Source organism: Rhodococcus sp. NPDC003382, from assembly GCF_053589135.1.
The window spans coordinates 170,256-227,024 of record NZ_JBSFRH010000001.1; the positions used below are offsets into that span (position 1 = coordinate 170,256).

A 56,769-nucleotide genomic window follows, 5' to 3' on the forward strand; every position below is an offset into this window, starting at 1 on the left:
TCGCGGCACCACCGACCGAATCACCGGCCGCCTCGAGCGCGAGTGCCGCCTTGTCGGCCAGGTCGCCGGTGAGGTTGTTCAGCGGCAGACCGGACAGGAATCCGGCGATCTCGTCGTGGTACGACGTCGCGAGCACCGACCCGAGCAGCGCGATGCCGACGGATCCACCGAACTCGACGGCGGTGTCGTTGAGGCCGCCGGCCGCGCCCAGATCGGTGTCGGGGAATCCGCCCATGATCAGGTCGGTCGCGGGCGGGGTCGCCAGGCCGATGCCGAGACCGACGAGCAGCAGCGACGCCAGGAAGATGTCGTAGCCGGAGGTCGGTTCGAGCGCGGCGAGCAGCAACACTCCGGCGGAGGTCGCGACCATTCCGCATGCCACGAGGATGCGGGCACCGAACCGCGGAACGAGGCGACCGCCCAGCGCGGCGCCGACCGACACCGACCCCGCGAGCGGCAGCAGACGCAGGCCCGTCTCGAGCGGTCCGTAGCCGAGCACGAACTGGAACTGCTGGGCGACGAAGTAGATGAGCCCGAAGGTTGCGAAGAACAGCAGCAGCACCGAGATGCACGCGCCGCCGACCGCGCGGTCGGCGACCCGCCGCAGGTTCAGCAGCGGCTGCGGGTGCCGCAACTCCCACGCGACGAATGCGACCGCCGCGACGACCGACGTCCCGAGCGCCCCGAGTGCGGAGAGGCTCCAGCCGAAGTGGAAGCCGTCGATGATCGCGTAGACGACGCCACCGACGGCGACCACGGACAGGGCGCCGCCGATCCAGTCGACGCGGGTGAGGCCGTCGGCCTTCGAGGCCGGAACCAGCGCGAGGGATGCGACCGCGGCGAACGCGGCGATGGGAACGTTGATCAGGAACGTCGATCCCCACGAATGGCTCTCGAGGAGCCACCCGGCCAGCAGCGGCCCGAGTGCGATGGCGAGACCGGACGTCGCGGCCCATGCGGCGATCGCGCGGGCCCGCTCGGAAGCCGGGAACATGGCCACCAGCAGAGACAGGGTCGCGGGCATGATCACGGCAGCGCCGGTGCCCATGACGATGCGCGCGACGATCACCGCGGTCGCGCTGTCGGCGAGGCTGCCTGCGATCGCGCCGGCCGCGAAGATCGCCAGGCCGGCCAGGAGCGCGGCTCGGCGGCCGTAGCGGTCGCCGAGCACGCCGCACAGCAGCATCAGCGCCGCGTAGGGGACGGTGTAGCCGTCGATGATCCACTGCATGTCGGCGCTGGTGAGGGCGAGTTCGCGGAGCATGCTCGGCGCCGCGACGATGAGCGCGGTGTTGGCCATGACGACGATCAGCAGGCTCAGGCACAGCACCGCCAACCCCGCCCAGCGGCGTGGATAGGGCGGTGCGGGTGTGGACGCCGCGTGACCGGTGACTGTCGTCATGGACCTCTCCTCCGGGTGATCTCGAACACCAATTGCACAACTGTGTGCAACCTAGATTTCTGCACACGGGTGTGCAACTAAACTTGATCGAGGTCACAGATGTTCGGTGGAAGAGGTGTGCAACGTGCAGGAACCCGTCGCGCGACAGGCGAATTCGCACACGCCACCGGCACGGACCCGGACGAACGCCAACCGGCGCCGCATCCTCGACGCGGCGATGGAGTCCTTCGCAGCCGATCCCGACGCGAGCATGGATGACGTCGCCCGTGCCGCCGGCGTCGTCCGGCGCACGGTCTACGCGCACTTCCCGAACCGCGATGCCCTCGTCGACGGCATCGCCGCCGACGCCGCCGCGGAACTGGCCGCCGCGGTCGACCTCGCCGAACCCGAGGATCCCGACGTGGCGCTGGCTGTCGGTGCGCTCCGGACCTGGCCGGTCGGGGACCGGTACCGGTTGCTGCTGTCCTTCGCCCGCAAGGAAGTGGGCGAACAATGTATCGCCGACCTCGTCGCGCCGCTGCGCACCCGCACGCTCGACATCGTCGAACGCGGACGCGCCGCGGGGATTTTCTCCGACTATCTGCCGTCGGTCGTGCTGGTCGGGATGATGGAAGGCCTCACGATGGCGACCCTCGAACAGGCCAATCTGGGCCTGGTCCGCGACTCGGGCGAGAGCATCGCGCTGGGTGTGCTGGTGCTGGCCGGGGTTTCCCCGGAACGGGCCGCCCGGGTCGTCGAACAGGCCCGCCGGTGGCTGCACGAGCACGCCCCCGACCAGGCCCGGGGGTAATGCGGTGAATGTCGGTACTGCCCAGGGCTAGACTGGCACGATCACGACGACCGTCGTGTGGGAGCCGAACGGAAAGCAGGCCGTACCGTCCACGTGAGTGAATCAGACGACATCCGCGACTCCGCGGAACCTGAACGGACCATCGTCCGATCCAGTCTCGACCTGCCGCCGGAAGCGGCGGCTCCGCTGCTCGGGGCGGCCGACGAGAATCTCGTCGCGCTCGAGCGCGTGCTCGATGCGGACATCCACGTGCGCGGCAATTCGGTCACCCTCACCGGGACTCCCGCCGAGGTCGCCCTCGCGGAACGGGTCCTCGGCGAACTCGTCACGATCGTCGGCCGTGGCCAGCCGCTGACCCCCGACGCCGTGCGCCGCACCGTGGGCATGCTCACCCAGGGGCTGTCCGAATCGCCGGCCGACGTGCTGAGCCTGGACATCCTGTCGCGGCGCGGCAAGACGATCCGGCCCAAGACGCTCAATCAGAAGCGCTACGTCGACGCGATCGATGCCAACACCATCGTCTTCGGCGTCGGCCCCGCCGGTACCGGCAAGACCTATCTCGCGATGGCGAAGGCCGTGCAGGCCTTGCAGACCAAGCAGGTCACCCGCATCATCCTGACCCGCCCGGCCGTCGAGGCCGGTGAACGCCTCGGCTTCCTGCCGGGGACCCTGCACGAGAAGATCGACCCTTATCTGCGTCCGCTGCACGACGCGCTGCACGACATGATGGATCCGGAGGCGATCCCGAAGCTCATGCAGGCCGGCGTCATCGAGGTCGCGCCGCTGGCGTATATGCGTGGCCGGGCGCAGCCGTTGTCCACCAAGGTCCTCACGCCCGAGGGGTTCCGTCCGATCGGCGACGTGAAGGTCGGCGACGAGGTGATCGGTTCGGACGGTCGGCCGACCGAAGTGCTCGGCGTCTACCCGCAGGGATTCAAGGACATCGTGCGGGTGACTACCCAGGACGGGGCGTCCACCCTCTGCTCGACCGATCACCTGTGGTCGGTCTACACCCGCAGCGATCGCAGGCGCGGCAAGGGGCCGCGGGTGCTCGAGGCCAAGGAGATGATCGGCAATCTCCGTGCCGCGCACTACCACCGCTACGAGATTCCGATGCTCGCCGCGCCGGTCGAGTTCGCTCCCGTGCCGGTGCCGCTGGATCCGTACGCGCTGGGCCTGATGCTCGGGGACTGCTGCATGGCCGGCGTGGCTACGCCGAGCTTCACCACTGCCGACCCGGAGCTGGTCGAGGCAGTCTGGGGCACGAAGTCGCCGACCAAGTTCGTGCCGAAGGAGTACCTGCACAATTCGGCCGACGTGCGCCTCGCCGTCTTACAGGGTCTTCTCGACTCCGATGGTGGACCGGTCATTCAGACCGGTCGGACGTGCCGAGTGCAGTACGCGACTGTGTCGGATCAACTGCGCGACGACGTCCTCTTCCTCGTGCAGTCGTTGGGCGGCGTCGCATACAGCCGCACCCGGCCTGCCGAAGGTCGGAAGCCCGGAAACGCCCGCGGCCGCGACGTCGAGTACCGGCACGACGCGCACATCGTCGACATCCGTCTGCCCGAAGGATGCGTGCCGTTCCGGCTCCGAAGGAAAGCAGAGAAGTACGCGGAGAACAGCCCCAAGACACCTCGGCGGTACATCGAGAGCATCGAATCCGCCGGTACCGAGGAGGCGGTCTGCATCAGGGTCGCCGCTGCCGACTCGCTGTACGTCACAGAGGATTTCCTACTGACGCACAACACCCTGAACGACGCCTTCATCATCCTCGACGAGGCCCAGAACACCACCGCCGAGCAGATGAAGATGTTCCTGACCCGCCTCGGCTTCGGCTCGAAAATCGTTGTCACCGGCGACATCACCCAGGTCGACCTGCCCGGTGGTGCTCGTTCGGGCCTGCGCGCCGCCACCGAGATCCTCGACGACATCGACGGAATCCACTTCGCGACGCTCGACAGCAGCGATGTGGTGCGACACAAGCTCGTGTCCGACATCGTCGACGCCTACGGCCGCTACGAAGCCCAGCGTTCCGGCGAGGTCGCCCTCGGCAACCGGGCACAGCGGCGCTCCACGCAGCACCGGGTGCAGCGCCGATGAGCCATCCCCACTTCCGAATCCCGTCAGCAGTGCAGAAGGAACGACACCGATGAGCATCGAGATCTCCAACGAATCCGGGATGGACGTCGTCGAGGAGAACCTGCTCGACGTCGCCCGCTTCGTGATCGCGCGGATGGACGTGCACCCCGCGGCGGAGCTGTCGATGGTGCTCGTCGACTCCGATGCCATGGCCGATCTGCACATGCGGTGGATGGACCTGCCGGGTCCCACCGACGTGATGTCGTTCCCGATGGACGAACTCGAACCGGGCGGTCGCCCGGACGCACCCGAACCGGGTCCGTCGATGCTCGGTGACATCGTGCTGTGCCCGTCGTTCGCGGCGGATCAGGCCGCCAAGGCCGGGCATTCCCTCGACCACGAACTCGCCCTGCTCACCGTGCACGGCATGCTGCACCTCCTCGGCTACGACCACGCCGAACCCGAGGAGGAGAAGGAGATGTTCGGTCTCCAGAACCAGCTCCTCGAGGAGTGGTACGAGGAACTGCGCCGCGCCGAACACGAGGCCCGGCTCGCCGCCCGCGACCAGCAGCTGCTCGGCAAGGTCGGTCTGTCCGACAATCCCGAGCAGTAGCGGGGCCGTCGTGGGAGCAAACGCATGAGCGCCCTCGCACTCGTGGCGATCGCGGTCGTCCTGGTGCCGCTCGGCGGGCTGTTCGCCGCCGTCGATTCCGCGCTGAACACCGTCTCCGCCGCGCGCGTCGACGAACTCGCCAAGGACGAACGGCCGGGAGCACAGCGGCTGAGGCAGATCCTCGAGGATCGCCCCCGCTACGTCAATCTCATGGTCCTGCTTCGGATCCTGTGCGAGATCACCGCGACGGTGGTGCTCGCCGGGGCACTGCTCGAGGTCCTGGACCGCACGTGGGCGCTGGTCGTGAGCGCCACGGTCATGGTGCTCGTCGACTACGTCGTCATCGGGGTCGGGCCGCGCACGCTCGGCCGCCAGCACGCCTATCCGATCGCACTGGCCGCGACGATCCCGCTGCGGTTCCTCGGCGTGCTGTTCGGCCCGATCGGCCGGCTGCTCATCCTCATCGGCAATGCCCTCACCCCGGGCCGCGGCTTCCGGAACGGCCCGTTCGCCAACGAGATCGAACTGCGCGAACTCGTCGACCTGGCGCAGGAACGCGGCGTCGTCGCCGACGACGAACGCCGCATGATCCAGTCGGTGTTCGATCTCGGCGACACCACCGCCCGCGAAGTGATGGTGCCGCGCCCGGAGATGGTGTGGATCGAGGAGGACAAGACGGCGGGGCAGGCGACTTCGCTCGCCGTGCGCAGCGGTCACTCCCGCATCCCGGTCATCGGCGAGAACGTCGACGACATCCGTGGCGTCGTCTACCTCAAGGACCTCGTCCAGCAGACCTACTACTCGCGCGACGGCGGACGCAGCGTCAAGGTCGCCGACGTGATGCGGCCTGCGGTCTTCGTCCCGGATTCGAAACGGCTCGACGACCTGCTCGCGGAGATGCAGCGCGACCGCAACCACATGGCGGTGCTCGTCGACGAATACGGCGGCATCGCGGGACTGGTCACCATCGAGGACGTCATCGAGGAGATCGTCGGGGAGATCGCCGACGAATACGACGCCGACGAGACCCCCGATGTCGAGGACCTCGGCGACGGCACCTACCGGGTGTCCGCGCGTCTGCCCGTCGAGGACCTCGGTGAACTGTTCGACATCGAAATCGACGATGACGAGGTCGACACCGTCGGTGGTCTCCTGGGCTTCGAACTCGGCCGGGTGCCGCTGCCGGGTTCGGAGGTCACCACCCGCGGGCTGATCCTGCGTGGCGAAGGCGGTCCGAACGCGCGCGGTCGGGTGCGGATCAACACCGTGCACGTCCAGCGCGCCCCGGCCGACGAGCCCGAGCCCGAAACCGCCGAGGAATCCGAACGATGACCCACACCCAGGAGCTTGCATGACCGACACCGACTTCCGTTCCGGCTTCGTGTGTTTCGTGGGCCGTCCGAACACCGGCAAGTCCACGCTCACCAACGCTCTGGTCGGCAGCAAGATCGCCATCACCTCGTCGCGGCCGCAGACCACCCGGCACACCATCCGCGGGATCGTGCACCGCGACCACGCACAGCTGATCCTCGTCGACACTCCGGGTCTGCACCGGCCTCGTACGCTGCTCGGGCAGCGGCTCAACGACCTTGTGCGCGATACCTATTCGGAGGTCGACGCGATCTGCCTGTGCATTCCCGCCGACGAGAAGATCGGCCCCGGTGACCGGTGGATCCTCGATCAGGTGCGCAACGTCGCGCCGCGCACGACGCTCATCGGCGTCGTCACCAAGATCGACAAGGTCGGTAAGGAACAGGTCGCCGCGCAGTTGCTGGCGGTGTCGAAGCTGCTCGGTCCCGACGCCGAGGTCGTGCCGGTGTCGGCGGCGTCCGGGGAACAGGTCGAGGTGCTCGTCGACGTGCTCGCCTCGCACATGGAACCCGGCCCGGCCTTCTATCCGGACGGCGAGCTCACCGACGAGCCCGAGGAAACCCTCATGGCCGAGCTCATCCGCGAGGCCGCGCTCGAGGGCCTCGGCGACGAACTTCCGCACTCGCTGGCCGTCGTCATCGAAGAGGTGGTCGAGCGTGAAGGCCGCACCGAGAAGCAGGGCGAGATGCTCGACGTGCACGCCCTGCTGTACGTGGAGCGGCCGAGCCAGAAGGGCATCGTCATCGGCAAGGGCGGCGCGCGACTGCGCGAGGTCGGTACCGCGGCCCGTAAGCAGATCGAGAAGCTTCTCGGCGTGAAGATCTATCTCGACCTGCACGTGAAGGTCGCCAAGGACTGGCAGCGCGACCCCAAGCAGCTCGGGCGGCTCGGCTTCTGACACGCCCGGTCCGGCTCCGCCCCGCCCCGCTCGAACCCCGAGAAGGTACGGTCGTTCGGGTGCGTCACTAAATTTGACGCATCCGAGAGAACACCGATCAGTGACCGAAGTCGCTTCACGGGGGAAGAGACCATGGGCAGGAAATCGGGAACCGAGCTCGCGGCGCGTGACGCCGTGTATGTCTACGGGGACCGCGCGAGCCGGGGAGACACTCCCAGCGTCATGACGCATTTCTACGTCTTCGACACACGGCAGGGGAGTACGCCGATCGCGACCCACGCCGAGGCCGTCGACTGGATCCTCGAGCGCACCCACCGGACCCCCGCGCTGCGCAGGCGCCTGCAGCGGGTGCCGTGGGACCTCGGCTATCCGTACTGGGTCGAGGCCGCCGTCGACCCGGATCACCACATCGACTTCCGCCGGATCGGGCACACGACCCGCCCCCACCTGCACCGGCTGTTCGCCTCGCTCGCGGAACAGCCCCTCGACTTCGGCCGCCCCCTCTGGAAACTCCACGTGCTGTCCGACGTGCGGGGCGTCGGCGACCTCCCGGACCACGCGACCGTCGTCGTGCTGCGGGTCCACCACTCGATAGCCGACGGAAAGGGCGCGGTGCAGATCGCGCGCGCCCTGTTCGACGACCCGGCTGCGGAACCCTCCCGGGGCGGCACCCCGGTCCCGGTTCCCGGCCCGGTCGCGGCGGTCCGGAAACTGCCCGGCGACTACGTGCGCTACGCGGGGGCGGTTCGCCGGTGGATGAGGGGCCGACGGTCGCTCCGTGCGCTGGTCGCCTCCGGTGAGATCGCCCAGCCCGGGACCCCACGCCCGCGCACCCGGTTCAACGTCGTGGACGACAGCACCCGCCTGTTCGGCCGGGTCCGGTTCGAGCTGCGGGACGTCCGGGCGCTCGGGCATGCCACCGGGACGACCGTCAACGACGTGATGCTGACGGTGGTCTCGGACGCGGTGGGCACCTACCTCGCGGAGCGGGGTGAGACGCCGGCGGCCTCGCTGGCCGCCCATGTTCCGATCTCGGTCGGGGCCAGGTCCGGTCTGGTGGCCGAGAACAAGATCAGCGATCTGCACGTCGATCTGCACACCGACCGGACCGATCCGCTGACGCGGCTGCATCTGATCCACGAGTCGGTGGCCCGCGAGAAGGACCGGGTGTGGCGACCGGAGTGGATCGCCGTCGAATCGTCACTCGACGCGGTGCCGTCCCTGTGCATGCGGTACTCGCTGTGGCGGGCCGTGCGCAAGGCGGTCGTGTCGACCTGCGGCCGTGCCGGGGCGACGAACACCGGCCTGTCGAACGTGCCACGTGGCTCCGCCGACGCCCTGCGGTTCGGGGACAGTCCCGCCGTGGGCGGATTCAGCGTGCCCTGCCTCAACCGGCTCGTCGGCCTGATGCACTCGGTCGTGACGCTCGGTGACGCACTCGACCTGACCTTCTCGACGAAGCAGGCGGTGATGCCGGACCCCGAGGCGTACGAGCATCTGCTGGAGGGCGCCTTCGACCGCCTGTGGTCGGCCGTTCCCGCGACCGCGTCGGCGTTGTAGCGGTCTACGACTGCGGGTGAGCCCCGCCGGTGAGGACGGCGCCCTGCAGCAGCAACAACACCGACGTCGACAGGTCGCTGCCACCGCCGGTCGACAAGCGCCGCAACTGAAGTCCGGCGACGGTCGCGACCAGGGTCGGCGCGACCGCCGCGGGATCCGGCAGCCCGAGTTCGGTGAGGATCGCGACCGTCAGCTCGTCGTACGCCGCCCAGCAGCGGTCCGCGGCGGCGCGGAGTTCGGGGTCGCGGCCGGCCTGGACGTACAACTCGAACGGCGCGATCCGCTCGGCGGAGAACGCGAGGTCCTCGGCGACGCGTTCGGCGAGTCCGGCGGCCTCGGCGAGCGAAACACCTTGATTGCGATGGGATTCGGCGATCTCGCGCAGCCGGGTCGTCTCCTCGGCGACGAACGTCTCGAGCGCCGCCCGCAGCAGGTCGGGCTGGCTCGGGAAGTGGTAGGTGATCGAGCCGAGCGAGACGTTCGCGTGCGCGGCGATGCGCCGGTTGGTGACTCCGGCGACGCCGTCGGTTCCGATCAGATGCAGGGTCGAGGCGACGATGCGGTCGCGGACGGACGTGGACACCGTCACCACCAGCGTTCCGGGATCGCCTCGTGCCAGCGCAGCGACGACTCCAATTGGGCGGCAAGGGAAATCAGCAGCGGTTCGGAGTTCGCGGGACCGAGCAGCTGGGCGCCGATGGGCAGGCCCGCGTCGGTGAAACCGGCCGGCACGTTGATCCCCGGCCAGCCGAGCACGTTCCACGGCCACGCGTAGGGGCATGCGGCGGTGATGACCTTGTCGGTCTGCCAGCCGCCGATGTCGTCGATCGCTTCGATCGGGAGCGGGGGCATCGCCGTGGTGGGGGCCAGGGCCACGTCGAACCCCTCGAAGATCGCGCCGACCCGCCGTCGCAACCGCGGTTCGTGGGCGCGTGCCGCGCGCAGCGGTGCACCGCCGAGCAGGCGTCCGGTGCGGGCGTTGGCACGGGTGCGGACGTCGGCGAGGGACGGGTCGGGAAGCCGGTGCAGCCAGTCGTCGAGACCGGCCATCGAGCGGGGCAGGAAGTTCAGGCCGAACGTGATGCCGTAGTCGGGGTCGGCGACGGTGACCTCGTGGCCGAGGTCGCGGAGGGCCCGGGCGATCGAATCGACGCCGACGCGGACCTCGGGGGTGAGGTGGGTGCGTGTCGCGGTGAACGGGGTGCGCAGCGCCAGCGCGATGCGCAGACGTCCGGGGTCCCGGTCGACGGCGTCGGTGACGGTGACCGGATCGACGTGGTGGCGGTCGCCGGGGTGGTTGCCGGACACCGCGTCGAACAGCAGGGCGGCGTCGACGACGGTGCGCGCGAGGACGCCGTGGGTGGTCAGCCCGTTGAACGCCTCGGGGTCGGGCCACATCGAGATCCGCCCGCGTTGCGGTTTGATGCCGACCAGGTGGCTCCACGCGGCGGGGATGCGGACGGAACCGGCGCCGTCGGAGCCGAGGGCGGCCGAGACGAGCCCGGCGGCCACCGCGGCGGCGCTGCCTCCGGAGGACCCGCCCGGCGTGTGCTCGCGCGACCACGGGTTGCGGGTGTGCCCGAACGCGATGCCGCCGGTGAGCGGCCACTGGCCCAGTTCGGGCGAGTGGGTCTTGCCGACGATGACGGCCCCGGCTTCGCGCAGGCGTCGTACGACCTCGGCGTCGTAGTCCTGGGGCGGGAATTCGCCGGCGCAGCCGAAGGCCGTGGGTTCGCCGGCGATGTCGGTGTCGTCCTTGACCGCGATCGGCACTCCGAGCAGCGGGTGACGGTCGCCGCACGCACGTCGGCGGTCGGCCTCGGCGGCCTCGGCGAGCGCGGCTTCGCGTCGGACCACCCGGAACGCGTTGAGCGTGCCCTGCGTGGCCTCGATCCGCTCGAGCGCGGCCCGGGTCAGTTGCACCGACGTGACGGTGCCGTCCGCGAGCGCGGCGGCTTCGGCGGCGAGTCCGGCCGCGCGGGTGTCTTCCCTGGAAGTGGTCATCGAACGCCCCCTGTTCGTTCGAACGAACAATAACGCGTTCCAGTTGGGCGGGCAAGCCCGCCCGTGTGCCTTTGTGGCGGTCCCGGGCGCCGGAAAGGCGCACGACCCCTCGCCTGTCCGCCCCGCATGAAAGACTCACGGAGTGAGGTTGTATCGGGACAACGCGGTGGTGCTCCGCCAGCACAAATTGGGTGAGGCGGATCGCATCGTCACCCTGCTCACTCGCCGTCACGGGCTGGTGCGAGCCGTCGCGAAGGGCGTGCGCCGCACCCGATCGAAGTTCGGTGCCCGGCTCGAACCGTTCGCGCACATCGACGTTCAGCTGCATCCCGGCCGCTCGCTCGACATCGTCACGCAGGTACAGACCCTCGACGCCTTCGCGGCCGACATCGTCGACGACTACAGCCGGTACACGACCGCCTGCGCGATCCTCGAAACCGCCGAGCGGCTCGCCGGCGAGGAACGTGCCCCGGCGCCGCGCCTGCACGCGCTGACCGTCGGTGCGCTGCGTGCCCTGTGCGACCGGATCCGCCCACCGGAGCTGATCCTCGACGCCTACCTGCTGCGAGCCATGACCTACGCCGGTTGGGCGCCCGCGATCGGCCGTTGCGCCCGCTGCGACCGGCCCGGTCCGCACACCGCGTTCCACGTCGCCGCCGGGGGAGCGGTCTGCGTGCATTGCCGGCCGCCCGGCGCGGCTACCCCGGCACCGGGTGTCCTCGCCCTGATGGACGCCCTGAACCACGGGCGGTGGGACGGCACCGAGACCGCCGACCCGGCGGTGCGCAGCCAGGCCAGCGGCCTGATCGCCGCGCACCTGCAGTGGCACCTCGAACGGCGGCTGCGCACGCTACCGCTCGTCGAGCGTTCCACCGACCGTCCGGCAGCCGGTGCTGTAGGGCGTGACGCCGGTGCTGTAGGGCGTGACGCCGGTGCCGTGGGGCCCGACGCCGATGCTGTCAGGCAGGATGAAGACCGTGATTCGACGACGCGCCCCGCAAGCATCGCCTGACCGCGCGATCCGGCCACCGGCCCCCCACCCGTCCGGTGCCCGGCCCCCGATCCTGCAGCCCGAGTTGATCCCCCGGCACGTCGCGCTCGTCATGGACGGCAACGGCCGCTGGGCGCAGGAACGCGGACTGCCGCGCACCGCCGGACACGAACGCGGTGAGGCCGTGCTCATGGACACCGTCGAAGGCTGCATCGAGATCGGTGTCAAATGGCTCTCGGCGTACGCGTTCTCCACGGAGAACTGGAAGCGCAGCCCCGAGGAGGTGCGCTTTCTCATGGGCTTCAACCGCGACGTGATCCGCCGCCGCCGCGACGAGATGCACGAGATGGGCGTGCGGGTGCGCTGGGCGGGCCGCCGGCCCCGGCTGTGGCGCAGCGTCATCAAGGAACTCGAGATCGCCGAGGAACTCACCAAGGACAACGACGTGATGACCCTGGTCATGTGCGTCAACTACGGCGGACGTGCCGAGATCGCCGACGCCGCGCGCGAGATCGCGCGACGCGTCGCGGCGGGTGAGATCGACCCCGAGAAGATCACCGAGGCGACGATCGAACGGTACCTCGACGAACCCGACATGCCCGACGTGGACCTGTTCTTGCGCCCGTCCGGCGAGCAGCGCACGTCGAACTTCCTGTTGTGGCAGGCCGCCTACGCCGAGTTCGTGTTCCAGGACAAGAACTTCCCCGACTTCGACCGCCGCGACCTGTGGGCCGCGTGCGTCGAATACGCCTCCCGTGACCGCAGGTTCGGTGGAGTCAAGTGAACGAACTGCGGGATCGGATCGGCGCGGCCCTCGCCTCGTTCGTCGACTTGCACGAGCCGTCGGTCGACGGTGACGACTCGTTCGGATTCGACTACGCGGGCGTGCCCTGTGCCCTGCGGGTGGTCACGCTCACCGAGGGGCTCGACGTCGTGTCGCTGACGAGCGTGCTCGGGTGGGACCTCGCCCTCGACGACGATCTGCGGGCCCGCATCGCGTCCGCGGCGGACGCGGTGCAGTTCGGATCGGTGCACGCGGTCGAGCGGGAGACCGACGCCGACGTGGTGCTGCGCTATTCCTTCCCGGTGACCGGACTGGGCGACACGGCTCTGACGACGATGCTGCTGCTGGTGCTCGGCGGTGCGGCCGACGCGCGCACCGCGATCGTCGAACCCGAAGCCGGAACCGAGGGGGAGCGGTGAGCAAGAAGAACGGGCGCAAGAAGGGTGCGAACAAGAAGCGGGCGGGTGCCGAGGTTGTGAGCACCGGGACCGCGGGCGGCGCGCAGTCGCTCGAGGAATTGTGGGCCGTGCCGGTGGACACCGAGGACGACGACGCATTGCGCGACGCGGTTCGACGGATCCTGGCGGACGTGCTCGACGAGGCGCCGGAACCGGACGAGGACGGCGACCTACCGATCTGGCTCGGTGATGTGATCACCTACGCGTCCGTCGACGCCGAGGACGCCGTCGTGGAACTGCGCACGTTCCTGGCCGAAAGGATCGCCGGACGGACCCGTGCCGCCGAGGTGCTCGGCGACCTCCAGTCCGAGTGGCCGGACTTCAAGTTCGTGCTGCACAAGGACCGGGTGACGGCCGAGCAGCGTGTCCCCGCGTCGCCGTTGGTCCCGATGCACCTGATCCGTGCGGTCGGGGCGATCGTGCCGCTCGTCGAGGAGGCCCGCGTGCTGGCGTCCCGCCTCGGTGGCGAAGCGTGCGTGTTCGACGGCGAGGCCACCGGAACCGATCGTGCGGTCGGCGGAAACCTGCTCGCCGACGCCGGGTGCGACTGCGGAAACTGCGCCTGCGGCTGAGCCTCGGCCGGATACGTCCGGCTCAGCGCGACTGCTCGCCGTCCGCAGCGGCGCAGTCGCGGCACGTGCCGAAGATCTCGATGGTGTGGCTGACATCGGCGAACCCGTTGGATTCGGCGATCTCGTGGGACCAGCGCTCGACCTCCGGTCCGTCCACCTCGACGGTGAATCCGCAGGTGCGGCACACCAGGTGGTGATGGTGGCCCGACGAACAGCGCCGGTACAGCGACTCGCCGGTGTCGGTGCGCAGCACGTCGACGCTGCCGGCTTCCGCGAGCGACTGGAGGGTCCGGTACACGGTGGTCAGTCCGATGCCGTCTCCGCGCTTGCGCAGTGCGTCGTGCAGGTCCTGCGCCGACCGGAACTCCTCGATGTCCTCGAGCAGGGCCACGATCGCGCTGCGCTGCCTGGTGGAACGGACCCCGACGACGGGCTTGCGGGCAGAGGTCACGGCGAGGTCAACCTTCCTGAACGTGGGCGATGGCGTCGACGACGATGTGGGCGAGATGGTCGTCGGCGAGGCGGTACAGCACTTCGCGGCCGGACCGTTCCCCGCGCACGACCCCGGCCGACTTGAGCACCCGCAGGTGCTGGCTGATCAGCGGTTGCGTCACGCCGAGCGCCCCGACCAGTTCGTGCACGCAGCGTTCGGATTCGCGCAGTTGCAGCACGATGGCGATGCGGACCGGCGCGGACAGCGCGCGCAACAGTTCGCCGGCGAGCGTGAGCGTGTGGTGTGACGGAGGCGTGAGGTGTTCGTCCCGGCACTCGTGCTTGTCGATGGGGACGCTCAACGGTTCTCCTTCGACGGGCGGTAGTGTTAATGCAAACCGATTCCATTTTGATATGCACGAATGTGCATGTCAACCGGCTCGGAATTCGACCTGCAGGAGCGGAGCGATAGGCTTACCGGCGACGTATGTTGCGAACCACGCATCGAAGATGGAGAGAACCCGAGTGGCACCCAAATCCAAGATCGATACCGTCGCCAACCTCGCCAAGCGCCGGGGCCTGGTCTACCCGTGCGGTGAGATCTACGGCGGTACGAAGTCGGCCTGGGACTACGGGCCGCTCGGCGTGGAGCTCAAGGAGAACATCAAGAAGCAGTGGTGGCGCAACATGGTCACCAGCCGCGAGGACGTCGTCGGCCTCGACTCCTCGGTGATCCTGCCGCGCCAGGTGTGGGTCGCCTCCGGCCACGTCGGTGTGTTCAACGACCCGCTGGTCGAGTGCCTGAGCTGTCACAAGCGGCACCGGCAGGACCACCTGCAGGAGGGTTACGCCGAGAAGAACAAGCTCGACGATCCCGACTCGGTGCCGATGTCCGACATTCCGTGCCCGGACTGCGGCACCAAGGGTCAGTGGACCGAGCCGCGCGACTTCAACATGATGCTGAAGACGTACCTCGGCCCGATCGAAAGCGAAGAGGGCCTGCACTACCTGCGCCCGGAGACCGCCCAGGGCATCTTCGTGAACTTCGCGAACGTGCTCACCACCTCGCGCAAGAAGCCGCCGTTCGGCATCGGCCAGATCGGCAAGAGCTTCCGCAACGAGATCACCCCGGGCAACTTCATCTTCCGGACCCGCGAGTTCGAGCAGATGGAGATGGAGTTCTTCGTCAAGCCGGGCGAGGACGAGGAATGGCACCAGTACTGGATCGACTACCGGATGGACTGGTACACGGGGCTGGGCATCAACAAGGACAACCTGCGCCTGTACGAGCACCCGCAGGACAAGCTGTCGCACTACTCGAAGCGCACCGTCGACATCGAGTACCGCTTCCACTTCCAGGGCAGCGAGTGGGGTGAGCTCGAGGGCGTCGCCAACCGCACCGACTTCGACCTCGCGACGCACGCGAAGCACTCGGGCACCGACCTGAGCTACTTCGATCAGACGACGAACGAGCGCTACACGCCGTACGTCATCGAGCCGGCGGCGGGTCTGACCCGGTCACTGATGGCCTTCCTCGTCGACGCGTACACCGAGGACGAGGCTCCGAACGCCAAGGGCGGTGTCGACAAGCGCACCGTGCTGCGCCTGGACCGCCGGCTCGCTCCGGTCAAGGCCGCGGTGCTGCCCCTGAGCCGCAACGCCGACCTGAGTCCCAAGGCCAAGGACCTCGCCGCCCAGCTGCGCCGCAACTGGAACGTCGAGTTCGACGACGCCGGTGCCATCGGCCGCCGCTACCGTCGCCAAGACGAGATCGGTACCCCGTTCTGCATCACCGTCGACTTCGACACGCTCGAGGACCAGGCCGTCACGATCCGCGAGCGCGACACCATGGCGCAGGAGCGCGTCGCGCTCGATCAGGTCGAGGGCTACCTCGCCCAGCGCCTGATCGGCGCCTGACCCGCCGAGCGGGGACTTCGTGCCGGCCGGGCCGGGAGGTGATCGCACTCCCGGCCCGGTCCGGATGGTCGACTCCTCACGTGGGCGGCGGCGTGCGGCGTTAGCCTGAATAGGCAATCCGCCGAGCCGGCGAACTCGTCGCACGCAGTGCCTGGAGTAGAGATGACCGATACCGGCCGCACCACAAGCTCGACCGTTACCGACCCACCGACGGACGCCTCCAATGCGGATCTCGTCCGATGGGCGATCGGTCGAATCAACGCCGAGGACATCGACAGTCTGCGCAACCGTCTCTGGACGGCCGAGTCCGTCGTGTACTTCCCGACCGGGTCGTGTCGCGGTGCCACCGAGATCGGCGCCTACTTCGACCGCGTCTACTCCGCGGTGACCGACTTCGCCATGGAGATCTCGGCGATCGCCGAGTCCGGTGACGACGTCCTGGTCCACTGGCGTCTGAGCGGCCGCCACACCGGCACCCTCTTCGGGGTCGCCGGTACCGGGCGGCACGTCGAGCTCGAGGGTTTCGACCACTTCGTCCTCGCAGGCGGCAAGGTCGTCACCAACACGGTGCGCTACGACCAGATGGAGTTCGCCCGCCAGATCAAGATGTTGCCGCCCGACGGATCGATTCCGGATCGCGTGACGAAGGCAATCTTCAATGCCGCTACGCGGATAGCGCGTCTCGCGCGTCGTCGTTAGCGGCCCCGAGCAACCACCGGTTCGGCGAGACCCTGTCCCTCGCACACGGTCTGGAGCCGCGCGAGTGTCGCGTCGAGGCCGGGGCCGAGCCTCGGGCCGGGTGTGAAGGTAGCCGGGAGATGCCGCATCCCCTGGATGATGCCGATCGTCTCGTAGTGCACGGCCTCGTCTGCAGCGCAACGGAAGTCGGGAATCCGATCGAGGACGGCCAGAAGCATCCGCTTGAACACCGTGCGGGCCACGTTCGATCCGATGCATCGGTGGATGCCCAGCCCGAAACTGAAGTGCCGGTTACCTTTCCGTTCGAGGTCGACGGTGTCGGGATCTTCGAACAGCGACGGGTCGCGATTGGCCATCGCCCACGACAGCCACAGTCGCTCACCTTCGCGGAGGTCGACACCGGCGTATTCGTAGTCGGCGCAGATGGTTCGGCCGTCTCCCGGGGTCGGTGTGAAATACCGCAGGAACTCCTCGGTCGCCGAATCGAGCAGGGTGCCGCGCTCGCGGTCGAGACGGGCACGTTCATCCGGATGCTCCGAAAGCCACTCGAACGCATGGGCGGTCAGGGCCGTCGTCGTGTCGAATCCGCCGCCGATCAACAGGTTCAGCATCCCGAGGATCTCGATGTCCGGCGGCGTCTGCCCGTCGACCTCGGCGCGGACGAGTGCGTCGACCAGCCCCGGCCGCGGCGACTCCCGCACCTCGAGGATCGTGGCGAACAGATCCGTGCCCATCGCCCGGTGCAGTTCGAGGACCCGGTCGCGATCCGGCGAATCCGGCGGCGTGTACAGCGCCGCGTGGGCGGGTTCGCTGTAGACCTCCCACTTGTGCAGCGGAATCCCCAGCATCGCCAAGGTCAGCACGGCCGGAACGATGTTCGCGAGGTCGTCGACGAAATCGATGTGCCCGCTCGCGATCTTCTCGTCCAGGCACGCGTGGGTGACCTCGTCGACGAACGGGATCCAGCGCGCGACCGCAGCCGGTGACAGATACGGGTTGAGGATCTGCCGGTACGCCTGGTGTTCGGGTGGATCCATCTCGAGGATGCCCGAGCGGATCGGGTTCTCCGCGTGCGGGATCGTGATACCCACATAGCCGCGCCGGACCCCGTTCACGTCGTTGTCGTTGGAGACGACCTGCGACCGCGCCAGGTGGAAGACCTCCTCGGCGCCCGCGGCGACCCAGTGCCCGCCGTGGGTGTCGGTCCACGCCAGGGGACAGTGCGCCTGCATCTCCTTGGTGATCGCTTCGAACCGGTCGCGGTACTCCGGCGCGTGCCGATCGAAATGGAACCGCTTCTTCCCCTGCTCGGTGTTCGTCACGACCACAGCCCCCCGTCGGCGATGGGCAGAAGGCTAGCAGTGCCGTCGCCGACGGGAACCGGATTCGCTGACTTCGGTCAGAAACGTCCGCCGCTGCTGCGGCCGATGCGGCCCGAGCTGCTGGGCCCGCCGAACGAACCGGGTCCGCGACCGCCGCCCCCGCGGTAGCCGCCGCGCCGCGAGTGGCCGCCCCCGCCCCCGCCGCGCAGGATGCTGTCGATCAGGATGCCGCCGAGGATCGCGCCGGTCATGTCGTTGCCCGAGCTGCGCGGCTGCTGACGCTGCTCCCACTGCCGCACGTCGCTCTGCGCGGCCCACAACGCCTTCGCGCCCAGCTGTGTCGCGGCCTGCGCGTGCTGCAACGCCTGCGCCGTATCGGTCGAGGCGAGCTGCTGCGCCGCCTGCAGGTGCCGTTGTGCCTCCGACAGCCGGGTGCGGGCCTCGGCGCCGACCGCGCCGCGCCGCGTGCCGATGAAGTCGGCCGCGGACGTGACCTGCGACTGCGCGGCCGTCAGATCCTGCTGCAGCTTCTGCCGGGTGCGCTCGGCCTGTTCCTGCGCCTCGCGGGTGCGGGCGAGCACCGCGTCGAGCGTGGCGTCGGCCTCGGCGACGCGGGTGAAACTGCCCAGGGGGTCGGACGCCTGCGCGGCACGCGCGTGGGCGAGAGCCTCGGTCGCCGCGGCCTTCGCCTTCGCCAGGTCCGCACCGCCGCTCGCCGCGAGCTGTTCGGCGGCGGCGACACCCTGCTCCAGGTCCGCGATCGCCGCGGGCAGCGTCGCCATCGCGTGCCGGATGTCGGCCTCCGCGTGATCGACACCGTCGAGCAGCGTCGACGCCTGCGTCAGCGCGCCCTCGGCCGCCCGGATCGCACCGACCGCCGGACCCTGCTTCCCGACCGGCAACGCGACAGCGTCGCGACCGTCGGCGATGGACTTCTCGGCGAACGCGAGCTGCTCACGCGCGAGCGCGGTGTTCTGCGCGACCGGCGCGAGCGTCTCGGCGGGGAACTCGGCTCGCAGCGCGGTCAGCACCGCCTCGGACGCGGGCACCCGCGCGGTGAGGGTCACGACCTGCTGGGTGAGCGCGTCGAGGCGGGCCGGGGCGTCGAGCAGCAGATCACGCATCCCGTCGAATTCGGTGACCCGCGCGTCGAGTTCGCGTCCGGCGCGCCCGCACGTGGAGATCAGATCGACGAGCATGTCGCGGCGTTGCTGCGGGGTCTCGGGAATCGCGTCGTCGAGGCGCTGCCGGATCTCGAAGGCTTTCGCGAGCGCGGCCTGGGCCTGGGCGAAGGCCGTCGCGAACGGGGCGACGGCCTGCTCGCCGAACTCGCCGCGCGCCAGCTCGAGTTCCTCGGCGCTGGTGCGCACCGCGTTGTCGGTGTCGACGAGGATGTCCTTCGCGCGGGCGTCGAGGACGTCGAGCGGCAGTGCCGCCAGCGCGGCGGTGTCGGTCGGGTCGATCCCGGCCGCGGCCTGGGCACCGGCCTCGGCACGCTTGCGCTTCGACCGCCGCGTGTACAGGTAGACGCCCCCCGCTCCGGCTACGACGACACCGCCACCGACGATCAGCGGCGTCATCGACGCGGGGGAGAGCGCGTCGTCCAGGCCCTCGGCCGCGGCGATGGCGGCACCGGCCCAGTCCTCCTCCACCAGTCGCGGCCGCACCTGGTTCGTGGCGATCGACTCGACCTCCGCGTCGGAGACGTCGGTCACGTCGTTCGACACCCAGAAGCTGTAATCGCGGTCGGTGGTGGCGACGGCCAACAGCGCCGTCTTCGGCCCGAACCCGCTCGCCTTCGCCGTGGCCTCGGTCCAGTCGGCGCCGGACATCCCGGAGAAGCTCGGTACGTACGCGACCCACAACTGCACCTGGTGCTCGCCGTACAACCGGTCCAGTGCCGACTGGACCTCGGCCTTCGCGTTCGCGTCCAGCACGCCGGAGGAGTCGGTGATCTGCCCGGGCAGGCGCAGCGGGGTGTCGGCGGACGCCGCCCCGGGCCACAACAACAGCACCAGCAGTGCCAGCACAGCGGGCACAGCCGCGAGGATCGGGCGGGGGACCGGTCGGGTGGGTGCCGCAGCGGCAGCGGACGAGTACACGGGCATGGCGTCGAATCTAACGGTCGCGGGAGCGGTGCGCGTGCGCGTGCGTGGCGCGTCGTCGGCCGAACCCGGCGCGGGCGCTGGCAGAATCGTGGGGTGAGTACCGCAGCCCGCCGATCCCGGCCGAACCCGCCGCCCGCCTCGCAGCGTCGCGGCGTCGGTGCGGGTTTCGCACGGTGGACCCGGCGGATCGTGGTCGGCGTGATCCTTGCCGCGATCGCGGTCGTCGCCGGCACCGCGGTGCGGGTCTGGCAGGTCGCCCGGATCGACGACTGGAGCCACGCCGACGCGATCGTCGTCCTCGGTGCCGCCCAGTACTCGGGGACACCGTCGTCGGTGTTCGAAGCCCGGCTCGAACAGGCCGTGCAGCTGTACGAGAACGGGGTGTCCGACACGGTCGTGACCGTCGGCGGCAAGCAGGAAGGCGACCTCTACACCGAGGCCGCGGCCGGCAAGAACTATCTGATGTCGCGCGGGGTGCCGGGCGAGGCGATCCTCGCGGTCGAGGAAGGCACCGACACGCTGCTCAGCGTCGAGGCGGTCAGCCGGGAGATGCACGAGCGGGGCATGTCGTCGGCGGTGCTGGTCAGCGATCCGTGGCATTCGCTGCGGACCCGCACCATGGCGCGCGACGCCGGGCTCGAGGCGTGGACCGCCCCGACCCGGACGGGACCGGCGGTGTTCACCCGCGAATCGCAGATCCACGGCATCGCCCGGGAAACCGGAGCCCTGGTCTGGTACCAGTTGACGCACGGCTCGGCGGACTTTCCCTACACCGCCGCGCAGTGAGTTCCGGCGCAGCTGAGGAGGGTGGATGCAGGGCTACACCGAACACGAACTCGAGCGCCGCGTCGTCGAGGCCCCCAAACGGTCGGGAATCGCCGGTGCGGAGGCCGCGGCCGCCGAACGCACCCCGTTCGCGCGGGACCGCGCGCGTGTCCAGCACTGCGCCGCGCTGCGCCGGCTGGCCGACAAGACGCAGGTCGTCGGGCCCCGCGACGGCGACACCCCGCGCACCCGGCTGACCCACTCGATGGAGGTCGCGCAGATCGGCCGGAGCATCGCGGAGGGACTCGGTGCCGACCCCGACCTGGTCGATCTCGCCGGTCTCGCCCACGACATCGGGCACCCGCCGTACGGGCACAACGGTGAACGGGCCCTCGACGAGGTCGCGGCGAGCTGCGGCGGCTTCGAGGGGAACGCGCAGAACCTGCGCATCCTGACCAGCCTGGAACCGAAGATCCTGTACTCGGACGGGCACAGCGCCGGGCTGAACCTCACCCGCGCGACCCTCGACGCGACCCTGAAGTATCCGTGGACCCGCCCCCGGCCCGGCGCGAAGTTCGGTGCGTACGACGACGACGCCGAGGTCCTTGCGTGGATCCGCAAGGGCGCACCGGACCGGAAGAAGTGCCTCGAGGCGCAGATCATGGACTGGTCCGACGACGTCGCCTATTCGGTGCACGACGTCGAGGACGGCGTCATCGACGGCCGCATCGACCTGCGGGTGCTGTCCGACCCGGCGTCCGTGCAGGGACTCGTCGACGTCGGCATGCGCGAGTTCTCCGACCTGATCCCGGACGAACTGGTCGAGGCCGCCGAGCGGCTGTCCCGGATGCCGGTGATCCTCGGCGTCGGCGTCTACGACGGCACTCTCGCCAGTTCGGTTGCGCTGAAGAGACTCACCAGCGAACTCGTCGGCCGCTACGCCACCGCCGCGATCAGCGGCACCCGCGAGGTCACCGGCGGGGAACCGGTCAGCCGCTACGCCGCGGACCTCGTGGTGCCGCCGCTCGTCGCCGCCGAGGTCGCGCTGCTCAAGACCATGGCACTGCAGTTCGTCATGTCCGACGGGGCGCACCGCAAGCGGCAGGAACGCCAGCGTGAACGCATCCACCGGGTCGCCGAATGGTTGCTGCGCACCGCCCCAGTCGGTCTCGATCCGCTGTTCGTCCCGGCATGGGAGGACGCGAAGGACGACGCGGCGCGCGTGCGGGTCGTCGTCGACCAGATCGCCTCGTGCACCGAGTCCCGGCTGGAGCGGATCGACAAGGACAGTCTGGCCGCGCAGGCGGGCTGGGGGTAGCGGTCGGCGAGCGCTTAGACTCGTCCCGTGGCCGGCCGAATTTCCGACAGAGACATCGCGGCCATCCGCGACCGCATTCGCATCGAGGACGTCGTCGGCGACTATGTCGCCCTCAAACGCGGCGGTGCCGACTCGATGAAGGGCCTGTGCCCGTTCCACGACGAGAAGTCCCCGTCGTTCCACGTCCGGCCCAACCACGGCCATTTCCACTGCTTCGGTTGCGGCGAGGGCGGCGACGTCTACTCGTTCCTGCAGAAGATCGAGCACATCAGCTTCGTCGAAGCGGTCGAGCAGTGCGCCGAACGGGTCGGCTACACCATCAACTACGAGGGCGGTGGCCCGTCCGTCCAGCGCGACCGCGGTACCCGTGCCCGGCTGATCGCCGCGAACGCTGCCGCACAGGCCTTCTACGCCGAACAGTTGCGCACCCCGGACGCGCAGGCAGCGCGCGACTACCTGACCGAACGCAACTTCGACGCTGCCGCCGCGCAGATGTTCGGCTGCGGCTACGCGCCCGCGGGGTGGGACGCGCTCACCAAGCACCTGCTGTCGAAGGGTTTCGAGTTCGCCGAACTCGAGGCGGCGGGGTTGTCGAAGCAGGGCCGCCGCGGTCCCATCGACCGCTTCCACCGCCGCCTGCTGTGGCCCATCCGCAATCTCGCCGGCGACGTCATCGGCTTCGGCGCGCGGCGGCTGTTCGACGACGACACCCTCGCCGCGAAGTATGTCAACACCCCGGAAACGGTGTTGTACAAGAAGTCCCAGGTGCTCTTCGGTCTCGATCTCGCGAAACGTGAGATCGCCAAGTCGCATCAGGCGGTGATCGTCGAGGGCTACACCGACGTGATGGCGATGCACCTGGCCGGTGTGAAAACCGCTGTGGCGTCCTGTGGTACGGCCTTCGGCGACGAACACCTGTCGATGCTGCGGCGACTGCTCATGGACGACAGCTACTTCCGCGGCGAGATCATCTACACCTTCGACGGTGACGCGGCCGGGCAGGCCGCGGCGATGAAGGCGTTCGAGGGCGATCAGAAGACCGCAGCCAAGACGTTCGTGGCGATCGCGCCGAAGGGCATGGACCCGTGCGAACTGCGCCAGGCCAGCGGCGACGGGGCCGTACGGGATCTGGTCGCCCGCCGCACCCCGATGTTCGAGTTCGTCGTCCGGTCGATTCTCGCCGAGCACGACCTCGACACCGCGGAAGGTCGCGTGGAGGCGCTGCGCCGCTGCGTGCCGGTCGTCGCCCGCATCAAGGACCGCTCGCTGCGCGACAACTACTCGGTGCAGCTCGCGCACTGGGTGGGCTGGGACGACATCCCGACCGTGCGTCGTCGCGTGCAGGAGGAAGCGCGGCGCGGTAGTCGAGCGCCGGAGGCGAGGACCCGTGCGGCTGCGGCATCGACTTCCGAGCCGCCGGCGTCGGTGCTGCGTCGCCCGCGGCCGAACGATCCGTCGCTGTGGCCGCAACGCGACGCGTTGAAGGCGGCGCTGCAGTATCCGGGGATCGCCGGCACAGTGTTCGACTCACTGCCGGGGGAGACGTTCACCGACCCCGCCTACGCCGCCGTGCGTGAGGCCGTCGCCGCCGCCGGGGGCACCGGAGCCGGGCTCGGGGGCGCCGAATGGGTCGACGCCGTGAGCCGGGCCGCGACCGACCCGGTCGCGCATTCACTGGTCAGCGAGCTCGCCGTCGAGCCGCTGCCCGCCGACGACGAGCGGATGCCGCGCTACATCGGTGGGGTGCTCGCGCGGCTGCAGGAGGTCTGGGTGGGCGAGCAGGTCGCCGAACTCAAGTCCAAGCTGCAGCGCATCTCGCCCGCCACCGAGTCCGACGAATTCCACGCCCTGCTCGGCGATCTCGTGGCGCTCGAGCAGTACCGCCGTAGCCTGCTGGACCAGGCCATCGGCGACGCCACCGGCGAGGGGCTGGCCGGCTGAGCTGCTATCGCTTCAGCTGATCACGCGGAATCATGATCGTGGTCTGCTCGTCGATCGGCTTCATCGGTTCGAGCTTCGGTTGCGGATTGATGGAGTCGGCGAGCTTCTGACGGCCCACCTCGATGGCCTTCTTGGTGACGGGGCTCGCCGCCACGGCCCTGGCGGTCTTGCTGATCTGTTCGTACCGGGCTCGGCCGGCTCGTGTTCCGAGCACATATCCCGCCGCCACCCCGACCAACAATCCGATCAATGTGAGAGTCCTTTCCACCCGTGTCTGCGCGTCGCGTACATCCTGCCCGATCGGGCGCCGCATGCCCACATGCAGGCGATTTGGTACCGCAGAGGGTGAAACGCTACAGTTCTTCTCGCACCGAGGGAAACCGCGGAGCACCGCAGGACAATCCCCTGTAGCTCAATTGGCAGAGCATTCGACTGTTAATCGAACGGTTGCTGGTTCGAGTCCAGCCGGGGGAGCAGAGAAGACCCCCACCCGATCCGGGTGGGGGTCTTTTTCTTTTCAGGGCTCGCGCGACTCTCAGCACAGAACGGTGCCGCCGTCGACGTTGACGATCTGCCCGTTGATCCACGAGCCCTCGTCGGACATCAGATAGGCGACCATGCTCGACACGTCGCGGGCTTCGCCGGCCCGAGTGCTGCGGGACCGGCCGATGAGGGCTTTCAGAAGGTCGGGGTCGGCGCCCGTGCGGATCTCGTCGGTGAGGATCAGACCCGGGGCGACGGCGTTCGCCCGAATGCCCTCGCGACCCCAGCGCGAGGCGACGTGCCGTGTGAGGGCGTTGATCCCGGCCTTGGTGGCGGCGTATGCGGGCCGCTGCGGGTCGCCGGTGAACGACGCGATCGACGACGTGTAGACGATCGCGCCGCCACCGGCCGCGAGCAGGCGGGGAACCGTGTGTCGGGTGACGAGCATGTGGCCGCGCAGATTCACGGCGATCATGCGATCCCAGATGTCCAGGTCGATGTCGACGACGTCGGTATCCTTCGACACCGAGCCCATGTCGCCCGCGTTGATGTGGACCGCGTCGAGCTTTCCGTAGGTGCCGATCGCGGCGTCGACGAGCGCCCGTACCGACTCGTCGATGGAGATGTCGAACTGGACTGCGGTCGCGGCGCCGCCCGCCTCGCCGATGGCAGCGGCGGTCTTCTCGGCCCCGGCCCCGTCCAGGTCGCCCACGACGACCTTTGCGCCCTCCCGGGCCAGTCGGGCGGCGGAGTCGGCGCCCAACCCGGTCGCGGCGCCTGCCACCAGGACGACCTTGTCTTTCAATCCCTCCATCGCACGCCTCTCGTCTGCGGGAACACCGCTGAAAACAATGATTTCAGTAGAGAGAATATCATTCTCGAATTCCCGACCGAGGTTCTGAAGTGGCGAGGAGTGCCCGCGGATCTCGTTGCGAGCCATCGGTGACCCGGTGCGCGAACCTCGCCGCGAAGACGGGTAGCATTCTGGGCGCGCAGCCGGAGACGGCCGTGATGGGGCGGTAGCTCAGTCGGTTAGAGCCGTGGACTCATAATCCATTGGTCGCGGGTTCGAGCCCCGCCCGCCCCACCAATCGATGCAGGTCACGACCGTGCATCGCGGAAACCTCCACGACCTCGCGGTAGTAGCGGCATCCTGTGTGCAGGCGGCACGCCGCGATGAGTCCCGGGCGCCCAGGAGGTCTATCCGATCATGAGGAAACTGATCTACCCGTACGGCGTCTCCTTGGACGGCTACATCAACGACCGCGACGGCAACATCGACTGGACGGACCCGGACGAGGAGCTGCACCAGTTCCACAACGACAGGTTCCGCGAGCTCGAGATCTCGCTGCACGGCCGCCGAATGTACGAGTTGATGGCCGAGTACTGGCCCCACATCCCTGAGGATGCGTCGCCCATCGAGCGTGAGTTCGCCGGACTCTGGACGGAAAAGCGCAAGGTCGTCTTCTCCCGGACGCTCACCGAGGTTCATTGGAACAGCATTCTGGTCGGTGAGAACGCGGTCGAGGAGGTCCGCAGGCTCAAATCCGAAGGTGACGGTGTCATGGAGGTCGGTGGGGCGAACCTCGCGGCCTCGCTGATCCCGCACGGGCTCATCGACGAGTACCAGCTGTTCGTCTCGCCCGTGGTGCTCGGCGGTGGCACACCGCTCTTCCCGCCGCTGGACAAGCGCATCCAGCTCCGGCTAGCAGAGACGAGGCATTTCGCGACCGTGGTGATGCTGCGCTACGTCGCAGACTGAAACTTGTCGGACCCCCTCGATATAGTTCGAACATGCTTTCGATGGGGGTACGAGGGGACGAGGTCGGGGCGCGGCTTGCTGCCCTCGACACCGCTGTCGACGGCCTGCTCGAAGACGATCTGACCGGCCTGTCGAACGACGACCTGGTCGAGTTCTTCCAGCGCTTCGAAACCGTCCTGCGCAAGGCCACTGCCGTCGGGCACCGGGCGATCGTCGAGGCCGTCGAACGGCGGGTCCCGGAAGACCTCGGGTGCCGCTCGATCAACGACTTCCTGGTCGGCACGCTGCGGGTCTCCGGCGCCGACGCAGCGCGCCGCGTCAAGGGTGCGAGGAAGGTGGGGGTGTGGCACGCCGTCGACGGCGGCGGCCTCGAGCCGGACCTGCCCGCCACCGCGGCGGCGGTGCGGGACGGTGCGATCGGACCCGACCATGTCGCGGCCGTCGCGAAGACCATGCGGAAGGTGCCGCGCACGGTCGGGTTCGACGAGATCACCGTTGCCGAGCAGATCCTGGCGGATGCCGCGCGTTCGGTCACCCCCGAAGAAGTCGCCAAGATCGGGGCGCATCTGCTCGCGTATCTGAATCCGGACGGGGACGTGCCCGACGAGAAGGAACGCAAGCGGCGGCGTGGTCTGCGGATCGGCAAGCAGGGAACGGATCTCATGACGCCGATCTCGGGGCTGATCGATCCCGAGACCCGGGCGCTGCTCGAACCGGTGCTGGCGAAACTCGCCCGGCCGGGCATGAACAATCCGGACGATCCCGAATCGCCCTCCGGTGATGTCGAATCCGAGACCCTCGACCGCGATGCGCTGGCGAAGGCCGCGGCCCGCGACACCCGCACCGCGGTGCAGCGCAACCACGACGCGTTGAAAGTCGCCCTGCGGCAACTGCTGTCGTCGGGTGTGCTCGGCAGCCATCGGGGACTTCCGGTGACCGCGATCCTGACCATGACCGTCACGCAACTCGAGGAAGCGACCGGCATCGTGACCACCGCGTCCGGTGGGCTGGTGCCGATCCGGGACGCGCTGCGCATGGCCGAGACCGCGCATCCGGTGCTGGCGATTTTCGATCACCACGGCCGGCCGTTGCATCTCGGTCGCGCGAAACGACTCGCCTCGGCCGATCAGCGGCTGGCGTTGATCGCCGCGTCGGGCGGTTGCACCCGGCCGGGCTGCGATGCTCCGGCGACACTCACGGCGGTGCATCACATCAGAGAGTGGAAGGACGGCGGGCTCACCGACATCACCAACGAGGATCTGGCGTGCGATGCGTGTCATGCGTTGGTGCACGACGGGCACGGTGGTTGGGAAACGCGCGTTGCGTCGGCAGGTTCGGAGTATCCGGGTCGCACGGAGTGGATCCCGCCACCGCACATCGACCCCGAGCAGAGACCTCGGGTCAATCACCGGCATCACCTCGGTGATCTGCTGTCGGCGGCGTTGGCGCACTACCGCGCCCGCCGCGAAACCGAGCTGCGCGAGCATCGCAGGCGGTGGATGCGGGAACCCTCCGGGGACGCGAACGGCGACGCGCCGTAGTGCCGTTGCGGTTCTATTTCTTGAAGCGCCCTGCGAATCCGCGCAGCGGCAGGTCCGCACTCGTAATGATGCCGGGAGGTGCGGCGACCACGGACTTGATCGAGTTCAACACCGGTAGTCCGGTGACGGTCATGCCGATGGACGCGAAGTTCGCCGGATCGGACAGGTCGAAACCCTTGCGGGGGAAGATCATGTGCTTGTTGTAGATGTTCGGATCCCCGGTGATCTGGGTGATGTAGCAGCCCTGGATCTTCCACGCGGGATCGGTGTGCGGAGTCATCTGCCATGCGAGGTGGGTTTCCACCCGCGGCACACCGTCGACCAGCCCCTGGTATTTGATGTAGCTCGCGCCGAGGGAACCTTCCGGCAAGAAGTACCAGCCGAGGTCGACGTCCTTCGTGCACGCTCCGAGTTCGTAGCCGAAGGTCACCTCGTCGAGTTCGAGGTCGAAGGCGTCGGCCATCAGGTAGACCGAGTCGGCGAACACGGCGGTGTACTTGTAGAGCGAGTCCGGGATGGTGGGGTCGTCGATCGGACGCCCGTATCCGACCGCCTTCCACGTGTCGACGGAATGGTGGCACGAGACGTCGACCGATTCGGTAACGGTGACGTTCTCGATCTCGGACACATCGGCGGAGTTGACGATTCCGAGGATCTGGCACAGTCCCGGATTCATTCCCGTGCCGTAGAAGGTGGAGTTGCCGCGTTCGCACGCTGCCTGGATGACCTCGCTGACCTTGCGGCCCGAGGGATGTGGATGGTTCTTGTCGCGGTGGTAGCCGGTGATCCAGTCCGCCGTCGTCACCACATCGATGCCGGCCTCGAGAACCTTCTCGTAGAGATCTTCGTCGGGGAACACCCCGTGGAATGTGAGGACGTCGGGTTCGGCGGCGAGAATCTCCTCGACCGATCCGGTGGCCGTCACGCCGATGGGGCCGATACCCGCGATCTCGCCGGCGTCCCGGCCGAGCTTGTCGGGGGTGTAGCAGTGCAGCCCGACGAGTTCGAGGTCGGGATGGCTGCGGATCCGGCCGATCATCTCCGTGCCGAGGTTGCCGGTCGCAACCTGGAACACCCGGACCTTGTCGGAGGTGCTCATTTCTCGTGGACCTTTCTGTCGGGTGGGTGAAGCCTTTCCGTCGGCCGGGAATTCAGGCCGGGAATTCAGGCCGGGTAGAACTGCGCCGCCCATTCGCGCAGGGCCCGGAAGCCGTCGAATTCCTTACGGGTCAACGCGGGAGGATCGGAATAGCGCTGATGCGCCCAGATGTGGATGTCGGCTTCGAACTGCCCGATGACGAAGTCCGCCATCGTCTTTCCGTACCTGGTCATCTCCGGGCCGTCGTCGCCGGGTTTGCGTCCGATCCACACCGTGAAGCGGACGTCGGAGGTGGATTCGTCGACGGGTGTGACCGCGGGCATCGTGCGGTTGTCGATCATTCCCCAACTCTTGGTGATCGAGCAGCCCAAGCCGGCATTGATCGATTCCACCCCGCTGGCGATCTGGCCCTCGGCCACGTTCTCGTCGAACGAGACGGTGAAGTCGACGTAGGAGACGGGTCCGGAGAAGTCGTGGCGGGTGAATTCGGGGACGAAGGGTGTCTTGTGGACGAACTTGAAATGGGCGAAATCGACCCCGTTCTCCAGGGTGTACTGCGGATGTAGTTCCAGCCCTTGTCGGTACAACGTCGCCGCGGGCACCGGTGGGTAGTAGTCGGCGGCGGTCCTGCCGTCCCCGAACGCCTCGAACATGTCCGGGACCTCGAAGTAGGGCTCGCGCCCTTCGGTGTCGTACCAGATCCATACTGCTTCGTTCCGCTCGACGACGGGATAGCTGCGGATCCGGCGACCTTTGTTCGGGCGGCTTTCGTAGGGGATGCAGACGTTGCGGCCCGCCCGGTCCCATTCCCACCCGTGGAACGGGCACACGAGATTCTCGCCCTCGACGTGGCCTCCGTAGCCGAGGTGGGCGCCGAGATGCTCGCAGTAGGCGTCGAAGACCGCGATCTGCCCGGAAGCCGATCGCCACGCCACCATGTCGCGGCCGAAGTACTTCATCCTGTGAACGGCGCCGGTTCCGATCTCGGCGCTCCAGGCCACTTGGAACCAGCCTGTCGGCTCCATGCACAAGGGTGGCTTCGCCAACTCGGTCCTCCAGCACTCGAAACGAAACGGTGGACGGGACATCGGAAGATCTGTGATCTCCACCACAGGCCGTGAGCGATCGTAGAACCGTGTTCGAAAATATGCAAGAGGGTTCTGTGAAAGTGGTCCCGCTGGTCAGCGCTGTAGACTCGCCGTTCGTGGTGGAGGCGGCGGTGAGCGGGCGACGTGCGAACAAGCGCGGCATCGAGACGCGGGACAGCATGATCAAGGCAGCCATCGCTTCCTTGGCCACAGGCGATCCCGCGGCCGTGTCCGGCAACCGGATCGCCCGGGACATCGGCGCGACCTGGGGGGTGGTGAAGTATCAATTCGGGGATATCGACGGCTTGTGGGCCGCCGTTCTCCGCTACACCGCCGATAAGCGCGGCGATCTGCCGGCGGGAATCAAGCCGGACGGCACGCTGCACGAACGGGTGACCGCTCTGATCGAGGCCATGGCGGTGGGCTTGCGTACGCCGGAATCACTGGCGATCGAAACTCTCCGTGCTGCGCTACCGCGTGACCATGCGGAACTCGAGCGGGACTACCCGCGTACCGCAGCGGAACTTGCTTCATGGAAACCCAACTGGGACAAGGCTGTCGAGCGATCCTTCGCCGACCTCGGCCTCGATCCCATCAAGCTGAGGCAGGTGGCGGCGCTCATTCCGGCAGCGATGCGCGGAATCACCTCGGAGCGGACCTTGGGTACCTACGGGAATCTCGACGATGCCCTTGCCGGGCTGATCGGCGGGATAGTCGCGTATCTCCAGGCGTGACGTGACCCACCGCAACCCACGACATCCGACCTTCCATCCCGAGGTGAATACATGACTCGCTCGACCGACCTGACCGCGACCGAGATCACGCAGAACATCGTTCGCGGGACCGCCGAACTCGAGCGCACCGAACACGGCCTCCTCCCACATCGGCTGCCCGCCTGGGCCCGCCGTCAGTGCGACGACCCGCAGCTGCTCATGGCCGAATCCCAGCCGTCCGGTGTGCGGCTGGTCTTCCGTACCCGCGCGACCGTCGTCGAGCTGGACACACTTCCCACAAGGCGGACGTACATCGGAGCGCCGCCACGTCCGACCGGCGTCTACGACCTGATCGTCGACGGACGACTCGCCGGACAGGCCGGTGCGGAAGGCGGAAACGTCATCCTCGTCGACCTGGCGACCGGCAGCGTCGAACACCGCCCGGGGAACGTCGGTACCGTGCGTTTCGCCGACCTGCCCGCCGCGCCGAAGACGGTCGAGATCTGGTTGCCGCACAACGAAAACACCGAACTGGTCGCGCTGCGCACCGACGCACCCGTCGAGCCGGTGGAGGACGCGGGTCGCCCGGTGTGGCTGCATCACGGCAGCTCGATCAGCCACGGGTCCAACGCCGCAACTCCCTCCGGAATCTGGCCTGCGCTCGCCGCCGCGCGCGGGGGAGTGGAACTGATCAACGTCGGGCTCGCCGGCAGCGCCCTGCTCGACCCGTTCACCGCGCGCACGATGCGTGACACCCCGGCGGACCTGATCAGCGTCAAGATCGGCATCAACGTCGTCAACTCCGACGTGATGCGCCGCCGCGCGTTCGGTCCGGCCGTGCACGGCTTCCTCGACACCATCCGGGACGGGCACCCGACCGCACCGCTGCTCGTCGTCTCGCCGATCCACTGCCCGATCCACGAGGACACTCCCGGGCCCGGAGCATTCGACACCGCGGCCCTCGCCGCCGGGACGCTCGCGTTCGTCGCGACAGGGGATCCGGCCGAGCGTGCAGCCGGGAAGCTGACGCTCACGACGATCCGCGAGGATCTGGCGCGCATCGTCGCGCAGCGTGCAGAGGACGACCCGAACCTCTACTACATGGACGGGACCGATCTCTACGGGGAAGCCGACCATGCGGTGCTGCCGCTGCCGGACCGGCTGCACCCCGACGCCGAAACACACCGGCTCATCGCGGAACGGTTCGCCGAGCGTGCCTTCGCGGGCGGCGGGGTATTCGCGTAACGGGGCAACTCTCCGGGTTGCGTCGACCGCGTCAGTCCGCGACGAGCCGCGCCGCACCGTATAGGCCGGTACCGCGCTCACGTTGCCGGCCGACGACGTAGCGGCCCGGTGCGATGCCCGTGGCGCCGTGCTCGGGGTGGATGAGGTACGCGACACCGGTCACCTCGACGATCCCGAGCGCGAGACCCCGCGGGTCGGCAACCGGCGCGGTCCACGTGCACGCGCCCTCGTCCGCGACGAGCGAATGCGGATTGCCTCCGGCGGCGCTGCGCAGCAACTCGATCCCGGACGCGGGAACCGGAACGGTACGGGTCCACGGTTGGCGTGTCACCACGCCGGCGAGCATCGTGTGCGGGACGACGATGAGATCGCCCTGGGCCTGCGGTCCGTCGACGACCGGCACGGACACCTCGCGATCGAGGTAGTCGAACACATCGATGCCGCTCCAGGCGGTGATATCGGACAGGGTTCGAAAAGCATTCATGGGAATCACCTCGGGGAGTTCAGGTCCGGCGCACGAGCCGGGAATAGTCGGAGCCGCTGATGCCATAGGTCCATCCGGCGGCGTCGAGGGCGGACGGAGCCCACGTGGGGACGGGTAGTCCGTAGCGGCGACGGGTGCCGTCGCGTTCGAGAGATCCGTTGACGGCGAGCAGGATCCGCCCCGGAGAGCCCCAGCCGCCGGGACTGTCGTGCAACTCGAGCAGGCAGCCGGGATTACCGGGATCCTCGGTGCGGTCGACGACGGTGAGCGCTGCCTTCTCGATGTAGGTGTCCCACCCGATGCGCTCGATCGCGCACCGCCGGATCTCGACGTTGCGTTCGCGTCCGATGCGCTCGGCGGTCGGATCGAGCACCACCCAGTCCGGGACGATGGTGCCGTGATGGACGAAAGACCGTGTTCCATCGGGATATTCGAGTGCTGCCCGGTTCGGGTGGTGGAGGCGTCGTTCGCCCTCGGCGCCGCCGGGTGACGGCTCGGTGTGCAGTTCGCAGGGGCGTTCGGTCATCACGCACACCCGCTCGAACGCCCACCACCACCCGGTGGCGCCGACCAGTGCGGCCTGTGCGTCGAGAAGCTCTCTGTCGAGTGCTCCGAAACCGACGAGACCGCATCGCCGGATCGTGTCGTAGTATCCGACCCGGTGCGCTTCCTGCTGCCCGTACCAGCTCACGGTGCCGACAGGTCGGGGAAGTGTTCGCCGGATCGAGGTGGCCACCGCGTCGAAAAGGGTGGTACGCAACGAGTTCCAGACCATCCTCCGGATGAGCTGCTCCGGATTCGGAGACGTCCCGAACCGCGACGACGGATAGCGCCGCCGGATCCGCTCGTCCATCCGACTGCGCGTGGCCGACAACAGCGACGCGATGCGCACGGACGGATGGGTGTCGTCGAGCGCCGAGATCGGTCCCGGGATCGATTGATGCGCAATGAATGTCGATGCAGCTGCGGGTGACGGCACCCACACGAATTCGGGTGGATCGAAACCGGAACGCCGATAGAGTTCCGCAACCGCGTTTTCCGCGACAGAACGATCGGCGGGTCGAGTGCTCAGTCCGTGCGCGAGCCACTGATCGCGCAGTTCTCGGACGTCGGCGATCATGCGATGGGGGCGGAGGCCGCCTTTCCTGTTGTCATGGTTGTCGAGGATGGCACGAAATCACCGGTGGCGCAAGAATCATGCGGGGATCGGCGCGACGGTCGTGATCTCGCCGCCGAGGATCCGCTGCCGATTCTCGGCGAGTCGACGCTCGCCCAGGCGCTGCAACCAGCGCTTCCCGGCCGGTACGCGACCGATCACCTGGTGCTTGGCCACATTCACCGCGATTCGGGCAGCCGGGTACCACGGCGGACGCACCGGAACATTCAGCGCCCGGACCGCGGCGGGGCCGAGCAGGGTGGTCGCGAGGGAGAGCCCACGCTCGTACTCGTAGCGTCGGCGCAGCGGGCCGAACCCGCTTTCACCGGAGGTGAGAGGCAGATCGACCAGCGACTTCGCGAGCAGGAGGCTGTGCTCGTCCGCGGCCGGTGACGCCGAGCCGATGTGATACATCATGCGCAGTCCCTTGCGCAGGTCGAACTGCAGCCAGTGCTCGTCGACGCCCATCAGCCAGCCGACGTAACACCACAGGTGCAGGACGGCCTCGGTCTCCCGGCGGGTGTAGCGCACACCGAGTACCCGCGTGTGGAGCAGGAACGTGATGGAGAACAGGCCCAGGGTGCCGGCCTGGTCGAACTGATTGATGGGGAGACCGCGTTCGGCCGTGTCCCAATCCGTTTCGTGTTCGTGGTGGTAGTTCACGAAGGCGTGCATGAGCCGGACGTGGACGGACAGGATGAACCCGTCGCCGAAGCGCTCGAGCCCGCCCTCCTCGGTGCAGCCGTACCACCACGCACCGGTCTCGGCGATGCGCCGAAGGGTCCGGTCGCCGGTGAGCTTGCCCGAGCCGGTGAGGATCGGCAGCGGTCCGGAATTGTTGTACCCGCCCAGCAGGGAACCGTAGGCGAGGACGTCTGCGGCGTCGGTGCCGACACGGCGCAGGGTCCGGGCGCCGAGGGCGATCTTGTCGCGGTCGACCCAGTCCGGTGTGTCCTCGAGGAGTGCGAAGTAGTCGCGCAGGGGCTGCGGGGCGTCGGGCACGGAGTCGATGCCGTGGTGGAGCGCCTGCCGGAACTGGGCCATCGTGACGGTGCGGTCCTCCCGCATTGCGCGGACCAGTGCCGCGCTCGGTTCGTCCCGCTCGAGCAATGCCCGTCGGAGTCGGTCGGCCTCCTCGGGGTCGGCATCGGGATTCGGCCACGCGAACGGGCGCAGGGGCGCGGTGACGCGCGCGGTGCGCTCACGGTCGCGCATGTAGCGGGTCGGTGCGTATGCCGGGATCGTCACGACACCACCTTCCGACTGACAACTCCCATTGTCAATACTGATCGATCCAGAAGATGCGGTCCTCGACTGTGGGGTGTCCGTCGAACGGGCGATATGCAGCGTGTGGCGACGCTGGAAACATCGGGCCGAAATCTCACCTGCGAATGTACGGAGGCCACGTGTCAGGGAAATCGATCCGACCGAACTTCAGGGCGCGCAGCGTGATTGCTGTTGCCGGAACTGCGGTTGCCGTGGTCGTCGCGGGACCGGCGGTCGCGTCCGCGGCGCCGCTCACGGGAAGCGCCGGCAGCAGCGAGCTCGGCGACGGCATCATCGACTTCGGCAGCAGTGTCGTGAACTTCGGCAGCAGTGTCATCGACTTCGGCAGCAGCATCCTGGGCAGTAGCCCGGGTGGGGGTGGCATCGTGCCGCAGACGCAGCAGTGCAACGAGTCGACCCGGTCGGGCGGTGCGGGAGTCACCGAGACGATCCACCAGATCGGCCGAACCGGTCCGACCGCATTCGTTCTCGAGCACGAGACCTTGAACATCCCGGACCTGATCGAGGTGTTCTACGAGGGTGCACGGGTCCACAGCACCGGCTTCATCGGCGACAACCTCAACGAGGGGACCGGCTCCGTGCTCGTCACTATCCCCGCCGGCGCTGCGACGTCGGTGGTGGTGCGTGTAACCGGTCCCGCCGATACCGCCTGGGACTACACCGTCCACTGCCCGGGCTCCTGATCGACGCTCCCGTAAGGCCTGCGACTCGGTGAACGACTTCCTGCATCTGCCCTGCAACATCTTGTGATGCGCATTTCGGCCGTCCTAAGATTGTCCTTGCCGCCGCTGGGTGTAATGGGTAATACATCAACTGGTGTGAACGGAATTCGTATTCGGGTGTCGCGCATCCGTTCACACCAGCGTGCCGATCTCGATGCCCCGGATCGGTGGCCATTTTTCCGGAATACACGTCTACGTCGGTTGAACTGCGCAGCAGGGGGCAGTCCGGTTCCGGCGGTCGATCGCGGCCGTGTCCCAGCAGCATTCGCGTGACTTTCGACCGACGACGGTGCATTCCGTGACTCCTCGAGGGAGCGCTCGGCCATGTCCCCAATCGTCCCCACCCCGACAGCTCGCCTTTCGATGCGAATTGCTGTGGTCGCATGCGCCGCCTTCGGCGCTTTCGGCCTCCTCGGAGCCACCGTCGCGCAGGCGATTCCCACACCGACTCTGCCACCGACCGGCGGTAACGCCGAGTGGCAGTCTCTCGCGCAGAATTGCTACACGGGCGCGATGAGATCATGTGACTCTCTTGCCGATCAGACCAAGTTCTCGAACGCGCCCGAAGCGCTCGCATACAACGACTACGGATTCTCCTGCGGGGGACGGGTCTACTACGACCCGAACGGTGTGTACATGAGTTGCTACGAGCAGTTCGGATGACGGCTCGGCGGGTTGCCGGCAGGGGTGTTCACCGTGCCGTCGGAATGCCGTGCGAACCGCCCGGTTTCGCGATCGTGTACGACGTCCACGCGATCCCACGGCCATCCACCGAACTCGGTGCGGCGATAGTCGTCGTACGCCTGCTGGAGTTCGGCGGTCGTGTTCATCACGAACGGACCGTGCTGGGCGACGGGTTCGCCGATCGGAACCCCCTGCAGCAGGAGGATCTTCGCGGGTTCGTCGCCGGTCTCCACCACGGTCGCCCGGAGGACGGACTGGGCGAAGCCGTCACCCGCGGTCACGTCGAAGCCTTCGACGACCGCACGTGAGGCGTCGCCGTAGACGTAGAGCACCCGGCGGGTGTCGGCGGTCGCGGGCGCCGGAAGTTCCACCCGCGCGTGCGGTTCCAGGTCGATCAGCCACACCGCGATGTCCGACCGCGGATCAGATGCCCACGAATTGACCGGCGGGGCAACGGGTTCGGCATCGCCGTAGCGTCCCGCGATCACCTTGATCGTGGCCGTGCCGCCGTCCGGGCCGCGGACCGCCACGACGGGGATGTCCTCGTTCCACTGCATCGTGAACTCGGGTGACGCGGCCTTGCCGGTGGCGGGCAGATTCAGCCAGATCTGGAACAGTTCGAACGGATTGTCGGCGTTCTGTTCGAGCAACGGGAACATCTCCGAATGCGAGACGCCGTTGCCCGCGGTCAGCCACTGCACGTCACCCTGCCCGTAGCGCGCGGTCGCGCCGGTAGAGTCGGCGTGGTCGACGTAGCCGCGTTCGACGATGGTGATCGTCTCGAAGCCACGGTGCGGATGCGCGGGAAAACCGGGCACCGTCCGTCCGTGATACATGCTCCAACCCGCTGGGTTGTCGAAGTCGCTGCCGAGATCGTGGCCGTCCACCGACGCCGGGCCGAGGTTCGCGGTTCCGGCAGGGTAGCGGTCGACGTGGTGCATCGCGAACAGGAAGGGATCGAGCGCCTGCCAGGGGCGGCCGAGGCGGAAGACGCTGCCGGTGTGGGAGCCGTGAGAGCGCTGCGTGGTCATGAGAACACTCCGTCCATGTGGTGCCGAGCTTGTGCCCACTACAACCGAACCGAAGGTACTTTCATTCCGAAAGTGGATTGTACTGCGGTTATAGTGGAGTCGTGGCCACAACGAGCGGCAAGGTCCCGCGATCGGACGCCGAATACGCTGCCGTCGCCGCAGCGGCGGCAGCGGCCGTCGCGAGTCGTCCGGGTGGGGCCCGCAGCCTGACCGTCGACGACGTGCTGTGCGGCGAGTCGTCGGTTCGGTCGGCGCTGGACACCATCGGGGGAGCGTGGTCGATCCTGGTCTTGACCGCATTGCGCAGCGGACCGTGCCGATACAGCGAGATCAAACGTGCCGTCCGCGGAATCAGCGATCGCCGGTTGTCGGGCACGCTGCGGGACTTCGTACGCGACGGGCTGACGGAACGGCGGGTGCTGAGCACCATCCCGTCCCACGTGGAGTACGAACTCACTCCGCTGGGGCGGGAGGTGAGCGACTCGGTGAGCACCTTCGTCGTCGACATCATGCGGCTCGCGCCGCGGGTCGCGGCGGCGCGCGCAAAGTCCTGAGTGTCGCCTGGTCTCACGTCGCCGTGATCGTGCCGCCGTGGTTGTCTGGTCGGCGTGACGACGAAGTGGGTGCGGCCGGCGATCGGGGTTCTCGCGTGGATCGCGACGGCGATCGGAGCGATCGGGGTGGCCCTGCATCTCAGTCCGTCGTCGGCGCGTGTGCTCGTGCTCGCCGCATCGGGGGCGCCGTACCTGATGGCCGGCGCGGTCGTCGGGGCGGTCGCCTTCGTGGCACTCCGGCGCCGGATCGGCGGGGCGGTCGCGGGGCTCGTGGTGGCCGGTGCGGTCGTGACCCAGGCGCCACTGCACGTCGGGAGCGCGGCCGCGGTCGACGGCGTCGACGTGCAGGTGATGCAGACGAACATTCTCTTCGGGGGAGCCGACGCTGCCGCCGTGGTGGGTGAGGTCCGCGAGCGGAACGTCGGGATCCTCACGGTCGACGAGTTGTCGCCGGAGGCCGTCGACGCGTTGAGCCGGGAAGGTCTCGACGAGCTGCTGCCGCACCGGTACGTCTCGCCCGCCGTCGGTGCGAACGGAACCGGGATCTGGAGTGCCTACCCGCTGTCAGGCACCGTCGAATACGACGGGTTCGTGATGAGCCAGCTCTCGGCGACCGCCGAAGTTCCCGGTGTCGGACCGGTCGCGGTGTACGCCTTCCATCCCGTGCCGCCGGTCTTCGGTACCCGCGTGTGGGCCGACGAACTGTCCCGGCTGAAGGACATTCTCGAGCGAACCCCCGGGACGCTGCCGGCGATCGTGGGCGCCGACTTCAACGCCACCTTCGACCATGCGCAGTTCCGCGCGCTGCTGTCCGGACGTTTCGGTGATGCCGGCGAACAGGTGGGTGCCGGGAATCTGGTCACCTACCCGACCGACAAGCGGCTCCCACCCGTGGTCGGCATCGACCACATTCTCGTCGCGGGGGGACGGGCGACAGAGGTGACGGCCGTGGACATTCCGGGTGCGGACCACCGTGCGGTAGTAGCCCGGATCGTTCTGGATGCCGACCGGCCGTAGAACAGGCGACGCCGCCCAGGCCCCGGGTTCTCCATCTCGAACGAGACGGGAACCCGGGAACCGTGGCCGGCGTGTGGCTCAGAGGGACAGGATCGACGCCGCCGCCGTTCCCGGCGCGCCGTAGACCTGCGCGAGGCCGACCCGCGGGTTGTTCGGCACCTGACGGTCGCCGGCCTGTCCTCGCAACTGCAGCACGAGCTCGTGGACCTGGCGGATACCGGACGCACCGATCGGTTCGCCGTTGGCGATGAGACCTCCGTCGGTGTTCACGGGCATCGACCCGCCGATCTCGGTGGCACCCTCGGCGAGCAGCTTCTCCTGGTCACCGTCCGCGCACAGTCCCGTCTCGGCCATGTGGATGACCTCGGCGCCGGCATCGGTGTCCTGGAGCTGCGCGACGTCGACGTCCTCGGGGCCGATGCCGGCGGCCTCGTACGCAGCCTTCGCCGCGTACACGGTCGGGGAGACGTCCTCCTCGAGAGCGGCCCAGGTCGCGTGCACTTCGTAGGCACCGTACGTGCGGGTGCGAATGGCGGTGGAGCGCAGGAACACCGGCTTGTTCGAGGTGTACTTCGAGACCAGGTCGCCGCGGCACATGATGACCGCAGCTGCACCCTCGTCGGGAGCGCAGAACATCTTGGCGGTCAGCGGGTAGTTCAGCATCGGCGACTCGAGAATCTCCTCGAGGCTGAACTCGGTGCGGCGGAAGGCCTTCGGATTGAGGCCACCGTTGCGGTAGTTCTTCGCCGCGACCCGGGCCAGCGTCTCGTGCGAGATGTTGTGGTCGATGCAGTACCGGTTGGCCTTCATGCCGAAGAACTTGGTGGTGACGAACTGGCCGTTCTCGGCATACCAGGCGGGCAGGCCGAGCATCGCGGGATCGGCGGTGAACGCGCCGCGCGGATGCTTGTCGGTGCCGACGGCGATGCCGATGTCGTACTTGCCGGAGCGGATACCGTCGGCGGTCTGCTCGATCGCGCTGGCCGACGTGGCGCAGGCGTTGAATACGTTGGTGAAGGGGATGCCGGTCAGGCCCACCAGCCGCGTCACCGAGTCGGTGTTGTCGACCTCGTAGCTGCCGCCGATGCCGAACTGGATGTCCTTCCACGCGACACCCGAATCCTCGAGTGCGAGTTGGATTGCGTCGGCCGCCATCTCGATGGCCGACTTGGTGCCGAATCTGCCGAACGGGTGAAGGCCCACACCGATGATGGCAACGTCGTTCATAGTTTCAGGGACTCCTCGATCAGGTGTGTACGGATCAGATCGGCGCGAACGCCCACGTGACGATCTCGGTTCCGTCCTCGTCGGTGTAGAACGGAACGAACGTGAGCTCGAGCTCCATGCCGGGCTGCAGCTTGGCCGGGTCGGTCTCGGTCACTCGCGCCTCGACGCGCACGACATCGCCGAGCTGGATCAGTCCGAAGACGAACGGCTTGAAGGTGGCCGCGGTTTCGTTGCCCGCGTAGGGCTGCTTCGGGACGAATCCCTGCGTCGTCCAGGCCACCAGCGTGCCGCGCCGGGGGAGCAGCAGATCCGAGATGTTCGCGCCGCTGCAGCGCGGGCAACGCGGCTGCCGCGGCCACGTCGTCGCGGAGCAGTCGTCGCAACGGCTGCCGATGAGCTGCGGATCCTCCGCAGGCCAGGTCGAAACGTCGGGCGCGAGCGCCTTCGTTGTCATGAGCACGTCCTCCGTTGTCCGGTGCCGTCGCGACCGCTTGTCGTCGCATTCCGGCATGCTGCTCACGTTAGACGGAAATGACGTTCTCTACAACGAGAGCGCTGTATTCACACGGTCGCGCCAGTCGGAGGAGTCGTCGGCCGGGGATGACGGCCGGGGATGACGGCCGGTCGGTCGCGGGACTCGAGAGGAGGAGACTCGAGGAATCAGTAGCGCATGCGGCGCCGCCGCGGGGCCCGCTTGCGCCGCTTGTGTCGCGGCTGATCGTCACGGAGTCGCGACTCGGCCACGCGCTTCGGCCGCGCTCCGGAGGTGTAGTAGCTCTCGAGCACGGCGTTCATGTCGGCGATCGCTTGTTCCCTCGCGCGACGGTCCTCGATCCGCAACAACTTCTCGCGCAGATCCACGGCGAAGGCGGCGTATTCGTTCTGCCAGTCCCGGCCGGTCATGTCCGCGCGCGGCTCGGCGGTGCCGAGCGGTTCGGCCGGTCCGCCGGCGTGCAGGCGGTACCGCGCTCCGAGGTCCGGGGCGACCACGGTGAGTGTCGGATCGAGTTCCTGTGCGGCGCCGGCGAGAGCTGCGAGCCCATCGGGTTCGCCGTGGTCGAGGAACACCGCTCCGGAGACGGGTGTGCGGTCACGCAGCCACTCGATCAACTCGTCGTGGTCGGCGTGCGCGGAGTAGGTGTCGATACGCCGGATCTGTGCCCGCACGTCGACGTCGGACCCGGAGATGCGCACGCGCTCGGCGCCGTCCAGGATGATGCGGCCGAGCGAGCCCTGCGCCTGGTAGCCGACGAACAGCACCGTCGAGTCGTGGCGACAGAGATTGTTGCGGAGATGGTGGCGGATCCGTCCCGCCTCGCACATGCCGGACGCGGCGATGATGATCGCACTCGAGAAGGTGTCGATGCGCATCGACTCCTCGGCATCCTGCGTGTACTCGAAAGCGGGGTGGCGGAAGATGTTTCGGCCGTCGAGATCCTCGAGTTCCCCGGCGTACCGGGCGAAGACGTCGGTGGCACGAATCGCCAGCGGTGAATCGACGAACACCGGTACCTGGGCGATGCGGTTCTCGTCGACGAGGTGGGCGATGTCGAGGAGCAGTTCCTGGGTCCGTTCGAGAGCGAACGAGGGAATCACCAGATTGCCACCGCGGCCGAGGGCACGATTGATCTCGTCCTCGAGTACCGCCCGGCGTTCCGCGATGGTGCACCGCGGTCGTGTCCGACCTCCGTACGTCGACTCGCACACCACGTAGTCCAGATGTGACGGTCCCTCCGGATCGGCCTGGAACGCTTTGTGTTCGGGCCCGAGATCCCCCGAGAAGAGCATCCGCACACCGCCCACCTCGAGCTCGACGGACGCCGAACCCAGGATGTGGCCTGCGTTCCACAGGCGGGCGCGGAATCCGGGAACCGGTTCGAACCACTGGTCGAGCGGCACCGGCCGGGTGTGGCGCCAGGCTTCGAGCGCGTCGGCCTCGGTGTATATCGGTGCGAACGGCTTGTGGCCGGCGCGGTCTCGTCGCCGGTTCCGGCGTTCGGCCTCGAATTCCTGGATGCGGCCGGCGTCGGCGAGCATGAACTCGAGCAGGTCGGCGGTTGCGGCCGTGCAATGGATCGGGCCTGCGAAACCTTTGGCCACCAGTTTCGGTAGGAGCCCGCAGTGGTCGATGTGGGCGTGCGTGAGGATGACGGCGTCGACCGAATCCGGATCGAACGGGAACTCCGCGAGGTTGAGTCTCTCGAGGCTCCGGGAGCCCTGGAACAGACCGCAGTCGACGAGGATCCGTCGGCTGTCGAAGGTGACTTCCATGCACGAACCGGTCACGGTCCGGGCGGCACCGTGGAAGGTGATCTCCGGAAATTCTGTCACGGGTTCCTCCACCGCCTGGGCTGCGCGAGGCATCGCGAGTGGATCCACGCTATCCGATGCGACTCGACCCGGTGGTGATGGCCTTCGACACCTCGCGACCGTTCAGTGAGAACCTGTTCCAATTCCAGCCGAATGTGGTTATCGTCACGTGCGGAAGTTCGAATGTGATGGAGGGTGATGTCAGATGAAGACCAAGGGTGCGCTGCTCTGGGGGATCAACGAGCCGTGGTCGGTCGAGGAGATCGAGCTCGGCGATCCCGTTGCGGGCGAAGTGCAGATCCGCATGGAAGCGGCTGGCATGTGCCACTCCGACCATCACATCGTCACCGGTGCCACGCCGATGCCCAGCTACCCTGCGATGGGTGGACACGAGGGTTCCGGTGTCATCACCAAGGTGGGTGAGGGCGTCGTCGGACTCGAGGTCGGCGACCACGTCGTGCTCTCGTTCATTCCGTCGTGTGGGCGGTGCCCGTCGTGTGCGACCGGGCACTCCAACCTGTGCGACCTCGGCGCCGGCCTGCTCAGCGGCCAGGCGATCTCCGACGGCACCTACCGCATCCAGGCCCGCGGGGAGAACGTCATCCCCATGTGCCTGCTCGGTACGTTCTCGCCCTACATGACCGTCAACCAGACCCAGGTCGTCAAGATCGACAAGGACATCCCGTTCGAGCTGGCCGCGCTGGTCGGTTGCGGCGTGCCCACCGGTTGGGGTTCGGCCACCCACATCGCCGACGTCGAGCCCGGCGACTCGATCGCGGTCATCGGCATCGGTGGTGTCGGCATGAGCGCGCTGCAGGGTGCGGTCGCGTCGGGTGCCCGCCACGTCTTCGCCATCGATCCGGTGCCGTGGAAGCGGGAGCGGGCCCTGAAGTTCGGTGCCACGCACGCCTACGCCTCCATCGAAGAAGCCATCGTCCCGATCATGGAGATCACCTGGGGCAAGATGTGCCAGAAGACGATCATCACCGTCGGTGAGATGAAGGGCGAGCTGGTCGACCCCGCGCTGACCATCACGGCCAAGGGTGGTCGGTGCGTCGTCACCGCGATGGGCTTCATGTCCGACATGGACGTCAAGCTGAACTCGTTCCTGTTCGCGATGCTGCAGAAGGAGCTCAAGGGCAACATCTTCGGCGGCTGCAACGTTCGCGTCGACATCCCGAACCTGCTGGATCTCTACAAGTCCGGGCAGCTCAACCTCGCGGACATGGTCACCCGCACCTACAGCCTCGAGGAGATCAACGAGGGCTACCAGGACATGCTCGACGGAAAGAACATCCGCGGCGTCATCCGCTACACCGAAGCAGACTGGTGACAACCGGACTCGCGCCGGTCTTCTAGTCTGGACCGGTGCGCACTCTGGAGCTCGTTTCCCAATGGCCGGTCGACCACGCCGCCGCCGCAGTTCTGACCCGCGGCGGCGTGGTCGGCACCGTCGGTGAGACCGCCGAGGTGTATCCGCTGGCGTCGGTCACCAAGCCGCTCGTTGCGTACGCGGTGCTCGTCGCCGTCGAGGAAGGGGCGATCGAACTCGACCAGCCGGCGGGCCCTCCCGGATCCACGGTCCGTCATCTGCTGGCCCACGCCTCCGGTCTCGCATTCGGGGAGCAGAAGGTCCAGGCCGAACCCGGCCGCAAGCGCATCTACTCGAGCGCCGGATTCGAGGTGCTCGCCGATCTGATCGCCGACGAGACCGGAATCGCGTTTCCGGACTACCTGACCGAGGCCGTGTTCGAACCGCTGGGCATGCGCGAATCCACGCTGCCCGGGCCCGCGGGGCACGGCGGTCACTCGTCGGTCGCCGACCTGTCCCTGTTCGCCGCCGAACTGCTCGCCCCCACACTGATCTCGGAGGAGACGTTCGCGGCCGCGACCTCCGTCCAATTCCCCGGGCTCGACGGTCTCGTGCCCGGTTACGGCATGCACAAGCCCAACGATTGGGGCCTCGGATTCGAGATCAGGGGGCACAAGAGCCCGCATTGGACCGGATCGGCCAACTCGCCTCGCACTTTCGGACATTTCGGGCAGTCCGGCACGTTCCTCTGGGTCGATCCCGAACCGGGCATCGCGTCCGTCGTACTGACGAACCGCGCCTTCGGAGACTGGGCGAAACCCCTGTGGCCCGCGTTTTCCGACGCTGTTTTGGGTGAGATCACAGAAACCTCTCCGGTTCGCTAGCGAAACATCGGTCACAGGGGCAAACTGTTTCGAGTGTCGCCGGGTGCGACCGCCGTGGACGACGGGCGTTGGGGAAGACGTTCTCGTCGAACACGGAGGTGTGTATGCGCGCGTCGAACCAGTTCGCGGATGCGACAACAGGAGTGGTCTACATCCACTCCTCGCCCGCTGCTGTGTGTCCACATATCGAGTGGGCGCTGGCTGCCACCCTCGACAGCCGGCCCGATCCGACGTGGATCGGCCAGCCCGCGGATCCGGGCCTGCTGCGCACCACCGTCAACTGGACCGGCCCGGTGGGCACCGCCGCGAGGATCGTCGACGCCCTGCGGGTGTGGCAGATGCTGCGTTTCGAAGTCACCGAGGATCCCAGCGAAGGTGTCGACGGCGAGCGCTACAGCTACGCTCCAGGCCTCGGATTGTGGCGCGGCAACACCTCGGCCAACGGGGATGTGGTAGTCGGTGAGGGCCGTCTGCGTGCCCTCCTGGCGTCGGGCAACCTGGCCGCCGAACTGCATCGGGCCCTCGGGACCGCGTGGGACGAAGTGCTCGAGCCGTACCGCAGCGGCGGCGACGGCGCCGAGGTCACCTGGCTGCGCCGCAACGTGGGCTGACCCGCTACGGTTCCGAGGATCGAACCTCCCCGAGACGAATACGCCGAAGCCCTTCCGGATCGCGGATCCGGAAGGGCTTCGGTCGTGTCTGCGTCCTACAGGGGAATGTTCTTGTGTTCCCCGCGCGCCGGAGCCGCGGCGGCGAGCGCCGCGGTGAGGGTGCTGCGGGTGGTGGCGGGATCGATCAGTTCGTCGACGACGCCGATGGACATGGCCCGCCCGACACCACCGGCGATCGCCTCGTGTTCGGCGGCGAGACGGTCGTGCAGCGCTTCGCGCTCCTCGTCCGGCGCGGCAGCGAGAGCGCGCTTGTGGAGGATGCCGACGGCGGCCTTGGCGCCCATCACGGCGACCTCGGCCTCGGGCCACGCGAACACGGCGGTCGCGCCGAGCGCACGCGAGTTCATCGCGATGTACGCGCCGCCGTAGATCTTCCGGGTCACCAGCGTCACCCGGGGCACGCGTGCTTCGGCGAAGGCGTGCAGCAGCTTCGCGCCGCGGCGCACGACGCCCTCCCATTCCTGGCCGACACCCGGCAGGTAGCCGGGGACATCGACGACGACGACGAGGGGCACACCGAACGCATTGCACATGCGCACGAACCGCGCGGCCTTCTCGGCGCTCTCCGAGTTGAGACATCCGCCGAGCCGTAGCGGGTTGTTGGCGATGACCCCGACCGTACGACCGCCGAGGCGGCCGAATCCGGTGACGATGCTGCGTGCCCAGTTGACTTGCAGCTCTTCGAAACTCGATTCACCCTCGACGTTGTCGAGGAGTTCGTGGACGATCGGCCGCACGTCGTAGGCGCGCCGCGGGGATTCGGGGAGCAGCGCCCGCAGGTCGGTGTCGCCCCGAGCGGCGAGCTCGATGTCGAACTCAGCCTGATCGGCGAGCATCGACACCAGGCGCCGCGCGCGGTGGAGCGCGTCCTCTTCGTCCTCGGCGGCGATGTGCGCGACACCGGACTTCTTGGTGTGCGTGTCCGGACCACCGAGCGATTCCATGTCGACCTGTTCACCGGTGACGCTGCGCACCACGTCGGGTCCGGTCACGAAGACGCGTGCCTCCGGCGCCATGATGACGATGTCGGTGAGGGCGGGGCCGTAGGCGGCGCCCCCGGCGGCGAAACCGAGGACGACGGAGATCTGGGGGACCCGGCCGGACGCGCGGACCATGGCCTCGAACACGAGGCCGACGGCGTGCAGGGCCTCGACACCCTCGGCGAGGCGAGCGCCCCCGGAGTGCCAGAGGCCGACGACGGGCAGGTCGCGTTCGATGGCGGTGTCGATCGCGGCGACGATGTGCTTGCAGCCCTCGACACCCATGGCGCCACCCATGACGGTGGCGTCGGAGCAGTAGGCGACGGTGCGGATGCCGTCGATGTAGCCGATCGCGGCGAGGACGCCCGACTTGTCACGCGGATGCAGCGTTTCGGTGGTGCCGGCGTCGAACAGATTCTCGAGCCGCGCGAGCGGGTCTCGAGGGTCCACCGCGGTGGTCCGAGTGTCGGCAGGATCCAGGATGGTCATCGGTGCTCCTCGGGAAGGCGGGGTGGTGGGGTGTTCGTGGTGGAGGTGCCGAAGGGGATGGGACTTCCACCACGAACATCGAGCGGGCGTCGGACGGGTCAGGCCCGGCCGAACGCGAGCGCCACGTTGTGCCCACCGAATCCGAACGAGTTGTTCAGCGCGAAATCGAAGTTGCCGTAGCGCGGTTCGCCCTTGACCACGTCGAGATCGATTTCTGGATCCTGATTCTCGAGGTTGAGCGTGGGCGGAATGACTCCGTCCCGCAGGCTCAGGACCGTCAGTACCGCCTCGAGGGCACCGACCGCGCCGATCGAATGTCCGAGCGCGGATTTCGGTGCGTAGATCGCGGCGTGCTTGCCCACGGCCGCACCGATGGCCTTCGCTTCGGCGATGTCACCGATCGGGGTGGCCGTTGCGTGTGCGTTGACATGGGCGATGTCGGACTTGGTGAGTCCGGCGGTCTGGATCGCCCGGGTCATGGCACGGGCAGCACCCGTTCCCTCGGGATCGGGGGCCACGATGTGGTACCCGTCCGAGGTGATTCCTGCGCCGAGGACGCGGGCGTGGATCGTCGCGCCGCGGGCCTTGGCGTGTTCCTCCGATTCGAGGACGAGCATTGCGCCCGCCTCGCCGAAGACGAAACCGTCGCGGTCCTTGTCGAAGGGGCGGGACGCACCCTTCGGGTCGTCGTTGCGGGTGCTCAGCGCGCGCATCATGGCGAAGCTGGCGGTGGCAACCGCATCGAGCTGACCCTCGACACCACCCGTGACGATGATGTCGGCGTCACCGAGCGCGATCATCCGGTACGCGTGGGCGATCGCTTCGGAGCCCGACGAGCACGCCGAGACCGGCGTGATGACCCCGGCGCGGGCGCCGAGTTCGAGACCGACGGTGGCCGACGGGCCGTTCGGCATGACCATCTGCACCGCGAACGGCGACACCTTGCGGTATCCGCCTGCGCGCAGCTTGTCGACGGCGTCGATGAGGGTTTCCCCACCGCCGAGACCGGTACCGATGACGACACCGAGCCGCTCGTGGTCGACCTCCGGGCTGCCGGCGTTCGTCCACACCGTGCGCGCGAGGGTCAGCGCGAGCCGCTCGACGTAGCTCATGCGGCGGATCTCGACGCGGGAGAGTCCTTCGTCGGGGCTGACCTTCAGGGTTCCGCCGATGCGGACCGGGAGGTCGAACTCTTCGACGAATCCGCCGGTGAGTGTGCCGATGCCGCTTTCCCCGGCGAGGAGTCCCTTCCACGTGGCATCCACATCACCGGCGATCGACGTCGTGGCCGCAAGGCTGGTGACGACGACGTTGCGCAACGTAGGAGAGGCGGAAGTCACGGTCGGGCTCACTCGTTGTCGTTCGAGATCTGAACGCCCTCGGCCTCGAGCTTCTGGATGTAGGCGACGATGTCACCCACGGTGCGGAGGTTCGCGAGGTCCTCGTCCGGAACCTTGACGCCGTACTTGTCCTCGGTCTGGACGGCGATCTCGACCATGGAGAGGGAGTCGATGTCGAGATCGTCGACGAAGGACTTCTCGATGGTCACCTCGGAGGGCTCAATACCGGTGACCTCTTCGATGATCTCCGCGAGACCGGCGATGATTTCTTCCTGGCTGGTGGCCACGTCGTGGCTCCCTTCGTGTGTTTCAGTGATGGGGTCTGAACTTCCGGCCGGATGTTTCCGGCCGGGCCCGGGTGCCCGGATCGGGCGTACCCGTGTTGCTGCGCGATGCGCGCGCAGCAAACTAACCGAGTCCGGGCAATTCGGCCAGTGCCGTGAAATCGTCCGCGGACTTGAGCGCCAGGGTGGGGGTGCCGCGCATCTCGCGCTTGGCAATACCCACCAGGGTGCCCGCCGGGGGGAGTTCCACGACGGCCGAGACCTGGGCGGTGCGCAGATGCGCGGTGCACAGGTCCCACCGCACAGGCCGGGTCACCTGTGCGGCCAGCTTGGAGAGTGCGTCCGCTCCGGACGCAACGGGTGTGCCGTCGAAGTTGGACAGCAGGGTGCGGGTCGGTTCGCTGGGAGCGATCTTCGCCGCGGCGTCGGCGACCGCCTCCTGGGCGGGCGCCATGAATCGGGTGTGGAAGGCGCCGGCGACCGGCAGCTGCCGGATCCGTGCCTTCTCGGGCGGGTTCGCGGCCAGTTCCTCGAGCGCCGAGATGCGGCCGGCGGCGACGATCTGTCCGGCGGCGTTCACGTTGGCCGGGGCCAGGTCCAGCTCGGCGAGCCGGGCGAGGACCTCGTCCTCCGCGCCACCGAGGACCGCGGACATGCCGGTCGGCTCGACGGCGCAGGCCTGGGCCATTTCGGCGCCGCGGATCGCGGCGAGCGAGACGGCTTCGTCGGCGGTGATGACGCCGGCGATCGCGGCCGCAGCGAGTTCACCGACCGAGTGCCCTGCGACGACCACGTCGGCCGGGATGAGGCCGCGGGCGTCGAGTTCCTCGAAGGCGAGCAGCGCCGTGGCGACGACGAGGGGCTGGGTGACCGCCGTGTCGGTGATCTCCTCGGCGGTGGCGGTGGTGCCGAGACGTTCGAGGTCGAGCCCGGCCGCCTTCGACCAGACCTGGATGCGATCGCGGGCGCCGGGCTGCTCCAACCAAGGGGCGAGCATGCCGGGTGTCTGGGAGCCCTGACCGGGGGCGAGCAGCGAAATCACGAAGATCAGGGAACACCCTGCGAAGGCCTCCTCGAGATGTCGGCTGGAATGAAGTCTCGAGCAGGGATTTGTAGGGTTTCCACAAAAGCCCATGTCGACCCTGACTATCGATCGACCGGCTGTGTGTGTTACGTGCCCGAATCGCGAAATGTGAATCGTGTGACCGGTGGTGACTGAGTTCGGAGTTTGTTATGGCTTCGAGCCAAACGACCCACTGTTGCGGCGATTCGGAGAACGTATGCATCACGGGGATTCGTGGGGTCCCGGCCGGTCACTTCTGTGATTCGCTTCAACCGATACCGGACAGTATTTGGATGAACAAACAGCTTTCGTGCGCAGGTCTCGACAGCACCCCCACTGTCGAGATATGCGTCGAGCGTGTTCGACAGCGCCGGACCGGCCGCAGCCAGGGGCCCGACGATGTAGTCCTCGAGCGCCTCGATCGCCGCCGCGTCGCCCAGCAGGGCACGCTCGGGCAGCAACTCCGCCGCGTGCACCGGGCGTGGAGCGCCGGGCCATCCCGCCACCGCCTCCATCGCGGCCATCGCCTCGACCGCCGAGACGTGCGCCGATCCCAGCGTCGGGGTGGTCGGACCGATGACGACCGCGTCGTCCGAGAACGCGCGCATCAATTCGTCACGGAACGCCGCCGCCTCCGGCGTGCCGTGCAGGATCCCGCTGACCACCATCACGAGCCGCTCACCCTGCACGACCGCCAGGGCCGCGCGACCGTGCTGCTGCGCGATGGTGTGCACCGTCGTCACCACCGACACGTTCTCGTCCGGCGGGGGAGTTCCCACGATCACCGTCGCGGGGGCGGTCGCGTCCCAGTTCAGGGTCGCCGCGCGCGACTGCATGTCCGCACCGGTGTCGCCGCGCACCACGGCGTCGACGACCAGCGCCTCGAGCCGGGTGTCCCACGCGCCGCGCGATTCGGCGGCGCTCGCGTACACCGACGCGGCCGCGAACCCCAGCTCGCGGCCGTACCGCAGGATCGCCTCGGTCAGGGCCACGAGCTGCTGCTCGTTGCGGGCGAGCGCCGGCAGCCACTGCTCGAAGAACTCCATCGCGGCCCGCACCATGTCGACGGTCTGCCGCAACGTCAGCCGCCGCGCCAGGTCCTGCGGGATCACCTGGTAGGCGTCGGTGCTGAACCGGATGTCGCTCTCCGGGTCGCGCACCCACTCGATGAAATCGACGACCGACGACTGGATGACCAGCTGCACCGTCGCCCGCTGCGAGGCGTCGAGGTCGGCGAAGAACGGCAGCTGTTCCTGCATCACGTGCACGGCCTCGGTGGAGAGCCGGCCGGAGAACTGCTTGACGCGCCGCAGCAGCGCGTCGGGCAACGGGGCGCGTTCCGGACGCGCGGGCGGCACCGGGCGCCCCGTGGGAGCGCCCGGTGCACGTGTCAACCGCGGTGACGCGGAATCCTCGACCATGCGACGAAACTACGCCCGCGGCCGATCGCCCGTTGCAGGACGGGCCGGATCAGGCCACGCCCGGATCCGACGTCTGCTCCGGCGCGGCCGTGACGTCGTCGATCCTGTACTTCGCGGCGGCCTCGACGGCCCGGGCCCGATCGACGGCACCCTCGCGGCCGAGCGCGGCGAGCACCGCGACGACGGTCGATTCGGCGTCGATGTTGAACACGCGGCGCGCGGCGGGACGGGTGTCGGAGAATCCGAAGCCGTCGGCGCCGAGCACCGTGTAGTCACCGGGCACCCACTGCCGGATCTGGTCCGGAACCGCGCGCATCCAGTCGGACACCGCGACGAACGGGCCGGCCGCGTCGGACAGCACCCGCGCGACGTAGGGGACCGGAGCCTCCGCGCCCGGATCGAGCAGCGCCTTGCGGTCGCACTCGATGCCGTCGCGACGCAGCTCGCCCCACGACGTCACCGACCACACGTCCGCGGACACGCCCCACTCCTCGGCGAGCATCTCCTGGGCGCGCAGCGCCTCCGGCATGATCACACCCGACGCGAGGATCTGCGCCTTCGGGCCGGACGCCGCACCGGTCCGGTACAGGTACATGCCCTTGAGCAGCCCGTCGACGTCGAGGTTCGCGGGCTCGGCCGGCTGTACGTACGGCTCGTTGTAGAGGGTGATGTAGTAGAAGACGTCCTCGCCGCCGAACCCGTCGACGCCGGGGGTTCCGCCGTACATGCGGCGCAGACCGTCGCGCACGATGTGGGCGATCTCGTAGGAGAACGCCGGATCGTAGGTGACCGCCGCCGGGTTGGTGGACGCGAGCAGCAGCGAGTGGCCGTCGGCGTGCTGCAGACCCTCACCGGTCAGCGTCGTCCGGCCGGCGGTCGCGCCGAGCACGAAGCCGCGGGCCATCTGGTCGGCCGCGGCCCAGAGGCCGTCGCCGGTGCGCTGGAACCCGAACATCGAGTAGAAGATGTACACCGGGATCATCGGTTCGCCGTGGGTGGCGTACGACGTGCCCACCGCGGTGAACGAGGCGGTCGAGCCGGCCTCGTTGATGCCCTCGTGCAGGATCTGGCCGACCGCGCTCTCCTTGTAGGCGAGCATGAGTTCGGCATCCACCGACGTGTACAGCTGGCCGTTGCGGTTGTAGATCTTCAGCGACGGGAACCACGAGTCCATACCGAACGTGCGGGCCTCGTCGGGGATGATCGGCACGATGCGCGGACCGATCTCCTTGTCGCGCAACAGTTCCTTGAGCACGCGCACGAGCGCCATGGTGGTGGCGACCTGCTGCTTGCCCGAGCCCTTGCGCACCACGTCGTAGGTCTTGGCCTCGGGTAGCTTCAGCGGTGCCGCGGTGGTGCGGCGCTCGGGCAGGAACCCGCCCAGCTGACGGCGCCGGTCCAGCATGTACTGGATCTCGGGGGACTCGAAGCCGGGGTGGTAGTACGGCGGCATCTTCGGGTTCGCCTCGAGTTCGGCGTCCGAGATCGGGATGCGCTGCAGGTCCCGGAAGTACTTGAGGTCCTCGAGCGTCAGCTTCTTCATCTGGTGCGTGGCGTTGCGGCCCTCGAAGTGCTTGCCGAGGGTGTAGCCCTTGATGGTGTGCGCGAGGATCACCGTCGGCTGACCCTTGTGCTCCATCGCCATCTTGTAGGCGGCGTAGATCTTGCGGTAGTCGTGGCCGCCGCGCTTGAGGTTCCAGATCTCCTGGTCCGTCAGGTCCTTGACCAGCTCCTTCGTGCGCGGGTCGCGGCCGAAGAAGTGCTCACGGACGAAGGCGCCGTCGTTGGCCTTGTACGTCTGGTAGTCGCCGTCCGGGGTGACGTTCATCAGGTTGACCAGCGCGCCGTCCTTGTCGGCGTGGAGCAGTGCGTCCCACTCGCGACCCCACACGACCTTGATGACGTTCCAGCCGGCGCCGCGGAAGAACGACTCCAGCTCCTGGATGATCTTGCCGTTGCCGCGCACCGGGCCGTCCAGGCGCTGCAGGTTGCAGTTGACGACGAAGGTCAGGTTGTCCAGGCCCTCGGTCGCGGCGACGTGCGCGAGGCCGCGCGATTCCGGCTCGTCCATCTCGCCGTCGCCGAGGAACGCCCACACGTGCTGGTCGGAGGTGTCCTTGATACCGCGGTCGTGCAGGTAGTGGTTGAACCGCGCCTGGTAGATCGCGTTCATCGGGCCGAGGCCCATCGACACCGTCGGGAACTCCCAGAACTCCGGGAACAGCCGCGGGTGCGGGTACGACGGCAGGCCGCCGCCCAGCGACGCGTGGCTGTGTTCCTGGCGGAATCCGTCCATCCGCTCCGTGGAGATGCGGCCCTCGAGGAAGGCGCGGGCGTAGATGCCGGGGGAGGCGTGGCCCTGGATGAACACCTGGTCGCCGCCGCCCGGATGGTCCTTGCCGCGGAAGAAGTGGTTGAAACCGACCTCGTAGAGCGCGGCGGAGGACGCGTAGGTGGAGATGTGACCGCCGACGCCGATGCCCGGCCGCTGCGCGCGGGTGACCATGATCGCGGCGTTCCAGCGGATGTATGCGCGGAAACGGCGCTCGACTTCTTCGTCACCGGGGAACCACGGTTCGCTCTCGGTGGGAATGGTGTTGACGTAGTCGGTGGAGGTCAGCGCGGGGATCGATACGTGGCGCTCACCGGCGCGCTCGAGCATGCGCAGCATCAGGTAGCGGGCGCGGCTGGGGCCGGCGGCGTCGAGCATGCCGTCGAACGATTCGAGCCACTCGGCGGTCTCGGCCGGATCGATATCCGGGAGGTAGGAGGCCACACCCTCGCGAATGACGCGAACGCGGCTCTCGGTGGCCGGCCCTGTCGAACTCGGCGAGGGCCCCGATCCCTTGGCACCCGGTGTGTCGGCGCCGTCTAGGGATTGAGGTCCGTGGATCAGGTCTGTCAACGTCTGCTCCTCATCGTGGTGGGGCGCGCAGGTGTGGCGCCCACTCCGTTGATCGGCTCTTGTGGGAGCCGACTCATCGACATCTGAACATGATGCACCCCTCATCTTCCCCCATTCGAGCGCGCGGGGCAGCGGCCGGTAGGCCTATTCCTCCCAGGGCGGACGAGAAGGGCGAATCACCCGAACCGGACGGGCGGTGTCCGTGCGGAGTAGCGTGGGGAAAGAAACTCAGGTCTTTCGTTGCGATTCGGCTTGCGCTGAGCGGTCGAACGATGTTCGCTTTGACCAATCGATGCAATCGTCGTCACACCGGCGTTCCGGGCAACCGGGCGCCGGCAACCCAGAAGGAGGGAACCACCGTGGTCGCCGCGGCGGACGCCAAGAACTACGTTCAGAAGCTCGGTATCACCCACGACCACGTGGTTCAGGAACTCGGCTGGGACGAGGACGTGGACGACGAGATCCGCGTCGCCATCGAGGACATCACCGGTTCCGAACTGCTCGACGAGGACTCCGACGAGGTCGTCGACGTGGTCCTGTTGTGGTGGCGGGAAAGCGACGGTGATCTCGTCGACACCCTGATGGACGTGATCGGCCCGCTGTCGGACGACGGGGTCGTCTGGGTGCTGACGCCGAAGACCGGCCGCCCCGACCACGTCGAGCCCAGCGAGATCGCCGAGTCGGCGACCACCGCAGGTCTCACCCAGACGTCGGCCACCAACCTCGGCGACTGGACCGGCAGCCGGCTGGTGCAGCCGAAGGCCGCCCGCCAGAAGCGCTGAGCTCTGCTCACATCGACGCTGAGCTCCGCTCACATCGACGCTGAGCTCCGCTCACATCGACGCTGAGCTCCGCTCACATCGACGCTGAGTTCCGCTCTCCAGTAGTTCCACTACAGCGAAGGATCGAACTGCCCGATGGCTATCGAGGTGGGCGCCGAGGCGCCCGATTTCACCCTGAAGGACCAGAACAACCAGGAAGTGTCGCTGTCGAGCTTCCGCGGCAAGAAGAACGTGCTGCTGGTGTTCTACCCGCTCGCGTTCACCGGTGTGTGCCAGGGCGAGCTGTGCGCGGTGCGCGACGACCTGCCCACCTTCGAGAACGACAACACCGCGATCCTCGCGGTCTCGGTCGGTGCGTCGCCCACCCACAAGATCTGGTCCGCCGAGCAGGGCTACACGTTCCCGCTGCTGTCCGACTTCTGGCCGCACGGTGAGGTCGCGCAGGCATACGGCGTGTTCAACGAGAAGCTCGGCTTCGCGAACCGCGGCACCTTCGTCATCGACAAGGCCGGCATCGTGCGTTTCGCCGAGGAGAACCAGCCCGGCGAGCCCCGTGACCAGGGAGCTTGGGCCAGGGCGCTCGCCGCGCTAGAGTCCTGAGTCGACTCCGGCGGAACTCCGCCGGAGGTCGGGGCGTGTAGCTCAGTGGTAGAGCTCTGGTTTTACACACCAGCGGTCGGGGGTTCGAAACCCTCCGCGCCCACCTTTGCCCCTTGCCTGTTTACGCAGGTGAGGGGCGATTTTTCTACTTCCAGACAGAACCGCTCAAATGGCGGCGGACAGTTTTCGGACAGTCAAGCCGAGATCGCACCCCGTCGCGCACGGTCCAACGCGTCCGCCACGAGGTCGAGATCATCGTCGAACAAGTCGGCATACACGTCGAGTGTCATGGCCGCGGACGCGTGCCCGAGCATCCGCTGCACCGCCTTGACGTGAGCACCGGCCGACACCGCGAGCGATGCCGCTGTGTGACGTAGATCGTGTGGGGTCAGCTCGGGAACCCCGGCGGCCTTCGCGGCGGTCCGGAACCACGACCGTTGCCGCGGCCGCCGCATGAACCCGCCGTCGGTTCCCGGGAACACGAGATCGTGGCGGTCCTTCCCCTCACACAGCGCCGCCAGGTCCTCGACGAGGAACCTCGGTACTGGGATCGACCGTTCCTTCATCGACTTCGTCGTCCCGACCATCACATTCGCCCCGACCTCCACCGCGTTGCGGGAGACGATCAGCCGGCGCCGCAGCAAGTCGAGGTCGCAGACGCGAAGTCCGATCGCCTCACCCCACCTCAGGCCGCAGTACGCCAGCGTCAGCACCAACGCCGACTTGTCCCCGGCGGCACCCGCCATTTTCGCCACCTGTTCGTGGGTGAGATAGATCTTCCGCTTGGGGCGCTTGCGCGGCAGGTTCTCGATCTTCCGGGCCTTGTTCGTCACCAGCTTCCGGTCCCGCACTGCGCGGTCGAGGATGCCGGCGAGCACGGCGTGGGCGCGGATCGTGGTGGTGGCCGAGGCTGCCTTCTTGATGACGACGTCGGGGTCGTTGGGGTCGCGGATCTCGGTGACCAGGTCGGCGATCCACTCTTCGACGTCGCTGATCTCGATGGATGCGATCGGCTTGTTTCCCCACCGCGGTTCGACGTGTGTGCGCCAGGCGGAATCGAGGCCGACATATGCCGATGGCTTGAGGCGTGACTTCTTGGCGGCAAGCCAGGCTGGCGCGAGCTCGGCGACGAGAGTGCGTCCGTCCCTGGGGTCGACGTACTCGCCGTCGGCTTTGCGGACTTCGATGCGGGAGGCGAAGTCTCGGGCGGCCTCGGCGTTGGTGAATCCGGACTTGCTGCCTTGGCTGCCGTCCGGTTTCATGTACCGGACCTTGTAGCGGGTGCCTTTCGTGGTGCTGTACGACTTGACGGTGGCCATCGGTTAGGGCTGCTCTCGCCAAGCGCTCCGAACAGCAGCAGGATCTCCCGTGCCGTCGAACTTGTAATCCTGGTACCGGTCGACGCGGATCTTTCCCAGAGTCTCTTTGCCGTAGAAGTTCCAGACCGACATCGATCCCACCGCCTCTGCGTACGGCGTGACCCGGAGTGCGGTTGCCAGTTCCGTCGCGAAGTCTTTGAACTCGTCGCCGTCCAGCTCGGGCGCGCAGATGTAGAAGATGGCCGACACCATGCTCGGATCCTCTTTCCATTCGAGGGTCTGGGTGGTG

General features: G+C 68.1%; 54 protein-coding genes and 3 tRNA genes (2 of these 57 running past the window's edge). 31 read left to right on the top strand and 26 right to left on the bottom strand.

Features of this window, described 5'->3' with window-relative positions; all coding sequences use genetic code 11:
- Window positions 1-1,402: the 5' portion of an MFS transporter gene (locus ACWDUD_RS00825; RefSeq protein WP_450108060.1), read on the bottom strand. Its footprint begins 194 nt before the window's first position; only the first 1,402 of its 1,596 coding nucleotides appear in the window; it begins with the start codon at window positions 1,400-1,402; its stop codon lies beyond the left edge, outside the window.
- Window positions 1,403-1,526: 124 nt separating this feature from the next.
- Here ACWDUD_RS00825 and ACWDUD_RS00830 point away from each other — a divergent pair, with 124 nt between their 5' ends.
- The 6 genes from ACWDUD_RS00830 to ACWDUD_RS00855 all read left to right on the top strand — a co-directional run bounded on the left by ACWDUD_RS00830 (window position 1,527) and on the right by ACWDUD_RS00855 (window position 8,716).
- A complete protein-coding gene (locus ACWDUD_RS00830) occupies window positions 1,527-2,192 on the top strand; it encodes a TetR/AcrR family transcriptional regulator (RefSeq protein WP_374068687.1) in 666 nt (221 codons plus the stop codon).
- Between the two features lie 93 nt (window positions 2,193-2,285).
- On the top strand, window positions 2,286-4,295 hold the full coding sequence (locus ACWDUD_RS00835) for a PhoH family protein (RefSeq protein ID WP_450108061.1): 2,010 nt from the start codon (window positions 2,286-2,288) through the stop codon (window positions 4,293-4,295).
- Window positions 4,296-4,344: 49 nt separating this feature from the next.
- A complete protein-coding gene (gene ybeY / locus ACWDUD_RS00840) occupies window positions 4,345-4,887 on the top strand; it encodes an rRNA maturation RNase YbeY (RefSeq protein ID WP_248673304.1) in 543 nt (180 codons plus the stop codon).
- A 24-nt stretch (window positions 4,888-4,911) separates the two neighbouring features.
- Window positions 4,912-6,219, top strand: coding sequence for a hemolysin family protein (locus ACWDUD_RS00845; RefSeq protein WP_450108062.1), 1,308 nt, complete (start codon window positions 4,912-4,914; stop codon window positions 6,217-6,219).
- A gap of 19 nt (window positions 6,220-6,238) precedes the next feature.
- On the top strand, window positions 6,239-7,156 hold the full coding sequence (gene era, locus ACWDUD_RS00850) for a GTPase Era (protein ID WP_197252158.1): 918 nt from the start codon (window positions 6,239-6,241) through the stop codon (window positions 7,154-7,156).
- Window positions 7,157-7,288: 132 nt separating this feature from the next.
- Window positions 7,289-8,716 (top strand): wax ester/triacylglycerol synthase domain-containing protein, encoded by a 1,428-nt coding sequence (locus ACWDUD_RS00855; protein ID WP_450108063.1) that lies wholly within the window; start codon window positions 7,289-7,291, stop codon window positions 8,714-8,716.
- Between the two features lie 4 nt (window positions 8,717-8,720).
- On the opposite strand, the gene ACWDUD_RS00860 is transcribed toward ACWDUD_RS00855, so the two are convergent.
- The gene (locus ACWDUD_RS00860) at window positions 8,721-9,299 is read right to left on the bottom strand and encodes a TetR/AcrR family transcriptional regulator (protein WP_450108064.1); all 579 of its coding nucleotides are present in this window, start codon (window positions 9,297-9,299) and stop codon (window positions 8,721-8,723) included.
- 2 nt (window positions 9,300-9,301) lie between these two features.
- Window positions 9,302-10,720: an amidase gene (locus ACWDUD_RS00865; protein WP_450108065.1), complete on the bottom strand. Its 1,419-nt coding sequence runs from the start codon at window positions 10,718-10,720 to the stop codon at window positions 9,302-9,304.
- 142 nt (window positions 10,721-10,862) lie between these two features.
- On the opposite strand from ACWDUD_RS00865, the gene recO reads away from it, so the two are divergent.
- The 4 genes from recO to ACWDUD_RS00885 are packed head-to-tail and all read left to right on the top strand — an operon-like array spanning window position 10,863 to window position 13,525.
- The gene (gene recO, locus ACWDUD_RS00870) at window positions 10,863-11,732 is read left to right on the top strand and encodes a DNA repair protein RecO (RefSeq protein ID WP_450108066.1); all 870 of its coding nucleotides are present in this window, start codon (window positions 10,863-10,865) and stop codon (window positions 11,730-11,732) included.
- The gene (locus tag ACWDUD_RS00875; protein ID WP_197252153.1) at window positions 11,689-12,495 is read left to right on the top strand and encodes an isoprenyl transferase; all 807 of its coding nucleotides are present in this window, start codon (window positions 11,689-11,691) and stop codon (window positions 12,493-12,495) included. The genes recO and ACWDUD_RS00875 overlap by 44 nt, the downstream gene beginning before the upstream one ends.
- Window positions 12,492-12,914, top strand: a complete 423-nt coding sequence (locus ACWDUD_RS00880; RefSeq protein ID WP_197252152.1) for a hypothetical protein — start codon at window positions 12,492-12,494, stop codon at window positions 12,912-12,914. Before ACWDUD_RS00875 ends, ACWDUD_RS00880 begins: the two co-directional genes overlap by 4 nt.
- Window positions 12,911-13,525, top strand: a complete 615-nt coding sequence (locus ACWDUD_RS00885; RefSeq protein ID WP_450108067.1) for a T3SS (YopN, CesT) and YbjN peptide-binding chaperone 1 — start codon at window positions 12,911-12,913, stop codon at window positions 13,523-13,525. The genes ACWDUD_RS00880 and ACWDUD_RS00885 overlap by 4 nt, the downstream gene beginning before the upstream one ends.
- Before the next feature lie 22 nt (window positions 13,526-13,547).
- Here ACWDUD_RS00885 and ACWDUD_RS00890 read toward each other — a convergent pair whose 3' ends face one another.
- Both ACWDUD_RS00890 and ACWDUD_RS00895 read right to left on the bottom strand, forming a co-directional pair.
- Entirely contained in the window at window positions 13,548-13,976 is a 429-nt protein-coding gene (locus ACWDUD_RS00890) for a Fur family transcriptional regulator (protein WP_450108068.1), read from the bottom strand.
- 7 nt (window positions 13,977-13,983) lie between these two features.
- The gene (locus ACWDUD_RS00895) at window positions 13,984-14,307 is read right to left on the bottom strand and encodes an ArsR/SmtB family transcription factor (RefSeq protein WP_248676688.1); all 324 of its coding nucleotides are present in this window, start codon (window positions 14,305-14,307) and stop codon (window positions 13,984-13,986) included.
- 175 nt (window positions 14,308-14,482) lie between these two features.
- Between ACWDUD_RS00895 and ACWDUD_RS00900 the strand changes: the two genes are divergently transcribed.
- Window positions 14,483-15,874, top strand: a complete 1,392-nt coding sequence (locus ACWDUD_RS00900; protein ID WP_248676686.1) for a glycine--tRNA ligase — start codon at window positions 14,483-14,485, stop codon at window positions 15,872-15,874.
- A 162-nt stretch (window positions 15,875-16,036) separates the two neighbouring features.
- On the top strand, window positions 16,037-16,573 hold the full coding sequence (locus tag ACWDUD_RS00905; protein WP_450108069.1) for an ester cyclase: 537 nt from the start codon (window positions 16,037-16,039) through the stop codon (window positions 16,571-16,573).
- On the opposite strand, the gene ACWDUD_RS00910 is transcribed toward ACWDUD_RS00905, so the two are convergent.
- Window positions 16,570-17,901, bottom strand: coding sequence for a cytochrome P450 (locus ACWDUD_RS00910; protein ID WP_450108070.1), 1,332 nt, complete (start codon window positions 17,899-17,901; stop codon window positions 16,570-16,572). The two genes, ACWDUD_RS00905 and ACWDUD_RS00910, sit on opposite strands and share 4 nt — an antisense overlap.
- 71 nt (window positions 17,902-17,972) lie before the next feature.
- Window positions 17,973-20,003, bottom strand: a complete 2,031-nt coding sequence (locus ACWDUD_RS00915) for a TPM domain-containing protein (RefSeq protein ID WP_450108071.1) — start codon at window positions 20,001-20,003, stop codon at window positions 17,973-17,975.
- Window positions 20,004-20,096: 93 nt separating this feature from the next.
- Here ACWDUD_RS00915 and ACWDUD_RS00920 point away from each other — a divergent pair, with 93 nt between their 5' ends.
- From ACWDUD_RS00920 to dnaG, 3 genes are read left to right on the top strand one after another with little or no spacing between them, the layout of a single operon-like run.
- Complete coding sequence (locus tag ACWDUD_RS00920) at window positions 20,097-20,789, top strand: YdcF family protein (protein ID WP_374068734.1); 693 nt, start codon at window positions 20,097-20,099, stop codon at window positions 20,787-20,789.
- Between the two features lie 25 nt (window positions 20,790-20,814).
- Complete coding sequence (locus ACWDUD_RS00925) at window positions 20,815-22,086, top strand: deoxyguanosinetriphosphate triphosphohydrolase (protein ID WP_450108072.1); 1,272 nt, start codon at window positions 20,815-20,817, stop codon at window positions 22,084-22,086.
- A gap of 27 nt (window positions 22,087-22,113) precedes the next feature.
- The gene (gene dnaG / locus ACWDUD_RS00930; RefSeq protein WP_450108073.1) at window positions 22,114-24,027 is read left to right on the top strand and encodes a DNA primase; all 1,914 of its coding nucleotides are present in this window, start codon (window positions 22,114-22,116) and stop codon (window positions 24,025-24,027) included.
- Window positions 24,028-24,031: 4 nt separating this feature from the next.
- On the opposite strand, the gene ACWDUD_RS00935 is transcribed toward dnaG, so the two are convergent.
- Window positions 24,032-24,277, bottom strand: coding sequence for a hypothetical protein (locus ACWDUD_RS00935; protein ID WP_197253597.1), 246 nt, complete (start codon window positions 24,275-24,277; stop codon window positions 24,032-24,034).
- Window positions 24,278-24,428: 151 nt separating this feature from the next.
- Here ACWDUD_RS00935 and ACWDUD_RS00940 point away from each other — a divergent pair.
- A tRNA-Asn gene (locus tag ACWDUD_RS00940) sits at window positions 24,429-24,501 on the top strand.
- 61 nt (window positions 24,502-24,562) lie between these two features.
- Here ACWDUD_RS00940 and ACWDUD_RS00945 read toward each other — a convergent pair.
- Complete coding sequence (locus ACWDUD_RS00945) at window positions 24,563-25,324, bottom strand: SDR family NAD(P)-dependent oxidoreductase (protein ID WP_450108074.1); 762 nt, start codon at window positions 25,322-25,324, stop codon at window positions 24,563-24,565.
- A gap of 199 nt (window positions 25,325-25,523) precedes the next feature.
- Here ACWDUD_RS00945 and ACWDUD_RS00950 point away from each other — a divergent pair.
- The 3 genes from ACWDUD_RS00950 to ACWDUD_RS00960 all read left to right on the top strand — a co-directional run bounded on the left by ACWDUD_RS00950 (window position 25,524) and on the right by ACWDUD_RS00960 (window position 27,813).
- A tRNA-Ile gene (locus ACWDUD_RS00950) sits at window positions 25,524-25,600 on the top strand.
- A 120-nt stretch (window positions 25,601-25,720) separates the two neighbouring features.
- Window positions 25,721-26,272 carry a dihydrofolate reductase family protein gene (locus tag ACWDUD_RS00955; protein ID WP_450108075.1) on the top strand — a complete coding sequence of 184 codons (552 nt, stop codon included), beginning with the start codon at window positions 25,721-25,723 and terminating at the stop codon, window positions 26,270-26,272.
- A gap of 32 nt (window positions 26,273-26,304) precedes the next feature.
- Window positions 26,305-27,813, top strand: a complete 1,509-nt coding sequence (locus ACWDUD_RS00960) for a DUF222 domain-containing protein (protein ID WP_450108076.1) — start codon at window positions 26,305-26,307, stop codon at window positions 27,811-27,813.
- 13 nt (window positions 27,814-27,826) lie between these two features.
- Here the strand turns inward: ACWDUD_RS00960 and ACWDUD_RS00965 are convergent, their stop codons facing one another.
- Together ACWDUD_RS00965 and ACWDUD_RS00970 are read right to left on the bottom strand one after the other, a co-directional pair.
- Window positions 27,827-28,912, bottom strand: coding sequence for an NAD(P)H-dependent amine dehydrogenase family protein (locus ACWDUD_RS00965; RefSeq protein WP_450108077.1), 1,086 nt, complete (start codon window positions 28,910-28,912; stop codon window positions 27,827-27,829).
- Between the two features lie 65 nt (window positions 28,913-28,977).
- Window positions 28,978-29,958, bottom strand: a complete 981-nt coding sequence (locus ACWDUD_RS00970; RefSeq protein ID WP_450108078.1) for a Rieske 2Fe-2S domain-containing protein — start codon at window positions 29,956-29,958, stop codon at window positions 28,978-28,980.
- A gap of 221 nt (window positions 29,959-30,179) precedes the next feature.
- Here ACWDUD_RS00970 and ACWDUD_RS00975 point away from each other — a divergent pair, with 221 nt between their 5' ends.
- On the top strand, window positions 30,180-30,734 hold the full coding sequence (locus tag ACWDUD_RS00975; RefSeq protein ID WP_450108148.1) for a TetR/AcrR family transcriptional regulator: 555 nt from the start codon (window positions 30,180-30,182) through the stop codon (window positions 30,732-30,734).
- A gap of 51 nt (window positions 30,735-30,785) precedes the next feature.
- A complete protein-coding gene (locus ACWDUD_RS00980) occupies window positions 30,786-31,958 on the top strand; it encodes a GDSL-type esterase/lipase family protein (RefSeq protein WP_450108079.1) in 1,173 nt (390 codons plus the stop codon).
- 31 nt (window positions 31,959-31,989) lie between these two features.
- On the opposite strand, the gene ACWDUD_RS00985 is transcribed toward ACWDUD_RS00980, so the two are convergent.
- The 3 genes from ACWDUD_RS00985 to ACWDUD_RS00995 all read right to left on the bottom strand — a co-directional run bounded on the left by ACWDUD_RS00985 (window position 31,990) and on the right by ACWDUD_RS00995 (window position 34,846).
- On the bottom strand, window positions 31,990-32,442 hold the full coding sequence (locus ACWDUD_RS00985; RefSeq protein WP_450108080.1) for a hypothetical protein: 453 nt from the start codon (window positions 32,440-32,442) through the stop codon (window positions 31,990-31,992).
- A gap of 19 nt (window positions 32,443-32,461) precedes the next feature.
- The gene (locus tag ACWDUD_RS00990; RefSeq protein WP_450108081.1) at window positions 32,462-33,334 is read right to left on the bottom strand and encodes a DUF6745 domain-containing protein; all 873 of its coding nucleotides are present in this window, start codon (window positions 33,332-33,334) and stop codon (window positions 32,462-32,464) included.
- A gap of 303 nt (window positions 33,335-33,637) precedes the next feature.
- Window positions 33,638-34,846, bottom strand: coding sequence for an oxygenase MpaB family protein (locus tag ACWDUD_RS00995; protein WP_450108082.1), 1,209 nt, complete (start codon window positions 34,844-34,846; stop codon window positions 33,638-33,640).
- A 200-nt stretch (window positions 34,847-35,046) separates the two neighbouring features.
- Between ACWDUD_RS00995 and ACWDUD_RS01000 the strand changes: the two genes are divergently transcribed.
- Complete coding sequence (locus ACWDUD_RS01000; RefSeq protein ID WP_450108083.1) at window positions 35,047-35,568, top strand: hypothetical protein; 522 nt, start codon at window positions 35,047-35,049, stop codon at window positions 35,566-35,568.
- Window positions 35,569-36,120: 552 nt separating this feature from the next.
- Complete coding sequence (locus ACWDUD_RS01005) at window positions 36,121-36,270, top strand: hypothetical protein (protein WP_231611779.1); 150 nt, start codon at window positions 36,121-36,123, stop codon at window positions 36,268-36,270.
- On the opposite strand, the gene ACWDUD_RS01010 is transcribed toward ACWDUD_RS01005, so the two are convergent.
- Window positions 36,252-37,322, bottom strand: coding sequence for a pirin family protein (locus ACWDUD_RS01010; protein ID WP_450108084.1), 1,071 nt, complete (start codon window positions 37,320-37,322; stop codon window positions 36,252-36,254). The two genes, ACWDUD_RS01005 and ACWDUD_RS01010, sit on opposite strands and share 19 nt — an antisense overlap.
- Before the next feature lie 101 nt (window positions 37,323-37,423).
- Here ACWDUD_RS01010 and ACWDUD_RS01015 point away from each other — a divergent pair, with 101 nt between their 5' ends.
- Both ACWDUD_RS01015 and ACWDUD_RS01020 read left to right on the top strand, forming a co-directional pair.
- Complete coding sequence (locus ACWDUD_RS01015) at window positions 37,424-37,876, top strand: winged helix-turn-helix transcriptional regulator (RefSeq protein ID WP_248675876.1); 453 nt, start codon at window positions 37,424-37,426, stop codon at window positions 37,874-37,876.
- A 54-nt stretch (window positions 37,877-37,930) separates the two neighbouring features.
- A complete protein-coding gene (locus tag ACWDUD_RS01020) occupies window positions 37,931-38,893 on the top strand; it encodes an endonuclease/exonuclease/phosphatase family protein (RefSeq protein WP_450108085.1) in 963 nt (320 codons plus the stop codon).
- Window positions 38,894-38,971: 78 nt separating this feature from the next.
- Here ACWDUD_RS01020 and ACWDUD_RS01025 read toward each other — a convergent pair whose 3' ends face one another.
- The 3 genes from ACWDUD_RS01025 to ACWDUD_RS01035 all read right to left on the bottom strand — a co-directional run bounded on the left by ACWDUD_RS01025 (window position 38,972) and on the right by ACWDUD_RS01035 (window position 42,451).
- A complete protein-coding gene (locus tag ACWDUD_RS01025) occupies window positions 38,972-40,120 on the bottom strand; it encodes a thiolase family protein (RefSeq protein WP_197257834.1) in 1,149 nt (382 codons plus the stop codon).
- A gap of 34 nt (window positions 40,121-40,154) precedes the next feature.
- Window positions 40,155-40,574 carry a Zn-ribbon domain-containing OB-fold protein gene (locus ACWDUD_RS01030; RefSeq protein WP_197257832.1) on the bottom strand — a complete coding sequence of 140 codons (420 nt, stop codon included), beginning with the start codon at window positions 40,572-40,574 and terminating at the stop codon, window positions 40,155-40,157.
- Window positions 40,575-40,780: 206 nt separating this feature from the next.
- Window positions 40,781-42,451 (bottom strand): MBL fold metallo-hydrolase, encoded by a 1,671-nt coding sequence (locus ACWDUD_RS01035; protein ID WP_248675874.1) that lies wholly within the window; start codon window positions 42,449-42,451, stop codon window positions 40,781-40,783.
- Window positions 42,452-42,635: 184 nt separating this feature from the next.
- On the opposite strand from ACWDUD_RS01035, the gene ACWDUD_RS01040 reads away from it, so the two are divergent.
- The 3 genes from ACWDUD_RS01040 (at window position 42,636) to ACWDUD_RS01050 (ending at window position 45,237) form a co-directional block, all read left to right on the top strand.
- The gene (locus ACWDUD_RS01040; RefSeq protein WP_450108086.1) at window positions 42,636-43,763 is read left to right on the top strand and encodes an NDMA-dependent alcohol dehydrogenase; all 1,128 of its coding nucleotides are present in this window, start codon (window positions 42,636-42,638) and stop codon (window positions 43,761-43,763) included.
- A gap of 35 nt (window positions 43,764-43,798) precedes the next feature.
- Window positions 43,799-44,626, top strand: coding sequence for a serine hydrolase domain-containing protein (locus tag ACWDUD_RS01045; RefSeq protein WP_248675872.1), 828 nt, complete (start codon window positions 43,799-43,801; stop codon window positions 44,624-44,626).
- A gap of 104 nt (window positions 44,627-44,730) precedes the next feature.
- Complete coding sequence (locus tag ACWDUD_RS01050) at window positions 44,731-45,237, top strand: DUF3145 domain-containing protein (RefSeq protein ID WP_197257821.1); 507 nt, start codon at window positions 44,731-44,733, stop codon at window positions 45,235-45,237.
- Between the two features lie 95 nt (window positions 45,238-45,332).
- On the opposite strand, the gene ACWDUD_RS01055 is transcribed toward ACWDUD_RS01050, so the two are convergent.
- The 6 genes from ACWDUD_RS01055 to aceE form a co-directional block, all read right to left on the bottom strand.
- Window positions 45,333-46,766 (bottom strand): acyl-CoA carboxylase subunit beta, encoded by a 1,434-nt coding sequence (locus ACWDUD_RS01055; RefSeq protein ID WP_450108087.1) that lies wholly within the window; start codon window positions 46,764-46,766, stop codon window positions 45,333-45,335.
- Between the two features lie 98 nt (window positions 46,767-46,864).
- Window positions 46,865-48,106: a KasA/KasB family beta-ketoacyl-ACP synthase gene (locus ACWDUD_RS01060; RefSeq protein WP_197257819.1), complete on the bottom strand. Its 1,242-nt coding sequence runs from the start codon at window positions 48,104-48,106 to the stop codon at window positions 46,865-46,867.
- A gap of 8 nt (window positions 48,107-48,114) precedes the next feature.
- Window positions 48,115-48,393 carry a meromycolate extension acyl carrier protein AcpM gene (acpM, locus tag ACWDUD_RS01065; protein ID WP_068162700.1) on the bottom strand — a complete coding sequence of 93 codons (279 nt, stop codon included), beginning with the start codon at window positions 48,391-48,393 and terminating at the stop codon, window positions 48,115-48,117.
- A 121-nt stretch (window positions 48,394-48,514) separates the two neighbouring features.
- The gene (locus tag ACWDUD_RS01070; RefSeq protein ID WP_450108088.1) at window positions 48,515-49,432 is read right to left on the bottom strand and encodes an ACP S-malonyltransferase; all 918 of its coding nucleotides are present in this window, start codon (window positions 49,430-49,432) and stop codon (window positions 48,515-48,517) included.
- A gap of 128 nt (window positions 49,433-49,560) precedes the next feature.
- Entirely contained in the window at window positions 49,561-50,874 is a 1,314-nt protein-coding gene (locus ACWDUD_RS01075) for a PucR family transcriptional regulator (RefSeq protein ID WP_197257817.1), read from the bottom strand.
- A gap of 49 nt (window positions 50,875-50,923) precedes the next feature.
- A complete protein-coding gene (aceE, locus tag ACWDUD_RS01080) occupies window positions 50,924-53,779 on the bottom strand; it encodes a pyruvate dehydrogenase (acetyl-transferring), homodimeric type (RefSeq protein ID WP_450108089.1) in 2,856 nt (951 codons plus the stop codon).
- 359 nt (window positions 53,780-54,138) lie between these two features.
- Here aceE and ACWDUD_RS01085 point away from each other — a divergent pair, with 359 nt between their 5' ends.
- From ACWDUD_RS01085 to ACWDUD_RS01095, 3 genes are all read left to right on the top strand, one after another.
- Window positions 54,139-54,561 carry a DUF3052 domain-containing protein gene (locus ACWDUD_RS01085; RefSeq protein ID WP_450108090.1) on the top strand — a complete coding sequence of 141 codons (423 nt, stop codon included), beginning with the start codon at window positions 54,139-54,141 and terminating at the stop codon, window positions 54,559-54,561.
- Window positions 54,562-54,696: 135 nt separating this feature from the next.
- Window positions 54,697-55,161 carry a peroxiredoxin gene (locus tag ACWDUD_RS01090; protein WP_197257811.1) on the top strand — a complete coding sequence of 155 codons (465 nt, stop codon included), beginning with the start codon at window positions 54,697-54,699 and terminating at the stop codon, window positions 55,159-55,161.
- Between the two features lie 31 nt (window positions 55,162-55,192).
- Window positions 55,193-55,264, top strand: a tRNA-Val gene (locus tag ACWDUD_RS01095).
- Window positions 55,265-55,355: 91 nt separating this feature from the next.
- Here ACWDUD_RS01095 and ACWDUD_RS01100 read toward each other — a convergent pair.
- A complete protein-coding gene (locus ACWDUD_RS01100) occupies window positions 55,356-56,480 on the bottom strand; it encodes a tyrosine-type recombinase/integrase (RefSeq protein ID WP_197257809.1) in 1,125 nt (374 codons plus the stop codon).
- Between the two features lie 3 nt (window positions 56,481-56,483).
- On the bottom strand, window positions 56,484-56,769 hold the final stretch of the coding sequence (locus tag ACWDUD_RS01105; protein WP_450108091.1) for a hypothetical protein. It continues 593 nt past the right edge of the window; only the last 286 of its 879 coding nucleotides appear in the window; its start codon lies beyond the right edge, outside the window — the gene reads right to left on this strand; it ends in the stop codon at window positions 56,484-56,486.

Excerpts from the sequence above, each read along its gene's own strand:
- ybeY (WP_248673304.1), top strand. The coding sequence starts at position 4,345 with ATGAGCATCGAGATCTCCAACGAATCCGGGATGGACGTCGTCGAGGAG.
- ACWDUD_RS00845 (WP_450108062.1), top strand. The coding sequence starts at position 4,912 with ATGAGCGCCCTCGCACTCGTGGCGATCGCGGTCGTCCTGGTGCCGCTC.
- era (WP_197252158.1), top strand. The coding sequence starts at position 6,239 with ATGACCGACACCGACTTCCGTTCCGGCTTCGTGTGTTTCGTGGGCCGT.
- ACWDUD_RS00855 (WP_450108063.1), top strand. The coding sequence starts at position 7,289 with ATGGGCAGGAAATCGGGAACCGAGCTCGCGGCGCGTGACGCCGTGTAT.
- ACWDUD_RS00865 (WP_450108065.1), bottom strand. The coding sequence starts at position 10,720 with ATGACCACTTCCAGGGAAGACACCCGCGCGGCCGGACTCGCCGCCGAA.
- ACWDUD_RS00875 (WP_197252153.1), top strand. The coding sequence starts at position 11,689 with ATGAAGACCGTGATTCGACGACGCGCCCCGCAAGCATCGCCTGACCGC.
- ACWDUD_RS00905 (WP_450108069.1), top strand. The coding sequence starts at position 16,037 with ATGACCGATACCGGCCGCACCACAAGCTCGACCGTTACCGACCCACCG.
- ACWDUD_RS00915 (WP_450108071.1), bottom strand. The coding sequence starts at position 20,003 with ATGCCCGTGTACTCGTCCGCTGCCGCTGCGGCACCCACCCGACCGGTC.
- ACWDUD_RS00925 (WP_450108072.1), top strand. The coding sequence starts at position 20,815 with ATGCAGGGCTACACCGAACACGAACTCGAGCGCCGCGTCGTCGAGGCC.
- ACWDUD_RS00945 (WP_450108074.1), bottom strand. The coding sequence starts at position 25,324 with ATGGAGGGATTGAAAGACAAGGTCGTCCTGGTGGCAGGCGCCGCGACC.
- ACWDUD_RS00955 (WP_450108075.1), top strand. The coding sequence starts at position 25,721 with ATGAGGAAACTGATCTACCCGTACGGCGTCTCCTTGGACGGCTACATC.
- ACWDUD_RS00960 (WP_450108076.1), top strand. The coding sequence starts at position 26,305 with ATGCTTTCGATGGGGGTACGAGGGGACGAGGTCGGGGCGCGGCTTGCT.
- ACWDUD_RS00965 (WP_450108077.1), bottom strand. The coding sequence starts at position 28,912 with ATGAGCACCTCCGACAAGGTCCGGGTGTTCCAGGTTGCGACCGGCAAC.
- ACWDUD_RS00975 (WP_450108148.1), top strand. The coding sequence starts at position 30,180 with ATGATCAAGGCAGCCATCGCTTCCTTGGCCACAGGCGATCCCGCGGCC.
- ACWDUD_RS00980 (WP_450108079.1), top strand. The coding sequence starts at position 30,786 with ATGACTCGCTCGACCGACCTGACCGCGACCGAGATCACGCAGAACATC.
- ACWDUD_RS00985 (WP_450108080.1), bottom strand. The coding sequence starts at position 32,442 with ATGAATGCTTTTCGAACCCTGTCCGATATCACCGCCTGGAGCGGCATC.
- ACWDUD_RS01005 (WP_231611779.1), top strand. The coding sequence starts at position 36,121 with ATGAGATCATGTGACTCTCTTGCCGATCAGACCAAGTTCTCGAACGCG.
- ACWDUD_RS01010 (WP_450108084.1), bottom strand. The coding sequence starts at position 37,322 with ATGACCACGCAGCGCTCTCACGGCTCCCACACCGGCAGCGTCTTCCGC.
- ACWDUD_RS01025 (WP_197257834.1), bottom strand. The coding sequence starts at position 40,120 with ATGAACGACGTTGCCATCATCGGTGTGGGCCTTCACCCGTTCGGCAGA.
- ACWDUD_RS01030 (WP_197257832.1), bottom strand. The coding sequence starts at position 40,574 with ATGACAACGAAGGCGCTCGCGCCCGACGTTTCGACCTGGCCTGCGGAG.
- ACWDUD_RS01040 (WP_450108086.1), top strand. The coding sequence starts at position 42,636 with ATGAAGACCAAGGGTGCGCTGCTCTGGGGGATCAACGAGCCGTGGTCG.
- ACWDUD_RS01050 (WP_197257821.1), top strand. The coding sequence starts at position 44,731 with ATGCGCGCGTCGAACCAGTTCGCGGATGCGACAACAGGAGTGGTCTAC.
- ACWDUD_RS01055 (WP_450108087.1), bottom strand. The coding sequence starts at position 46,766 with ATGACCATCCTGGATCCTGCCGACACTCGGACCACCGCGGTGGACCCT.
- ACWDUD_RS01075 (WP_197257817.1), bottom strand. The coding sequence starts at position 50,874 with ATGGTCGAGGATTCCGCGTCACCGCGGTTGACACGTGCACCGGGCGCT.
- ACWDUD_RS01090 (WP_197257811.1), top strand. The coding sequence starts at position 54,697 with ATGGCTATCGAGGTGGGCGCCGAGGCGCCCGATTTCACCCTGAAGGAC.
- ACWDUD_RS01100 (WP_197257809.1), bottom strand. The coding sequence starts at position 56,480 with ATGGCCACCGTCAAGTCGTACAGCACCACGAAAGGCACCCGCTACAAG.